Origin of the sequence: Geobacter hydrogenophilus, from assembly GCF_018501225.1 — a bacterium.
In the GTDB taxonomy this organism is placed as follows: Bacteria; Desulfobacterota; Desulfuromonadia; order Geobacterales; family Geobacteraceae; genus Geobacter; species Geobacter hydrogenophilus.
Map to the genome: position 1 here is coordinate 1 of NZ_JAHCZI010000001.1, position 57,671 is coordinate 57,671.

Genomic DNA, 57,671 nt, shown 5'->3' on the forward strand with positions numbered 1-57,671 from the left:
GATTGAGAAGTTCTCTCCCAGGGAGTGGTACACTTTTCAATTCCCGTAACTGGTACACTTTTACGTTCCCATTGACACGCCGTAGAATGCGGCGTGCTCGAAAAACTTGGCCCGCCAGAGTCCGAGTAGCGCCACCTCCTGAATAATCTCCCGTAGTGCTCTGACGGAATCGTCAACGCTCTTCGGTTCATACTTGGCAAGCATGCGGGTTACCGCCTCATGCATTATCGTGCTCCTTTACTCAGGCGGGTAATCAAGTCGGCCAGCAGCTTCACCCTGCGGGATCGATAGTGGCGGGCAATTTCCATAAGTCTGGTCGGGTCGAGTTCACAGAGATTGGCAGGGTCGATGCGGAGATCAGCCAGCAGATATTCATGTAACTCTTTCTGGGTGGTAATACCGGCGCCCCGGTCGGCAACGATCCGGTCGGCCAGCGCCTTTTCCGGCACTGCGATGAGAAATGAACGACCGTCGTCAAGCTCTACCCGGTCCATGCCGGTGCGGAATGCTTCCAGCGGAATCATGCGATAGGAAAAGGTCCCGACAGGCGTGTCGAACGTCCTGGAACGACCGCAGGTAACCGACGTCAGGGTTTCTGCCCGTTCCGGGGTCAAACCGTGATAGTGCAGCGCGTATTCGAGGGAGACATATGATGGGCCATAGATGAGATTGGCGAGCAGTTCCCGGCAGAAGGGCCGACGGCGTAGTGACTCACCGAGGATATAGAGCCCTTTCTTGACGCGAATGATGTCCCCCTTGGCCAACATTCCAGAGATCTTCATCCGGGGCCGGGAATACTCACGCACAGCGTCAAGCAGAGTCTGGTAATCAAACTCTTCATAGGGAATGCTATTAAGCAACTGGGCATTTGCCACGATCTCAATCTCCTACACGGATCAAAATAACATTTACAAGCATAGTATGTCCACAATAAATGGACATACTATGCTTGTTTATTGGCATTATATTCAATTTAAAGAAAGGAAGTCTACGTCTAAGTCGGAAAGAGAATTGCCGGGTTTATTCAATTCACACCAAACCGCTGCTTCAACTGCTCAATGGTATGATTCCACTTGTGAGTTTTGGGACGGGCAACAGTGTTCTGGTTGCCGAAGAAGCCGACTTCTGAGACGGCCTCGTTTATCGGCTTTGTGCATATCCATTCGACCGGCACGAAATATTCGGACTTTTCTTCGTCGTCGTTGAATTGCCTGTGATAATTGGACTGCGCGACATCCAACAGAGACCGTTCGACTCCGTCAACATTGACCTTGAACTCGCTGGCCCGAACTGCGCCACCGGTTACCTTTCCAACACCGACATAACCCTGCTGCGGGATATTGACCCAGACACGGTCTCCCGGTGAAAGCATGAAAAGTGTCTGGCTGTACCACCTGCCGCCACCGCCGCTGATGAAGCCAAACTTCACTGCTTCCTTCCAGTCTCGATCACCACTCTGTCCAAACGAAACATAATATTCGCCATTCCATTCACCACGTTCTCCGGCTGGCCCTGCTGTCGCTTTGCTTTCAGTCTCAACCGGATCAATCAGCCAGGCACGGCTCAAATATTGACTGGAGCCGTCTTGGAAGACCTGGAAGAAGATGACGTTGATCGCAATGTCCATCCTGTTCAGATAATTGACAATGCGTTCAGTGCTCAGGTCCAGTGACGATGCAACAATGACGATTTGATGGGAGCCGTTGAGCTGTTCCTCATCCAGAGGAAGACTGAAGCGTTGCCGGAAAATATCCCCCAATGATCCACCACCGGAAAACCGGCTATAGATGGACGCAATATCATCTGCCTTGAGCTCCTGAACCCAAGAGGCATAGTCCAACGCCTGGGCGACAACTTCACGAGGCGTCATGTCACGCTTCAGCTCAATCACGATAAGTTGGCCGTCCTGATTTAACGCCAGAAGATCGATGAAGCCACCGTGGGTGGTACGCACTTGTCGTCCGATAAGAAGCCAACGATCGGAGAGGATCGTCGGATCTTCGGTAATCATCTGCTCCAGCAAGGCTTCCTTACCGAGTGATACTTCTGCCAAGGGTTCAGGCTTGGTGCCGACTTTCCAAATGGCGTGACGGATAGGCATATAAATGTCTCCAGTACCTCAATCTAGCGCATATTTTCAGCGGGTCGGAAATTCATCCTCATGCACCGACTTCATTTGTGGTGTTACAAAATAGCCAAATTCTTTTTGTGCAAATTCCATTTGCAGTTGGTCTTCATCAGTCCAGGTCGGTTTGTGTTGATACATGATATCAAAGGAAAATCCTTTTCCTTGCTCATATCTCTCGGTGGCAAGACCTATCACGGTATGACGATCCCTGTGAATTCCGCGGGCAACAAAACACCGGCCTCCCAACTCTGCGACGCGATACTTACGGTCTTCTCCGTGAGGCATTACGAGAAAAACGTATGTTACATCGGACCTACTGAGAACCATTCTGGATCGGACCTGCTTCTGCCTGGCAAGTTCATAGAACTCGTCGAAGGATTTACCCAACATCCGGCGATTAAAACGATCTTCACGCGCCATTACTCGCAAGGCAAGTTCCGACTCGTTGAGGTTAGGACCAAATTCAATATGTCCACGCAAAATATCATCTGATAACATACTCACCATTCGATCCCAGATATAACTATCAGCATCTGCCTCTTTTTTTGCTTTATACTCTGGTTTGCTGATAAACCCCGACCAAAGATTGTCATCAATAACATATTGGTCAAATTCACCTGGGAATTTCCTGCCATGATGGAGATAAAGAGCAAGCATGTCCTCCTCTCCTCCATGGAGCACAGTTTCTTTCCCAGATTTATACAATTCTTCTTTAGCTATCAGATAACTTATGAAGTCAGTTATCGTATCAAGCTCGCTCAGAATTGTTTGAAACGATATCTCATCAAATACGTGGACAAATCCTTTTCCGAAATCGCCAAATTGTATAGGAATCTTACCTTGGCTACCCAGAGCCACGGCAACACGATGGATTCTTCTGCTAGAACGATCTGGGAAAGGTAGCCCGTCACTGCCATCACTCCGGATGACATTGTTTGCGTTTGCGACCCAACGCTCAGCTCCATATATCTGTTTCACTGAACCTTCTATGGCCCGCCTACGCCATCGATCCCAATCTGTGGAAATATCACCGCTGTCTGATACGCCAATTTCCTTAACACTGAAAATGATAATATCGGGATCGCAGACGACAAGGATGTCGCACAGCTCTTTGCTTTTGTCTTTACCAATTGGGTTTGCATAACTCCATAAAGACATAAATGAGCGGTGACAAACCTGATATACAAATTCTTCTGAGTTATTTATGGGTTGACTCATGGACACCTGATATCTTCGTGCAGTATGTCTGCTACATTGTCAATGGTCACAAAAGCTACGTCAGGAAAGCGACTCGCCACATACTGCATCGGAACCGGCTTGCTAAAGCATACTACATTCTGCAGGCTAATATTTTGATTGCTCAATCCGATAGTTTTGACGACGTCATTTATCCTGGTTCTCAGAACATCACATCTATCGACATGTTTCAGCAGGTTATCTCGATCACCGTTCTGCAAAACTTGCCCGCTGAAACGATTTAATTGCTCTGCAATTTCATTTGCTGTTTTTGCAAACCTCAGATTTTTACATTCAATCACCAGAAGAGTGTTGCTATTAGGCTTCCATGCTAAAACGTCCACATCTCCGTAGTCTTGATCGAAACTATCATTCACGAGGGCCGTGACCTTAGCCCCGTGTCGCGCTTCATATCCCATACTGCGCATTTTTTCAAAAACCTCTTTTTCGAATGCGAGCCCGCTACGATTCGTCTCTTCGTCAATCCAGCGCTTCATTGAAGTTGATTTACATTGAGTCGTGTCTATTTCAGCTTCGAAATATCGACTGATGGTAAGGGCAATGCTGATACCGAATAGTCCTGGAGAGATGACGTATTGAGGATTGGACGTATTGTCCAGTTGAATAAGTGGTCGTCTGACTAATGACAGCTGACGGCCAAATCGCCACGGATACAAATCAGCTCTTTTAAAGCCTTTTGGGGCATCGTCCCATTTGGTTCGCGGCCAAAGACAAAAGGTATTCAGCACTTTTTCAGTATTTTCAACAGTTGTGAGCTCGGTTTTTCTGCAATGGTCGAGAAGTTCAGACTTTGATGAAACAAAGACGCATGATTCCTTTTCAATCGCAAGATCCTCAAAGGTCTCTCTTACCAACCGAAGGGTATCAACTGAAAATCCAAATTCATCCTCAAATGCTGCCAGGAAATCTGCATCAAAACTCCCGATAACCGTAGGTACCGGCCTAAATTCTTCATAGTTTTTCTCATACTGGTCTGCTTCATGATCGAGGCGAACTGATTCAAAATGTTCCCCCATCGGGTTCGCTACTTCTTCTTGAAAACCAGTATGAGTCAGCACATCACCACATGGTGCGATTTTAACCTCTGGATCCATCACACCCTTGTTTATCGCATCAGAACATCCGCCAAAATGAAAAATCATCAAAATATCTGACATGAGAGGTGTCAGATCAAGTTTGCCCACTTCATTCCCTCCGGTTAGTGGGCATTCTGAAATTGCCATTTCTACCAGTAAACGCAGAGCCAGCTCTGAGGCATTACATCGTGCTATTCGCTGCATCGCCACCATTTTAGCTGATTCTTTATTGCTTCTTAGGGCAAGAACGGCACGGATCGTCCGTTGCCAACGTTTTTTATCAGCCTCAACCCCCTCAAGATACCATAGGGCACGTGTTATAAAGTCCTTCCGATCCAAATTGTGAAGGCATGGTCGCATCCGCTTCCAAATTGCACCTACAACTGAATTCAAAAACGCTACGGTTTCTGGAGCGGAAGTGAATCTGTTCCCGTTATTTCTATCCTGAACCAACCAACCGAGTCCCAATTTCGACCTAGCCACTTCAGCATCATCGATGAACAGCTTCTTTGCTCTATCATAAAAATGGATATGGTCACGAAAGTGGATTGCTTCAAAGAAATGAAGATACCGAGCATTATCATCGGGTACAATTTCGTTGATAATTTCTTCAACGAACTGTTCTTCGGGTGCTTCAGAGATGAGACTGAAATATCCTTCGGCGAGTTTGTAGAGGATTGTGCGTTCAGCGATATTCTTTGGGTTCCTAAACCCGGCAAAAAATGGATCGCGAAAAGAGATCCTAATGCGATTCTCTTCCTTATCGCACAAAACAGAAATTGAGGCCCTCAGTACACTTTCCGCAATAGGCTTTTCTTGTTGCTGATGTGCATCATTAAAATCAAGAGTGATTGAGAGGATGCCACTCCCCGAATGAGGTGTGTATTGTTCAAGCACCGGAACGGTCAGCTCCAACCAATTGCTGACCGCATCCCACGCCTGAAAGATTAAATCTCTTGAAAGGCTTGTCTTATCGTGTTCAGCTGTCAACCACCAGATGTTCTTATCACCTACCCATGCGACCAACAATTGTCCCGAACGAGCTGCATCAATAGCTGCGTACTGCGGTTTGTCTTTATCATCAAGGAAATAGCTTTTTCCTGTAGTGCGTTGCACCCTTACGAATTGCCCATCTGGCAAAGGCAGTGCATGTAAATCCCATCCTCGGCGAACCTTGAGACGAATATCAGCTATGCAATCTGTTGGGATGGCAATGTGAGTATGAGTCTGGTCATCAGGGAAATAGATATCCGGATGAATTATGAAATGCTCAGAGCTAACCCACCATCCGTAAAGATTCAATAAGCCATTTGCATTTGCTATAGAAACGTTGTGGCTATTCAAAAAGTTTTCATGCTCTATCAATTTCCAGAGACTTAATGAAGATGCTCCGGGTATCCACGACAGGGACTGAAAATCTGGAGCAGAGACAAACTCAATCATCCAGTCATCAGATTTGCTAGGAGGATAAAAGACTGTTGGCCTCCCATAACCACAACCGATTATTAAGGTCAGACCTTTCTTGAATCCCGGGATTTTGCGAAAATGATCTTGAGTGGTGTTTATACGAGATTCCAAAATGTTGCTGATTTCAGTTGGGTCATGATCCGGAGTTAAAAAACCGTAGGACTGATAGCTAGAAATGCTGTCAACAACGGCCAGAAAGTGGACGTATCTTCCTTTGTCCACCTCCCTGCTGACATCCAATAAAACCTTGTTCTCAGCCTTCTTTGAAGGGAGTGGAATCTCTTTGGGAACTGCTGATCCGAAAATTGGCGCTTCGCGGAAAAAGTAGCGATACTCCATGACCAGCTGCTTGTCGAAACTGTCCTGGTAGCCTTTAGAGCACATCCACATCAAAACATGCTGTCGAATTGCAACACTGATTGCTGATGGCAGGAGTACAACCCAATTTTCTTCATCACAGACAAGGGGATAACGAATAAGATCATTATCGCCAAATTCTTGATCCTTTAGAGCATCCCGGCGACTAGGCTGAAACATAAAGGGAGTAAGATCCGCAGGTAAAACCCCAAGAAGAGTAAGATCCTCGCAGGAAAAGGTAATCGCTTGTTTCAAAATTCTTATGCGAGCGGCTGAAGGGACTCGAATCTTACCTTTATCCTCACCCGACCCTTGGCAGTATCTTTCGAGACCTAACCGATCAGCAATCTCATCGCCCACTCGTAATAGAGCATGAACCTGCCGTAACAACTGGATCGTATCTTGGTCGTCAGGTAGCGTTTCGATTACATTTAGAATCCTCTGAAGATAAAAATCACTACTTTCCCATGTTCCCTCAAATATCCTTCTATTTCCGTATTGTGTTGTAACATTTGAAATAAATACGTCTTCGATCGGGTCTTCCATCAAAGAAAATGATGATGAACCAAGCTCTCGATTCAGAAGCCAGTCTAAATCACCAGTGCTTGGATGACGGTTTCCCCGTGAATAGGCGACAAATAGCTTGATTAGCAATTCTAGCCTGAGAGTGTTCGCGTGAAATGCGGGGTCTGAGAGGAGTCCAGCGACAACTGAAGCAGATTTTAATGGGTGAAAGGGTTCAAGCTGTCGTTTTAATGATGTCAGCTCTTGAAAAATGCCAGAGATCGGCTGCAGAGATACACCCATATTCATCAATGTCCATGGGTCGAAGGGAGCATTCTCAATGAATTCATCGAAGTCCATAATTTTCTGAATCCATGGTTACAACTCACCCTTCAATGCTTTATCCAAGATTGATGGCAGCATAGCGTCAAGTTCGATGGCTGATTCGCCCTGGATACGCTTAAGGGAGTCAACCTGATGACATAATTGATTAAACCAAAGCTGTTGGTCAAAAGATGGCAAAGGAACTTCAATCTTTTTAAGTGGTTCCAGTCCTAGGGTTCTGTTGCGACCGGCACCACCTGGAGATGCGTCTTTTATTTTCTGAAAACCTTCGGGTGTCTGAAAGTAGAAGAGTAAAAACGAAGCAACAGCTAATCCTTCTTTAGCGACACACGTAATAAATCTGTGAGAACCATATCTACCCTTGTCTTCCGGTTTAGCAACAGCTATTGCCCCTTCCCAAGCAAAGACATTACTGAAAACAAGATCACCAGGTTCTATTCGAAACAGTTTCTTCGTTCCAACATCAGCACCAGTGATTGCTGGCTTATGAAAGGTTCCTTTGCCAAATGACCTAATTCCTAACTCAGGGTACATACCTCTCGTAAAATCAATTTGTACCGGCCTTCGAACAATAGGGGCAATCTCTCCCATTTTCATGTACTTTGAATTTTTCAAAAGTCTCGAAAATGAACTCGAAAGCAGTTGCTGATGATCACTAGTTATACTGCTTTTCAGAGATTTTACTTCACTAATTCGGGAAGTTATCTGATTAATCTTGTTGACAATTTTTTGTTGCTCGAATAGCGGGGGGAGATATATTGAAGCAGCAAGAAACTTTTCTTCCTTGAGGCGAACCCGGTTCGTCGTACCTTCGCTGGCAGCTTTACAAAGATCAACAAAATCCGCACTCCTGCTGAGCCATCCAAGGTATTCTGGAATAATCCGCTGAGTATTAAGGTTGAACGATGGGAAGTCGTTGCTGACGACAGCGCCATCAAGGACTGGTGGGACAATTCCGAATGCGCCATTACGAGCATCTATACGCGAAAGAATGAACTGTCCGGCTCGTACGACTGAGCGCTTAGGAGCAGCAATCTCAGAGCCGGATACTTCTCGACGGAGCACAACTCCCTTACCCCAGAGTTTTATAGTCACTTCTTGATAGGTGGCGTTTGGATCAATAAACGTTGATTCTCCCGATTTCCTCAGCAGCTCCCCTAGCGCTATAAGTGGCCAAGAACTATTCACTGAATGCCTCCCGCCAGCACCTGACGGATCTCTCCCATGATCTCCAGAATCCGCTGTTCTTTCCGGACAATATCCTCCACTAGCTGTTCAGGCGGCAAATGAGCAAAGTCTGCCATGCCATTGGGGTTTTTGATATCTAAGTTGTACCCGTTCTCAACGATCTGTTCTACTGGAACCCGCCAGGCGTGCTCGTTCTCTTCCCGGTTACACCACCATGAAAGGCAAGATTCAAACTCCTCGAACTGGATTGGTTGAGTTTTGGAATAATTCTTCCGACCTTCTGGAAGTGGCTGCTCGTAGTACCATATTTCTTTTGTTGGGCCGCTACGGTCGAAGAATATTAGATTGGTAGTAATTGGCGTATACGGCGCGAATACTCCGTTGGGAAGGCGAACTACTGTGTGTAGGTTGAAATCCGTGAGAAGCCTCTCCTTGATCCTGGCGCAGATTCCGTCGCCAAACAGGGTGCCATTGGGGACAACTACTCCGGCCCGCCCCGGTTTCGGCTGGCGCTTGAGCTTGCGCATGATGAGCTGGAGAAAAAGAAGAGTGGTCTCCGAGGTCTGCATTTCGGCAGGGAAGTTATTGAGAATTCCTTTCTCTTCCTCACCGCCGAAGGGTGGATTGGTGAGGATGACGTCCACCCGGTCACGGTCGCCGATCTCGTTCAAGGGGAAACGCAGACTGTTGTCCGGGTCAATGCGGGGATATTCCAACCCATGCAGGAGCAGGTTCATTTGCACCAGCAGGTACGGCAGGGGCTTGGCTTCGCCGCCATAGATGCTGCTCGCCTGCAGGGTCTTACGGGCTTCAACCGTCTTGCATTGCTTTTCCAGGTGACTATAAGACTCCACCAAGAAGCCGCCAGTGCCGCAGGCCGGATCAAGGATGGTTTCTCCCAGTTGGGGATTGAGCACGTCCACCATAAAGCGAACAACAGGTCGTGGCGTGTAGAACTCGCCAGCGTCGCCGGCAGCGTCCCGCATCTCTTTGAGCATGGACTCATACAGATGACTCAGCGTGTGGATCTCGTCGGAAGAAGTGAAGTGGATGCCATTCACCTTGTTGATCACGTCCCGCAACAGGTAGCCATTGATCATTCGGTTGATGGTTCCCTTGAAGACCGTGGCGACAACATCGCGCCGGTCACCGCCGTTGTCCCCTTGGAGTCCTCGTAGGTAGGCGAAGAGCCCAGATCCCCGTGTTCCGTCGGGACGGACAGCCTCGTCATTGTTGACAAAGGCTATCAATTCATCACCAGTAATCCCATCCTCACGAGCGGCCCAATCCCGCCAGCGGTAGGGTGCCTCGATGGCCGGGCGGAATTTATCTCCGGAAAGAATCGCCTCCTCTTCCCTGATCTGCTCCATGTCATCGAGGAACTTGAGGAACATGATCCAGGTGAGCATGGGAAGCCGATCAATGTCACCGGAAAGCCCCTTGTCCTTACGCATTATGTCGCGGGAGGATTTTACGATAGAACCCAACTGTTGGGCGGTGGTTTGTGGTTGAGCGGTTTTCTTGATGCGTGCCATGGGATTCCTTTATGCTATTGTGGAAAGGCTGCAAGATTAAGAAGAGTGTGCTTAGGTCGATAGGTGTGCTACAACGCTGCCGACTCCGATAGCCCATATTGTTTCAAAAGCAGAGCTGAAGAAAATACGAGTACGAGCAGTTAATGTTTTTACCATAGGCACCTTCCTATTGTTGTCTTGATCCGATGGAATCAATCTAATACTAATATAACGCAACAAAAATAACTGAAGGGCTACAGAGCCAACAAACGTCACAGGGATTGTTAATCCCCCACCTATCACCCATATCGGCCTAAACACACTCCTTTCTCAATTTTGCAATCAAACCACAGTTTAATTAGTATCTTCTTCTGGGACCTTGTACGTTATCTTGGGCGGAAGTTCCGTCATTGCATAATGAACAAACTGTTGACCAAGCTGTGTCAAAACGTAAAGCTCCTCGTTGTCAAAAGCTGATTTCATCCTGTCGGTACTTAAACCCCGAGAACCTGTGTTTTGTTTTTTGATGAAGTTTCCGTGGTAATCTGTCTCGCGGTGTTGTCTGATGACTCCACCAGTACTCAGGTCACGAATAAGGAGCTTATACAAGTCTGCATCCGCGGAGTCTTCACGTACACGACCTTTTCCAATCTTGTTCCAAATTCCGGCTCGTGTAATTCCATTGGTATTGTAAATAGCCCCAATGACTTTGAAATGTAGCTCAGAGTACACGCCAATCCAGTCCAGAAAGAGCCGGATGACATCGTCGCTTGAAATATCTGATGAAGCTGCGTTTGCCAAAATATTTCGGATAAATACTCTTTTGTCCTCGCTTTCTGCGCCAGCCCAATCTCTGAACGTCTTTTTGATAAGAGATTGATACTCTTCGCTCTCAAGTCGCTTTGTTATTTTATCGTCCTGCAAATCCAGGCGCATCATAACTTCAGCAACCGTTTGCTCTTTTTCTTTCAGTTCATCTTTGATCATTTGAATCCAATGTTCAAAAAAACGATTTACTTTCTCTTGGTCTTTTTCTGACCAAGCTCCTGCAATCGCAGACAGTAAGCCACCAACAAATGGAACAACACCTCCAACAACTTGTAGCGCTCCTCGACCTATTTGCGCTCGTTTGCCACTCTCAGGCGCTGAAATGTTTTCTTCTTGCATAGTGCCAGTTCCTTTGTGCCAGAGGCATTCTACACCGCACAATCGCGTTATCCGGTGTACTCTGCATTGGCAGTAGCTGCTTCCCTATTGATCGCTAATTAAAACCCCGCATAAAGTAACGTCTGCAACTCATTCACCGCTTCCCTCAGCTTTTCCGCTCCACCAAAATACCCGGCAATCTCGATCACGTTCCCCCGCTCAGAAATCGGCGGCACCTTCAGGATATCCGGAACAACAAATTGCGCGGTGCCATGCTGGGCATATTTCTCCAGCAGTTCTTCGAGGATAGCCCGAGCCTCGGGGCTGAAATGATCGAAAAAGTCTTTACGGTCGTGTTTCAAGCGTTCCGCCCGCTCGCGGCGGGTCCGTAATGGAGCATTGAAGGCAAGGTGGCAGAGAAGATCAAAGGGGTCGGCTTCCGGCTGACCGACTGAATCGGCCAGCTCATTGAAGTTGATTCCTCGCTCTTCAAGCTGCCGGATAACTTCAGCCCGCTCTTTGGGACTGGCCCACTGCTCACGCATCCGAATGGCACCGGTGAACAGTGTCCGCACCTTGTCAGCGGCATAATCGCTGTATTTGACGACACGCAACTGCTTGCCGTCCGGGTCGAGTTCATAAACCAGATGGGCGGCAATAGCTACCTGTCCGCCATCGACAAAGTATTTACGAGGTTCAGGTGTACCATCATCAATGACGACACCGGTCGGGCCGTAATCATCCTGGATGCCGCCGTCTTCAACGATTGGCGTCTCCTCGGTAATGGTTGATTCATACGTTGCACCAGCAGCATCAATCTTTTCTTCACTGACGAAGGCCGGATCACCGTCGAAATCCTTGTCGGCAAAGAGTCGCGTGGCACTGCCGGTATAGTCGAGGATATTGAACCAGAGCTTGCCGTAATCGTCCCGAACCCTGGTCCCCCTTCCAATGATCTGCTTGAACTCGGACATGGAGCCGACCACCCGAGCTAGCACCACATTCTTACAGGTGGGGGCATCGACTCCGGTGGTCAGCATCTGTGAGGTGGTAAGAATGGCCGGGGTTTCGGTCTCCAACTCCTGGAATCTCCCCAGATGGCCGCGACCGATGTCCCCTTCGTTGGATGTCACCCGGCAGACATAATCGGGATAACGACTGGCAAGATCCTGATTGAGGTTGGTCAATGCCCGTCGCATTTCGTCGGCATGGTCCTGATCGACACAGAAGACGATGGTTTTTGCGAAACGGTCGTTTTTAGCCATGAAGTCGGTCAGGTGACGGGCAATGGCTTCAGTTCGGGCCTTGAGGGCAACAATTCGCTCAAAATCCTTGGTCTGATATTCATCGTCTGGAATCTCCCGGCCGTACCGATCCAGCTCACCTTTGCTGGGCCGCCAGCCGGCAGCGTCATAGTCAGTGATGATGCGGTGGACCCGGTAGGGAGCCAGGAAGCCATCGTCGATCCCCTGGCGCAGACTGTACTGGTAAACCGGATTACCAAAATAGAGGTAAGTATCCCGGTTATCTTCCCTGAGCGGTGTTGCGGTCATTCCCAGCTGGAATGCCGGAGAGAAGTATTCCAGAATCTCCCGCCAGTTACTGCTGTCTCGGGCGCTCCCCCGGTGGCATTCGTCCACAATGATGAAATCAAAGAAGTCGGGCTTGTATTCCTTGTACAGCCCAGGTCGCCGTTCATCCTTGGCCAGCGATTGGTAGATGGCAAAGTACATCTCGCGGCTCTTGTTGGCCTCACCGTTCTCAATCTTCCAGCGGGCATCACCAAAGGGTGCGAAGATCTTGTCCTTGGGATCATCGACCAGGATATTGCGGTCGGCAAGGTAAAGAATCTTGGGGCGTCGATGCTCGCCGGTTGTGTTCCAGCGGGCGCTCCAGAGTTTCCAGCAGATCTGGAAAGCCACAACAGTTTTACCGGTGCCGGTGGCCATCGTGAGAAGAACCCGCTTCTTCCCCTGCACCACTGACTGCACAACCCGGTTGATGGCAATTTCCTGGTAATACCGCGGACTCTTGCCGCTGTGGTGGTAGTAAGGGGTGAGAAGTCGCTGACTGTCGTCAGAGGTGATGTCCTGTTCCTGCTGAAGCCTCTGCCATAGTTCCGAAGGGGTGGGAAATTGCTGAAGTAGCCGTTCCTGTCCGGTCAGGTAATCAAATTCGATGATTTCAATGCCATTGGTGGCATAGGCAAACTTGAGGCCCAGAATCTCGGCATACTCTTTTGCCTGTTGTAAACCGTCACCGGCGGTCAGGTAATCCGGTTTTGCTTCGACAACGGCGATGAGATAATCGCGGGTATAGCGAAGCAGATAGTCGGCTCGCTTCTGGGGACGACGCCTTACCTTATTGCCAGCCAGAACGATCCGGCCATCGGTGAAGGTCACTTGCTCATTTATCCGGTGAGGCTCATTATCCCAACCAGCCTCCACCAGCTTCGGCAACACAAGTTTTCGACAGGTATCAGCTTCGTTACTCATTAGTATAACCCAAAAAGAAAAAACCGCCCGACGGCAAAATGCTCGAACAGGCGGTTATTGTAGTTACATTTGCTTCGGGCGCAGAGCCCATCTCTTTACCCTCCAAATGCATGAAATTACGCCATGTTAATACCTTTTTTTGCCTCAAAAGTCAATTTGAGTCTATCACGCTCCCTGTCCGAACAGGACAGAGTGGTGCAACATGTTGAAATATTTACATTACGATGTGAATTTGGATTGACAATTCATTTCAGGCTGGTCAAACTTAACCTGAAATTCAGAGGAGCATTGACCGTCGAGAAAAGAGGGAGGACATGCTGGCGAGAAAAGTTGAAGCTTTCGTTATTGCGACGTTAGGAACCATCCTCCCGTGCCTGCTCGCTGGAGCATTGGTAGGAGTGTTTTTCATTTCGTCATTCTGGTATTGGGTTAGTGGGATATCGGGACTGGCATTCTTCTACGCATGCCTAGACCGCATTCCGGTTCGCTTATTTACTGGAGTGCTGCAAGACCTTAAAATTCGGGATCTACTCAAATACGGCTATGCAAGCACTGATAAGAGGCCTGTGTATTGCGGATGTTGCCTGAATGACGAATGGAGACTTATCCGTTACCGGCGCTATTACCGGCACCGGTAACGGTTGTTGAAATATAATCCCACGCTCCCTTCACTTTGACCACCTCATCTCTCTCCAATTCAACACACCCCAAATACGTCGACACCAGTACATAAGGCTCTGAAAAATAGAAGAAGATAGTTGTTCCGTCAGCATACACCAAATGCTCAAGCGCCGTTGAAGGCAGAGTCAGCTGAATGCCTGGCAAATTGAGAATTGCGCCGAACTCGGTAACTTCAAGATTCGCACCGTCCGGACGATTATCGTGAAACTCAGGATCAAATCCGACAAGAGCAATTATTCCGTCAGATACAAACAACAACTTTTCAATCACTTTCTATCTCCTTGGACCGTTCGGCTGCGGTCCACCGCCTTTTGGTAAAGTCGATGTTCTGCTCTGATGCTGCAAGATCTTGCTGGTACGTTGGAGTTGCTGCTGAACATTTCGGGATTGCTGCTCCGCTGTTCTTGCAGTATCACGGATTGCGTTTTCTTCCAGTCTCTTGGTTGATTCGGCATTTTCAAATCGTGCTTTTGCCAACGTCCGATTCGGCTGGATGATTGAACTGACGTCATTTATCAAACCAGCGGTTTCACTCAATGCCCCCTGTCCAACCGCAATCGTAGTTGCAGCCGAGCCCGCATTGATGGAACGACCATCGGCAAATTCCTGCGAAGCAGCACTGCCAGCCAGATTCTGTCGGGATTCGACCCTCGTTCCAACAACCTGTGAACTCGAATAATCCGCCTTGACCCCGCCATCGGCATGAATACTCCCGGTAATCCCCCCGCCTGACCTGGTACTAACCACCGCCGCACCTTGCTGCGACATCTGGACGAACTGATCCTCGGTAATCTCGGAACGCTTGCCGGCGACCAGATTGCCGTTCTTGTCCATCTTCCCCTGCACCTGCGAATAGTGCAGATTGCCGTCCTTGTCCTTGGCGTACATCAGCACATTGCCGTCGAGGCCATTGGAGAACGAGCCTCCCACCACCTCCATCTTACCGGTCTTCTCGTTTTTGGCGTAATACCAGTCACCGTTGACCATCATCTGCTTGCCGCCAGCTTGGATCATATAGCTGCCAGATTTTCTGGAAACATTCAGTGACTGGTTCTCGTAGCCGGTCTTGATGAAATCCCCGACTGTCTTGCGCAGTCCTTTGTCGACAGTCGATACGTTCCGGTCCAAACGTTCGATGTCGGTACCGGTCCGGCTCTGACCTAGATCGAACTTCTGCACCCGTCCGCCCTGATCGACGCTGAATGAGGCGAGATTACCGTTGCGGTCGTAATCCGCCTTGTAGTCGAACGCCTGGCCAGACAACCTGGCGACATGTGCGGCAGCGCTCTGGAAACCGGCCGCCTTGAGCTGCTTCTGCAGATCGAGCGACTTTGCCCTGTCCCCCTTGGCGACGGTACCGGCTTCGGTGGAGTTCACAATGCCGCCATCCATACCGACATTGACGACGCTCTTGCCGTCGTTAGTCGTGAAGGTGATGTTCTGCCCCTCCATGGCTTTCTGCATCTCAGCAAAGCCCCGTTCGGTCAGGTGGCCGTTCTGGTACATCTCCGGATCGTTGGTGAGATGCGGAGCAACCTTACCAACCATCTGATCAGCCGCGGAGTGGACCAACTGATTGCGGGCAATTCGCCCCGACACGTCATTACCGATGAGCTGCTGGTAGCTGTCGTAGCCGCCACCCGCATAGATCCCCTGAATCTTGCCGCCTGTCTCCGTCGCCACGACACGGCCAGCCTCCGTTCCGGCCGCCACCGGGCCGCCTAACTGATTCGAGAGCCCGGAAACCTCCGAAGCCTGCTTACCCTGATTGAACAGTGAATTCATCTGCATCAGATGCGCTGAGGAGATCCCGTAGGAGTCGGCAATCGTCCTCACGGCATCGGCATTGGCGTAATCGCCCAGAGCAGATATCTCCGAGCGGAGCGAATTGAACTCGCGCCAGCTGCCGCTGAAGCCGAGCGACCGCGCACCGGCATAGGCACCCATTTCCCCCTGAAGCTGCCCGACACTCTTGTCCATGTTGGCGGTCAGGAACCCTGCATAGTTGTCACCGTTGCCGAAGACATTGGCCAGCGCCCGGTCATTGGCAACACCCATCTGGGCAAAGGCCTGGGTATCGCCACCATAGCTGTTACCGACCACATCCCTGACCGCTGCCGACTTGTCCAGCCCCAGCCTGCCATCGAACGATTTCAGATCATAGGACGAGGACAGGCCGTTCTCCCGCATGGCCCTGCCGGCACCACCGAAACCGATGGTACGGCCCAGCTCCCCATCAGCAGCCATCCGGCTGGAAAAATCCATCCCGAAATCCCGGATCATGTCGCTCGCTGCCGTAGTCTTGGCCGACATGCCGACCAGCGATTGCGCCTGCCTGGCCTGAAAACTGTGCTCATTGCTCCATGCCTGGGTCGGCATGGCCGTCACGTTACGCTGCATGGCAGACGCCCGGCCGGCCGGGTCCTCCACCTCATGGGCCGCCCGGCTCCCTGCCGATTGAACCTGACTGACCATCCCTCCTGCCATCATCGCCATGGCATGACCGCCGAACTTGATCAACATGCCGGTGATAACCGTGGCCAGCATCATGCCGCTCATCCGGAGCGTGCCGAACATGCCGAGGATTTTCACAGTCTGGTCGGGAAAGAAATAGAGCGCATCCATGCCCAGCTTGTTCTGGCGCACCATCTCGTAGGCCTGGTTGGCGTAGTCCACGGCAAACTGATGGACTATGGCATCGGTCACCCCCCAGGCCGTGAGCCAGATAAAGAAACCGGCGATGATCCCCACCGCCTTGCCGATTAGCGGCGTGGGAATGAAGAGCGCCAGGAACGGCAGGAGCCCCACCGCAATGGCCGTGAGTGCCGCCTTCAGGATCGGCAGCCACTCGTTGGCCGACTTCATGGCCCCGGAGGCGTTCAGCAGAAACTGATAATTGGTGGCGCCGCTGGCATTGCCGCTACGGAAGATCTCCTCCAACCGCTGTGAGATGTAGGCCTGTTTCAGGAAGTCATCGATGCTTGCCGCCCCGAGCCCGGTCCCACTGTTCACATTGTTCAGGACCGACTTGCACTGGGTAACGGCGGCGGCATCGGTCACGTCATAACCGAGGTTGGCGCAGACCGAATCGATGTTTTTACCAAGGTTGGCCGGAGTGAGCGCCCCCTTGATGTTGGTCCAGGCGTCGGTGCAGGTGAGAGCCTGCCCCTGGGGATTGGCACCATCGTAGTAGACTGTCCAGATGGCCGGGTTGACCGCCTTGTCCAGGGAACCGACAAAGTTGGTGGTCGTTTTTCGGAGTTCATCCACGGTCAGGTTGGCGTTGGGATTCATCAGGGCATAGGAGACGCAGTCCTTGACGTAGCGACGCATGGAGGCATCCAGGTTGCTGTCCACCGCCGACAGTGGGATGCTGGTGAGCTGGGCCAGCCCAAGGAATCCTTTCCCGCCGGCCTGAGACTGGTAGTTCAGCGGATCACCGGCAGTGGTGACAATATCAACCAGTCCACGCTCGATCTTGTTCAGAATGCCGGCAACGGCCACCACACCATCCGGGATACCTCCCACAGCCTGGTTCTTGTTGAAGACTGGGTCATAAACGTGGATCGTACCCTTGGGAACCACCAGTGCCAGGTAGACCATGACGCCGATCAGGGTCGGCACGATCCAGATCATGACCGAACCGTTGGCGGTCCCCAGCGACTTGGCGAACACTGTCACCCCGCCGAAGAACAGCCCGGCAGTGATGACCACGAAATAGAGCGACTTATAGGCATTGTCGCCGAAGATCAAGGCCAGCTTGCCGAAGGCGTTCACCACGGCGTCATGGCCTCCCCAGACATAGAACTCCATGTCCAAAGCCAGCGCCATGGTCGGGATCTGCACCAGCAAGAGCGCCAGCCCCAGCCTAGATACGGTCCGAATTGACATGCACGACTCCTGCGGCGATGAGTTTGCGGTTGCGCAGCCATGCGACGAACATGGCGGCAATGGGGATGATGATAAACACCGCCGTCGACACCAGGACGAAGTAGGCGGAGATGAGAAAGATCCCCTTGAAACCCTGAACCCAGTAATAGACCTTGGCGACGGTTGCGGGCGTGGTTTTGGCGTAATAGAGTTTCGCCACGGCCCAGAGGATGTTGCTGTCGGAGAAGATCTTGAAGTAGAGAAAATGGAAGGCGATGAAGGCCACCACTGCCTTGACGACTGCCCCGAAGACCATGCCACCTAGGAGATTCAGCACCATGGCCCGGGTGTACTCGCCGATGAAGCAGGTGGAAGCCTTGGCCATGAAGATGGCGTACCCCAGCGAGAAGCCTAGCGCCAGAAGGAAGGCGCTGAACTTGTCGAACAGGGTCGGTGACGGGTCGCCGAACATGGGAATGTACTGCTCGATCACTCCGATGGCGATGGGAGTGAGGAGCGCCGAGACGATACCCGAGGCAAAGGAACTCCGAAACCCCACCTCCATGAACTCCAGCCGCTGCTTGGTGGTCAGGAAGCGTGACTTGATCATGCAGCCCCCCAGCTCGTTGGCAAAGTTCTGGTCTATGTAGGATATCGCCTCCAGGAGCCCTCGCGGGTGGATCTCGTTGCTCGGTGGCACCGGCATTATATCCGGCGTGCTATGACTATCCTTCGACACGTCCTCTCCTATCCCGTAAATGACCTGACCAGGTTCATGACCCCGCCGCCATAGGCGACGATAGCCGCCAGCAGCAGGCAGATGGCCGCCAGGGTCGGATTTCGCTGTCGTACCCCGACCCAGAAAGCGGAAACCACCAGGGCGACGAAGAAGCAGCGCCCCCAGAAACCATAGAGGATCGTAGCAAAAAGCTTCTGCCAGAAGCCGGTGTATTCGGCCTGCCCCATGTAGTGCAGCGGATTGAGTTTCTCGATGGGCACGTAATTCCTCTCAGAAGATCGGGTAGGCTCTCGCCAGGATGCGGCTCTTGTCCACGAAGCCGAAATACCGCGAATCGTAACTGTCCTTGTGCTCACCCATCACGAACATGGCCCCCTTGGGGACCGTGCCGTTGAAGGCAAAGTGCTGCAGCGGCTCCCCCTTGAGTGAAAAGTCCTTGGCCCTGACCAGGTACTCGCCGTTGCAGTAGAACTTCTTCTCCGCATCCACGGTGAGCTGGTCCCCCTCGTCGCACCCCACGAGCTTCATCATATCCTCCGACTTCTTCATCCCGACCCTGGCCGCCAGTTCCTTGTCGCGGAACAGGACATACTCCCCCCGTCCCACACGTTCCGGGTTCCTGGTGAGCCAGTAGACCCGGTGCTTGAGCGATGGCGTCAGGGTGACGCTGACCTTGTACGGAAGCAGCGTCCCTGCGATGAGCAGACAGGTGATCGCCAGCCAGAGCCGCCAGTTACGGAAATCAAGGTCTAACGGTTTCGGCATTGCGCACCACCGCGTCACCCATGATGATCACCCGGTTCCTCGGTATGGCTGTGATGGCCGCCTCTAGACGGTCGAAACTCTTCCGCAACTCGTCATCGCTCAACTTGCCGGCAAGATAGTTGTCCCGCTGCTGGGCGATGTACCCCTTGATATCGACGGCCACGATCTTCTGGGCGTACCAGCGGTCATACCCGGCAACGGTTGCCAAAGATGCTCCCAAAGACACAACCAAACAGGCACCAATCAGGACCAGAGTGCCCGGTTGCCGTTTGGGTTGCTCTTTGGGGTATGTATTGGGATGCTCTTTAGGTACCGAAACGGCATCCTTATTCTCAAGGGGCTCGCTTGTTTCCATGCTGATCTCTTCACTCATTGATAGTGACTCTCTTTCCTCGTTCATTTCCGGTCACCCGGAGTGGCCAGGAGTGCGGCCAGTGAATCCGAATCGCTCTCCTTCCGGATCTGGTCGAGCAGATATTCCAGTCTGGCGTCTCCGTATGCCGCATAGTGATCCGAGATGGCGGTGTTCTTGGGATCGCCCTCGCTCAAACCGGCATCCTCGGCCTTGAGCCCGCGGACATAGACCACGGCGGGAACACGGTCGATCCGGTACCGGCGGAATAACAGGGGATCGACGACCAGCCCTGCCGGAAGCATCTCGCAGTCACCGTCCTGGGGGCGGCACGCCGGGTCGCGCTGCAGCACCGAAGCGATGAAGCCGATGGTCGGTTGGATTTTCGATACCCCACCCACGAAACCGCGCATGACCAGGGAAACATTCGGGTCGCCCAGTCTGGCCACGGAAGCCGCATAGTTCCTGATAGTCGCAAGCGGCATTGCCGACGAGATGAAGACGTAAACCCGCTCCGAAGCGGACAACTTTCCCTTCGACACCTCTTTGCCCTTGTCTGCGTAGTAACCGGTGATCTTGTCCCCGAATACTTCCGACTTGATCCGCTCTGTCTCGTTCAGTACCTGCAGCTGGAATTCATCCGAGTGGTAGTAGGAATCGAGCGTTCCGGCCAGGTCGGTCATCTCTTTCTCATGCCGGTTCCCGGGAACGGTCATCTGTTTTGCAAGCCGATCGGCATTGGACAGGCTATTGGCCAGGTCCGGCACGGTCAGCCCCTCCACATCAGTCTCCTTCCACAAGGCTCCCTCCACGACTACCTTCACTTTCTTCAGCGTTGACTGGATGAAGGCCCGGCCCGGCTTGCCGGTGCAGGCGCCGACTTTCCTGAGATGGACCGTATCCTCCGCCACCCTGTCCACCACGCAGCAGGTGTCGGGAGTGGCGATGTATCCGGGAGTGCCGGCAGCGGCAACCGCGCAGGGCGAGGCAATCGCAAGCAAGGAGATCAATTGAGCGCATAGCCGACGCAACAGACCCTCCTTCGTGTCAGTGACCAGAGAAAATTGTCAGGCGACGTATTGGTAGTCCCGAAGGGTGGATTCTTAGCCGTCCCCCAGATCAGCGACGGCCGGCCGATGGGGATGCAGTCGTTACCACGTACCGGCCTGGCAACCTGGAGCCGGTAGTTGCTTTTGACCAGAATTGGAGTGACGACACCGGCGCTGGCGCACTGGTTGATGCCGGTATCGTAAAGGAGCGTCTCACGCCCTAGTTTGAACAGCATCCGGGCTGCCAGTCCGGCATTGACGTTGAACGGGTTGTTCTCGATCATGCTCCCCGACAGGGGGTAGAATGAGCCCCAGCTCCCCATGCACCAGAACAGGGGATCGATAGGATACGACATGGTCGCCCCCACGCTGTCGGCAACGCACGCCAGCTGCGACACCGGGTTGCCGAACAGGAGCGCCTCCGGATTGATGATGAACGACAGGCTGTCGTCGTTCCACATGGGGTCCACTTCCGTCATGTAGGCCAGGTCGAAGGCCTTGTTTTCTGCACAAGGGAAATCCATGAACAGCTTCAGGATCGACCAGGCCGGAAAATAGAAGTAATGGGCCTGCTGGAAGGCATAGTCGGAGTCACCGTACTCCTTGCTCCGGTTCTCCCCGGACGAGAAGCCCGGCTTCGGGTTGGTCATGCCGGTGCCCATGACCGGGAAACAGAACGGGTCCTTCACGGTCTCGATCAGACGGGCATGCTCCCAGAAGGCGGTGGACACCCCGATGATCAAAACCCCCTTGCTATCCGGACAGGCGCACACCGGCGAGGTAACATTGCCTGGAGCCGGCTCGGCACCGTTGCCGTAGGAGACGCTCCCCATCTTCACCGGGAACATGCACTGCCAGCAGATGTCCGTCACCGGGTTGAGCACCTTCCCCTTGCAGGCACCACCGGCCCCGTAGGCGAGCGGCACTGTCATGATGAACACAATCAGCGTGATGAGCGGGATGTTATGGTTCAGGTTCATCCTCATACCGCACCTTGAATTCGGACCCTTCGTCCGTGATGATGATTGACCGCTTATTCCCGGTCGGATAGCGACCGGCAGTACCTTTGCCATTGGTGGAACTGCTGTTGACCTGGAGCTGCTCCGGGGATATCTCGCCCCAATCGCGGGCACGGAACCGATTCTGCATTGTCAGCACCTCTTCCATGAACTTCCCGTCACTGCTGAAATCATCCAGGACCCTGCGTGTCAGCACGAATTGCTTCCCCCGCTCAGAATCCGTACCCTCGGATGTTGGTCTGGTGGCAGCCCTGCCGGCCATCGCCACCCAACTGACCGGCGCCAGGATCGGCGCTGCCACGGATGGCAGGCGGGATGTCTCCTCCACCTTTGTCCATGTTTCATGGGAACACCCGGCACACAGCGCAAGGATGCAAACTGTTGCCAGGCGGTGAGATATCTGCGACTTCATGGCGACTCCTTTCTGCCTTGTGCTGGTGTACCGATACCCTTTGTCAGCTTGACCTCCGTTACCTCCATGATCCGCCCCTTCTGCCTGACAACTGACGGCACCGCCTGTAACTTGAGCCTTTCAACGATCTTCCGGTCGGCATAGAACAGCGGGCGGCTGATCCTCTTCGATACAGCCCCGAAGCTCCCCCCGGTGAGAAGGAGTGTCACATCGAGCCGTTTGTCATACTCGGATGCGGCAAACCACTTCACCTGCTCCGGATCGGTACCGTCGATGACCACGAGAGTCTTCGGATAGGTCACGTAATCGAGGGGGTTGAAGGTGTACCCCTTCGGATAGAGGACTCCCCCTTTACCGTCGGGAACATCTATTTCGGTGGTATAGGTCATATCAACCGGGAAGCTCCTGTTCCGCTTCGCACGCGGCAGACGCACCCGGTCCGGCGGCCCCTGGAAGTTCTCGACCTTCCGTTTGTCCAGTACCTTGTGCCAGTCCACCTGCTTGGCCCGTTCCTCGATCTCGGCCAGGGCATCCCGCTCCGCAATCCGGTACGTCATGCCGAAGTTGCCAAGCTCTTTGGCCTGCACCGATGAAACGCACAGGAACAGGGCTATCAGTGCCACTCCCGTGTGTTTGATCATTTCGGTGTCGCCTGGTACTTGTTCTGGATGTTCTGCATGATGGTCTGTTGCGAACCATCGATCTTGGTAGCAAGATCCTTCTGCACATCCTCGAAGTACTCCGAAAGATCGATCCGTGAGAAATCCAGTGCCTGGAACTCGTCGGGCGTGAAGCCGCGGCAGTTGGGTGCTTCCGGTACACCCCAGGCGCCGTTCGGCTGAAACGATTGCAGTTGCGGTCTCCCTTGTTCATGGATGATCCTCGCCATTTTCGAGTTGAAGCAGCAGTAGCTCTTGGCTTTCTGTACACACCCAACCAGCGGCCATTTCTTCTGGCAGTAGTCCCCCACGTAGTGACAGTCCTTGGCGGCATTCTGCATCCCGGTCTGGATATCACCCTGATCGCAACCGCTTCCCATCAGCACCTTCATAACCACCATGACAACAATGGCAATGGCAATTGTGGCCGGATTGAACAGCGCGGCAGCGTAAGCCTGAAGACCGGCGCCAAGGGCCGACGCACCCGTCGCCCCGCTGGCCATGGTGGCGTAGGCCCCGGTTGCTGCCGCTCCTGAGAGCGTGGTTGTAGTGCCGGTGGCCGTTACCACGGTCATGGAGGTGACCGCCCCGGTTGCCGTGGTCGAAATCGCCGATATCTGGGCCGCTCCGGTGACCAGTGCATTGCCGTAATAGGCTACCTGGCCGATTTCATAGGCCATCTGGATGCCCTGGGCGGCATACTGGATGTTGCTGCCGGTATCCTCCGAAGCCACTTTGTCGCTTTCGCAGCAGTTGTTGATATACCCGACCGTCATGCCGGGAGGACGGCAACGGGATGCCTTACCGTTGAAGATGTAAATCTGGCCGAGACACTGGCCGTTGGGATCACGCGGTCCATCATCCTGGAGCATCGACTCGTCAAGGGTGGTCGTCACTTCTGATCCGGGTGCTCCGGGATTGAAACAGGGGTTCGGGGAACACTGCATCTTGCCCTGGTATTCCATGCACGCGTACTGGGTCCCGAGCGGACAGGTATTAAACCCCTCGAAGCAGCTGTCCTTCTGCGGATTGTAGATGCCGGCAGCACTGCAGATCGGCACCGCCTCGCACTTGCCTATGGGAAGCGGTGTGTAGGTCGTTCCCGCCGGACAGTCGTGCTGAACATCGGATACGCACTTATCGAGCGTGGCAGAGAACGTGGTGGTAGCAGCCTGGGAGAAGGCCGGGTCCTTGGGGCAAGCTACGGGTTGAAGACACTTGAAGTCAGACTGGCTCCAGCTGTACGTGCCGCAGTTACGGGTCAGCGTGGCTTGACAAACATTGAGGCTCGCGTCGTAGGCTCCATTGGCGCATACCGGTGACGAGAAACAGAGATTGGCGGCCGCATCAAATGAGTAAGTGCCGCAATCCCTGGTGAGGGTTGCTTCACAGAGGTCCGTCGCCGTGTTCAGGGTGCCATTGGGACAGGAGGCCGCCAATACGCACAGCCCGCTGGCGCTGTCATAGGTTCCCTGGCTGCAGGTCGGCGTATAGGCAGCCCAGCAGACGTCGAGGTTCGGGTCGAAGTTGCCGCCGGTACAGGTCGGATTGGTGGCGGACAGGCACTGGTTGCCGTTGATCAGCGCTTGCCCCTGGGGACAAACCATCTGGGTCGATGACATGGTGAACGAACCGGACAGCATCCAGTCGCTGGCCGGCGAGCCGTCGGCACAGTAGCGGTCCATGAAGTAGTAGCTGCAGTTGCCGACACTGTCGCATTGCAACGCCGAAAGCGCATACCCGGTGCTGGTCAGCTCGGTCCTGCTCAGCAGATTGAGCGGCGACTGGATGGTGATCGAGTCTGAGCCAAGGCAGCAGTAGTTGGCAACAACACTCACCTGTCCTTGCGGGCCGCTCGGGCAGGAAATATTGACGTTGCAGCAGGAGTCGGCGTAAGAGGCGCAGAGGAATGACTTCGGACTGCAGGCGAGCACCTGCTGTGAGCTGGCGCTGGTGATGGCGTCACACTTGTTGGTCACTCCGTTGTAGGTGGTTCCGAGCGGGCATTCCGGGGCCTTTTCACAGCGGCCCCGGGAACTGTTATAGCTGTAGCCGCCCGGACATGATGGCACAAAGGGCTGGGCGCATATATTGTAGGTGGCGTTGTAGCTGCCATAGGTACAGATCGGCGACCGTTCGCACTTGCCGGTCGCAGCGTTGTATGCATAGCCATTGGCTGTGTCGCAGACCGGCATCCAGGCCTTTTCACACCGATCCTTTGCCACGACAAACGCTCCTCCGTCAGCGCACGTTGCCGACTTCACGCAGCGATCATAGGTCGGACTGGCCGGATTGGCATCATAGACATAGCCCACGGGGCAATCGTTCTGAACCAGCTTTTCACAGCGGTCAGCAACCGGATTGAAGGTGCCGTTTTCTGGACAGATGACATTCTTCACGCATTTATCGATGCCGGCATCCCAAGTATAGCCGCTGCCACAGATGTTCTGGGCCGTGGCCTGACACATGTCACGGGTCGTCTCCAGAGTAGAGCCAGCCGGACAGACAGGTGCGGTGTAGGTTTCCACGCATTCCGTGGAACCGACCGGACAGAATTGTCCTTGAGTCGTCTGAATGCAGTTGGCCACTTCCCCCGGATCTCCGGCGTAGCCGTTGTTGTTCAGATCCTGACCGCACATGATGTTGTTGATGGCGTTGGGGTCGGGAGGCGGCGGTGGCGGTGGTGGCGGAGGCGGGGTTATCGTGCCGGGATCGATGTACGACAGGGCACAGTCGAGCTTACCGGGAAACTCGACAATCTGGGAACTCCTCGTCCCATCGATACCACTGGCCCAAATGCCGTCACTCCCCATGACGACCGCTTGCGGGTCCTGGCCGGCATAGGCGCCGGCAGCCGGCCATTTCGTAAAGGCAAGTCCGGAACCGTCAATGGCAGTGAAGCCAACGGAGCCGAACTCCTTCCAGGCATCGATATAGGTGCTCTTCTCCGATGAGGATGCCCCCAGATAGGCCCCATAGCGCTTGATCAGGAAATCCAATGTCTGCTGGCTGTCCACGCTGACCGGCTTGGCCGCCCCGAACTGTCCCAGTGACAGCATTCTCTTGAGCGATGCGGTGTCGGTGCCGGTCATCAGATACTCCCGGCTGATGTTTGCCGAGAAATCGTAATAGATGTCGGGAAGCGACTGGCTGCCGCTGACGGCTGATTTGGCGATGGCGTAGGTCTTGCCGTTGAATTCGGTGAAAAACGTCAGGGCGTCGATATAGCGATAGGTGGTTGCAGTCGAGATCATATCCTGACAACTGACAACAGCCTGTGCGGTGCCGGTTATCCCGGAGAGGGAAAGCAGAAGCACGGCATAAAGAATTGAATAGGCAAAGCGGAATAGCATCTGGTCTTACCTCGACTGCATCGGCTGTTTCTGGCCGCTGGAACAGATGTTGTCCTTACCGGCCAGCCTGAGCGTCTGGATCACCGTGGCAGCCTCGGCAAACTCGTTGATGCACTGGCAATCAATGACGATTTCTTCGCCCGGGTCGGCAGGACAGCTGTTGTTGATGCAGGTTTTGTAGAAGATGTCGTAGGACTGGGCGGGAACCCGCATATCGTTGACCGTGCCGGTCGTGGTCACCTGGGTATCGGTCTTGGCGATGCGGGTCTTGCAGGCCACTTCGCATTCAGAAGCCGGGTCACGTTGCGGCAGATTGATGCTGCCATTGGCTATGGTCCACCCGGTCGGACCAAGACGCGGGTCCTGGAACGTCAGGTTCGAGGTATTGTCGCTGGCGGAGGAAACCACCTGCCCGAAGCGGGTCGCCACGTCGGAGAAGTCGTATTGCGTGCTGCCGCAGACATAGGTACGCTTCTTGTGCCACCAGTCCCGGCAGATCTTATTAGTACCCACCTGACCAGTGAAGTTCTTGCAGGACGGGAGCGGATTAAAACCGGTCGGATTGAAGTTCTGGTAAGTCACGACACCGTCAATATCCTCTTCCTTGAGTCGGCAGTCCGGGTCGTTGGCCAGGGCTGCACATTTGTCTTCAACCCCTTCCGTGTAGGTATCTTCCTTGAAGTCGAAGAAATAGCTCCAGTCGAACGACACCCCCTGGGCGCCCTTGGCCGGGCAGACGATGCCGGTCTGAACAGAGGTATCGAAGCCGTTGATGATCCCGTCCACCGAGGCCGAAGCGGAGTTACAGCCGCCACCGCTCATGTTGTTCATGTTAAATGTGGCGGACATAAGCTGACCGAGCTTGGCGGGGTCCGGGGTCGAAACGGTCACGGTCTTGACCACATGCCAGCCATCCCCTCCGGGACTGCCGCCGCAGTTGTTGTGGGCCGCCCCCGGCCCGCCCGGGCCGGTGTCCAGATATTCCAGCTTGTAGGTCAGGTCATCGACCTTGTGAACCCGCATGTAGACCAGGTGATCGGTACAGAGTGAGCTGTTTCCGGAATCATTGAAGGATTTGACGGTAGTGTCGATCCGACCGACCCGGTCGATGGTGCAGCTGCTTGCCTTCCCCTGGGCGTTGCGGGCCGCGCCTGAATTGGAGATCAGGTAGTAAAGGCTGCTGGGATCGGAGGACTGGGAGATGGCGGTGGAATCCCTGGCAGCAGTCAGTTGCGGCCAGTTGTTGTAGTACCCCGACAGGGTGGAGACGGTCGGCGAGGACGCGAAAGCCGAGACACTTGCTGCGGCGTTGTTCGTCTGGGTTGTCACCTGCCCGTAGTAGGTGATGGTGGTGATGTCGGTGGCGACATTGGTGATGGTGAACTGAGTGTTGCTGGTATGGACGGCATTGACGATCCCGCCGCCAATGTCCTTTAGTACGATGGCGCTGTTCACCCAGACGAGGTTGCTGCCGCAACTACTGTTGATGCAGTAGCAGCCACCCAGGTCGGTGATGGAGGCTGGCGCTTCGGTGACCCGCCCGTCGGCATCGGCGGCCCAGGTGTAGTACTTGCAGTTCGACCAGCTGCCGGCAGTGCAGGAGATGAAGCCGTTGGCGCAGACTCCGGAAACGAGCGCCGGCACGGTGTGGACGTTGTCGATAGCGCCGTCTGTGTTGAGATCCTGGCTGACGATCACCTGCTGCAGGTCGCCGGTGCCTGACGGTTGGATCATTACCTCCAGGAACTTTGCCGATGAGGGGGCGTTCAGGGTCGCCGGGAAGCTGGTGGCGCCGTTCACCGTCTGCATGAGATTCGAGGAGTTGGTCATCGGCATCGAGATGTTGCTGTTGACGCCGCTTTTGGTGCCGAACCGGGAGAGAGCCGTCTGACCGGCACTTTGGCCGGCGGTCTTCCCGTCAACGGCCAGGGCATTCGAACTCACGAGCGCCATAGCCATGGTCAGGCTAGCTGCGGTATTTCTTGACCATCTCACGGATCGCATCCTCATAACTAACTCCGCCATCCACCATTGCCTCTATTTCCGCGATCTCGCTCGCATCGGACGTGAACACGTAATAGGAGAACGGATCGACTGCCAGCCTGCCGACGCCGGTGCCGAATGGTGTGTCCATGAAGATCTCCGAATACTTGGGCTTGTTGCTCTTGGTTGACTTCAGAATCCGCATGGTGAAGTCGTCGTAATCTAGGAGCTTCTCATCCAGGGCCTTCTCGAAGTCAGATGACTCCAGGAAGAACTTGAAGGCGGAGTTGTTCCTGATAACGTCGCCGACCCCGCCGAACAGCTTCATGTCGAGCACCGACTGAGTGATTATGGTGAAGCTCCCGCCGTATTTTCGGGCCCGGCGGTACCCCTCCTCGATGACCTCCTTCAGGGTCGAACTCTCGCCGAGAAATTGCCAGGCCTCATCAAAGACAATTAGCCGCTGATCCGACTTGTCGGAAAGGTAGAGGTCCTGGGTGACGGCATTGATTACTTGGAGGGTGACGACCCGGAACAGCTCCTTGCGGGACTTGAGATGCTCCAGTTCCAGCACCACGAACTCGTCGTTGGAGATATCGAGGCTGCTCTTGCCGTTGAAGAAGCGGCCAAAGGCCCCGTCGCTGCGGAAATCGGCTAGGTTGAAGGCCAGTCGGGAAGCGGCCTCTTTGATCTCGCCCCCTTCGGAGGAATAGCGGTCGAAGTTAGCCAGGTACTCGTAGACCGTGTCGATGCCGGCGTCATTCCCCTCCTGCTGCCAGGCCCAGCGCACGGCCCCTTTGATGAGGGTCATCTCGGTCTCGCTGGGGATGGTCTTGCCGGTTGAGAACACCATCTGGGCGACGATGGGAGCGATGACCGGGATGTCGTACTCGGGATCGATGATGTTGGTGAATGGGTTCAGACAGACCTGGGAATCCTCGCTGAAGTCCAGGTAGCGGGCGCCGAACAGCTTGGTCATCTTCTTGTAGGAGCCGCCGATGTCGATGATCCTGATCTTGGAGTTCATGGCGAAGTAGTTGTAAACCAGGTAGTTGATGAAGAAACTCTTGCCAGCGCCACTGGAGGCGCAGACCATGGCGTTGTGGTTGTTGACCCCCTTATTGAAAATGTCGAGGCCGAACAGATTCCCTTTCCGTCCGGCAAAAAGCATGACCGGCTTGCCGAGTCCGGAGAAATCCCCCTGGATCGGCAGGGTCACGGCGATGCTGTCCACCGGCATGATGTGGTCACGGTCGAGTGTGTCGATGTTGCTGCCGGTGTCATAGAGGCCGAAAGGCAGTGACGAGATGAACAGGATGGGCAGAATCCCCTTATCCTCCTGCATCACATACCCTTGCCCCTCCCAGACCCGTTTGGCCCGGGTGACGGACTCGTTCACCAGCCATTCATCGCTGCCGTAGACCCACATGATCGGGATGATCCGGTAGAACTTGGTGCCTCGTTCCAGTTCATCCACTGCCCAAAGATATTCGTCTTTCTTCCGGGCCAATGACGGGGCAAAGCTGCCTACCCCCTGCTGCTGCAGGACCATGTTGCACTTGGTGTGGAGCTTGTTCTTCTGGTTGCGTATGACGATGTTGAGGGTGAAGAAGAACGGCGTGCGGATCTGGTCGGAGTCAGTCGCCATCCCCATGATCCCGCCGAAGAGTTGGTTGGTTTGAATCGGATCGCCATTCAGAGGGAAAGATTTGGGGGTGACGCAGCGGAAATGCCTTTTATCGAATTTGAGTGACGTAAAGCGTTTCTCGATCTTAGTTCCAAGCAGTACCTGTTTGCGGATGATGTTCCTGTCATCATAGTGAGTCGAATTGCTGGACGGATCTTCGTTCAGCATTCGCCGCAGCCAGTCCAGCAGACGTCCCGGTTCCACCACGACCGGGGCGAGTCCGGCACCGCGCAGAACTTCCTGAATGGTGCCGAACACTTCATCTAGGTTCACATGATCTATCTCCCTGACCGGGAACTTCACGGTAAAGAACATCCGGAAGGTTCGCACCGGAATGCCGCTCAGACAGCCGAGCCCCTCCACCCCCTCCTGGAAGAACCGCATGACATTGTCGGAGACATCGTGGACCAACTTGCTGCTGCGCGTCTTCTGAGCCCCATAAGCATTGACAATCGGCTCGACAAACGGGTCGGCAAACAGGATGAACTGCATGACCGAACCTTCCGGCAGGTTGACGCGAAAGATTCCCTCCAGGGTCTTGATGCTTGTTTCGGAAGCGAATGCCAGCGGAGCGCACTCCCACATCATCCCGAAGGTGTTATCGGTGTTGAGGTAGATATTTTTCCTGTCGTCGTAGGCGATCCAGGGGAGGTAATCGGAGAACTTCTCCCGGCGGGATATCTGTTCCAGCTCGCCCTTGGTAATGCCGCCGTCCTTGCCGAATAGAGAGGACATGATCCCCATTGCGCTACTCCTCCTCACCGGACGACACTGTGTCGCCCAGGAGCCAGCGCGGCTCGTCTACGAAGAAGTAGACATAGCGCAGCATGTAGAACTCATTGTCTTGTCCGGTATAGGGGAGCAGCAGTACCCGCATGGTTTTTGGAGGAGCAACGACCGGGGTGACCGGCTCCTTGAGGAGACCGGTGAATTTGTCGAAGAGAGCGGTTCGGTACTTCGTAAGGGCTCCGTTCTCTTTCGACTGGAGATCGGTTCCTGCCGACTCTTTGTTGCTTTCGGTGCAGGCGCCGGAATTATCGGACTCTGGTCCGCAGTTCTCACGGGATTGATCGGCAGCCATATCCTTAGTTTTGGCAACGCCGCCTGATGACTCACTATAGGCATTCTGGACGGAGACGCATTTGCCGTTGTAACTCTCGGGGCAACTGAAATTGCTTTCGTAGGGGTTGAGCAAGGCACAGCCGCTCATGAGCAGCATTCCCGCCAAAGTCAGTACTTTCTTCACTTTCCGCCTCCCTTGGCGATCTTTTTGATTTCCAGGTTGATCCCTTCGCTGATGACCAGCGTCACCGGCTTGGTGGCGCCAACCTCAATGACCGGCATGGTCTGCTTGGCCAGTTCCATGTAGAACTTCTGGATCTCCTTGAAGCCGCTCGACAGGCCCGAGCCGGCGCCTGACATGGCGATATCCTTGGGATCTACGGTCTGGGTGGTGCCGAGAGGACTGACGGCGAGAGTTGTCGCTGATGCCTTGATGGCATCACCGGCACCGCCGAAGAAACCGGCCAGCATGCTCCTGGCGATCATGGAACCCATCTTGGCTACGACCCGGCCCCGCAGACCGATCTTGCCGTCCTCATCGACGACGAATCCCTTGACCTTCTGGTCCACCACAGCTTGTCCCTTGCGGTCGAGGCATGACAGGGAGACCAGCAGCAGTTCAGCCCGCTCGGTGGCCAGGTTCCCCTTGCCGTCCGCGATGACAAAGCACCCCTTGAGGTTGGCCTTGACGCTATTGGGGAGAACCGCCGGAGTCTTGACTCTGAGCAACACCGGCACTGGGTTACCTTTGGCTTCCGAAGTGGTCGGGGCGTCGAGACCACTCAACAGGGTCGCCTCCATAAAGGAAGGCGGCAGATAGACTGAACCTGATGTGGCGTCTTTTTTTTTATCCTCCGGTTCGGCTTTGGCCTGTTTTCCCGCCCCGGGTGATGACACAACGGCAATGTCGCCGATTTCGGTCTCGGGGGGTGATACTGGTTGCCCGGCTGCAATCGCCTGCGATGACATGGGAGGTGGCGGCAGCGGAATGGAGCTGGTTTGCGGGATCGGCGGTGGCGGCAAAAGCTGCTTTGCCAGGACAGATCGTCCCGCACCGGCTTTTTGAACCTGCCCCTGGGCAGATGCAGCATTGCGGGCATCACCTGATATGGGAAGTGACGTTCCCGGCTGCAGCACTGGAGCTGCCGGTGCATCTCCCTTTTTCTCCCGGGTTATTTCATCGAGCTTTTGCTGGAGTTCGGCAACCTTGTCATCCCGCTTGGCTATTTCCTTCTGGCTTTCAAGGTACTGCGACTTCTCCAGCAGCTTCGGTTCGATGCTCAAGGGAGCCTGTTTTGCGCTTCTCACCGGTTGCGACGCTCTGCCGCGGTTCATGGCCATGCTCCCGAGCACGAAAGTCAGACCGAAAATGGCTACACCGCCCCCCCAGACCAGCAGTCGCCTCTGGTTGCCGGTCAGGCCGTTCCAGTAGGAAAGCAGCTTATTTTTCATCATCCGCCTCCTGGTCAGCCGGTGCCGGTTGCGGTTTCTGGGCCGACTCCTGCTTGGCCTTCAGGCTGGAGCCGGAACGATCCATTACCGGCAGTTCGCCGGCCAGTTTCCTGGCTTCCTGCTTTTCCGCCCGCTGCTCCACCACGAACACCCGTGAGGTATCACCACTGCGCAGGATGTGCCGTTCGAGTGCAACAGCCACCGGGTTTTCCGCCAGTTCCGTTCTCAGGAACATCTTCTCGTTCATCCTGAATTCAGCCGGCTCCCCGCGAAGGTTCGCCTCGTACTCCTTGATCCGGAGCCCTTCACCCTCGATATCCACGGTGCGCTTCAGTGTCAGGGTAATTTCCCTGAACATGAAGAACCGCTTGTCCTTGCGCACCACGGAGTAGGAATCGGGGATGTTCTCGGTGTAGACCTCCCGAATGGCGCGAAGCAGCTTTTTCTCAAAGGGGAGCCCGGCATAGAGCGAGAGGTTATCCTTGATCTTTCGCTCCCTGCCTGACGACAGTCGGATGGTCTGGGAAGGAACCCTCTGGGGAAACACAATCATGCTGAAGGTTTCTTCGCCGCAGACGACATACAACTCGGTTGGTGTGGTCGAATAGGAAAGCTTGTCACCTTTCTTCGTGACCTTGAACTTCACGAAGGCATCCTTGCCGGTGATCTTGATGGTGACCCCTTTTTCCGTGGAGGTGAGCGCCTCGCGGATCTCGGCCGGGCAGGAAATACGGTTCATATCCGAACTGGACAGGCGAATGGTAGTCGTCGCCTCCGGCAGCACCACTGTAGGAAATTCACTTTCGACCGGTTTCTCCATAACCTGGTCATCGGTAGTTCTCTTTTTCTGGATTGCGGATTGATCAGCCGCGTGGAGTATTGCCGGAACCAGCAATGCGGCCAGTAACACAACCGTGCTGCGCATCATGCCCCCTTGCTTTCGCCTTGGGCCGGCTTCTCGTAGAGGCGGACCAGGATGAATTTTCCGTTTTCTATGCGGTAGTCGATGAGATAGACCTTCAGGGTGTCCTCCGCCTTCTGGTCCACCATGTAAGTCTTCTTGGTGCCGGTGACTTCGAGCCGGCGCTTTTCGGTGTCGTTGATGATCGACTGGATGTAAAAGGCGCTGGAGGCCTTGGTGTTTTCAATTTTGTCGGCCAGCTCGTACAGCTCTTTCCGCGATGCCTGGAACTGGGCGGGATCATAGACGGCCAGCAGTTCGCTGAACTGCGACCGGGCATTGACCGGGTTGTAGGTCAGGGCCAGATTCAGAATGTAACGGGCAAATTCCTTGAGGTACTCGTCAGAGGCCTTGTCTCCGGAAACCGAGATTTTTGAGTTGACGACCGGAGGCACGAGGATGACCCGCTGGCTGTTCAACGCCATGAACAGTCCGGCGGTGTTGATGACGACGGCGATGCCCAGCGCCACAACAACGAACTTGAGCAACCGGTTCTCGGCGAAGATGTTTGAACTCTTCTGCAGGAAAATATCGAGGTTCACTTCTTTGCTCCCTCTGTGGTGGTCATTCCAGAAAATCCTTGTCGAAAAACTGCGGGTACCCCTTCATCGGCGCCAGACCGAGAAAATAGAGCGCATGCCGCAGGAAGCCTCGCGGGTACTGTCGCTTGAAGCGGCTGTATGCCCACGGAACGATGATCATTGTCAGCCAGAGCCACCCGCCGAACTGCTGAGCCAGGATGAAGCTGGCCGTCATAATCGCCAGGTCATCAGGCTCAAACCAGAGAACCTGGAACGGCTGGGTCAGGTATTGGGGAAACTTGCGGGTCACATCCGGCTCCGTTCACAAAGGTGGTGAGGGGGGGCTTTCGCCCCCCGTTCTGTTCAGATGATCATTCCGAGCGAGGTGACGATCTTGTCAGAGTTGATGACAAGCACCCCTCCCAGAATGCAGAGAACTGCCGGGACCATCTTTTGCTGGATCATGACGACGACGCCGGCAATGATCGACAGGACACCGGCAATGGCGCCGAAGGGTCCTTTGAGGATGTTGTTGATGAAGAAGTCGTAGGCCTCGAAACCGAATGAACCGGCTACCGGGGCAACGAGAGCCATGGCCTGCGATGCCACCAGGGTCACGATCATGGCGACGGCGGTCATCAGAAGTAATTTCCGTTTGTGCATTCATTTCTCCTTTGTGCTGGTTACGTGATGGTGCTGCGGTGACAGTGGTACAGAATCAGTGCAATTGCGGCTTGCTCACCTCCTTTCCCTTGTCCAGCAGCCCGGATATCCGTTGGATGTCCGCACCATTCACGTGAGCACCTTCGATCCAGAGTGCCGGTGTTCCCCGTACCCCAATCCCGGCCGCGATCTTCTCCATCTCCTCCAGTTGCTGTTGCTGCACGCCGTCGGCGATGGCAATCGGTTTGCCGTCCAGTTGACCGGTAAAAACCTCGTGAAAAGCCTTGCCCCTGTCGGGCTGTGACAGGATGTAACGGGCCTTCTTTTCAGCGTCGGGATGGATTCTGCGGAGTGGGACGAAATAGACGTAGCGCGTTACATCCGTGCGTTTCGCGAGGAAATCGTCGACCTTTCGACAATAAGGACAGTCGGGGTCGGTAAACTCGATGACCTTTTTCGGGCCGTTGCCGATTTTCAGGGCTTTATCGAGGGGGAGACCATTGATTCGGTCTGCGACAACCTTTTCCCGTATTTCGGCGGTCAGGTTCTTGCCGTCCTTGGACCAGATCTCCCCGAAAAAGAGATATCCTTCAGGGCTGAAGTAGAATACCTGCTCGCCTGCGGTGATCTCGTAGAGTCCTTTGAGCGGTGATTCTCTGAAACTGTCGATTTTCAGGTTCGGGAAACTCTTCATCAAATTCTCTTTCTCCGTCTTCACGTCATCATTCGCCATGGAGAACCCCGCGACCGCGACAAGAAGCAGCATCAATCCGCCAACCATCATGGTCCTGCCGTTAATGATCTTCACTTCTCCTCCTTTCGATGTTCCACTATTTCCACACGCCGGTTCAGGCGTTTGTCGGTCGAAACAGGGCAGCACTTGCCTTTTCCCTCTACAGTCACCACATTAAAACCATTAGATTTCATTATCCCTGCTAGGTGATTCGCTCTCCTGATCGACAACCTCTCGTTGTAGTCATCCCTTCCAATCGTGCAGGTGTAGCCCTTCAGTCCGAACGTGCTCTGCTTCGACAATCCCGCCAACAGACCATCGAATCTCAATCGCTCATGACGTGACAGCCGTTCGCTGTCGAAATCGAACTGCACGTTTGTGAGCTGTATTTCTGACTCAATGGCGTCGTGGATAGATGACTGGACAGGCTTTGTCTCATGGGCAAGTTGCGGCTCCAGCTTGACCGGGTCGGAGAGTCGCATGGCAAGCATGGGTTTCACCGGCAGGAGGGAAAGCCTGTGATCTGGGCAGTCGGAACAGACGACGAACTGGTCATCCTGTTTAGCCGTAACTGCATCGAGCGAATAATTGAATGGCCGCTGACGTATCTCTGCGGCATGGGATGCCAGAGGAAGAATCAACGCCATTGCGGTGATGCTGAGCGATTTCATCAAGGGGTACAGGCCTCCTGAAGGAGTGTGCTTCATTCACATAATCTATAGGGGGGGCAGGTGCAGTTGCCGCCAATGATCTGACCAACGCGCCAACTCTGAGTTATCTGCTCTGATACGACTCTGTTCAGGACTGATTCGATGGGACGTGGTGAGGGCATGCGAGGGGGCATAGGGATACGGTAAGAACGTCTATTTCTTCGGCGATGGTTAGGCTGAAGGAAGGGCTGAGATGGATAACCTGCTGGGCGGCAAGGGGGCCGACCTGGCGGAAATGACGAGCACCGGGCTGCTGGTCTCTACCGGCATTGACATACTTCATGCTCATTCACATTTCCAGCACACAAAAAATTTTTCTGCGAACTATTAGCCAGTTACACGACTTTTTCAGGTCAGATCACGAATTGCACCTGCCCCCCTTATAGATATTAGAGACAGGGAGAAACACCAAGAACGGAGGAAAAGCAATGGAAGCACTTTTGAGGCAGCGTGACCTGATGGAAATCATGAACGTATCGCGTGCAACGCTCTGGAGGATGCTGAGGTACCAGGATTTTCCCAAGCCGGTCATCTTGATGGGATGCAAACGTTGGAGATCTGAGGATGTCGCTTTGTGGATCGAGGCAAGGAAAAGTGTATGAGGGCAACACCATACTATCAATGAGGATGAATCGGGAGGTTCCGGTTGCCTGACCACCTTCAACCGACGCTGTTCCCGGACGCTGGGAAAACACAAGCGTCCGACACGTTTCAAGAACTGCTGGCAAGTATTGCTGCCAGGCCCAAGTACCTGCCCGATTGGCCGGAGAGTCACCGGGCTTTGCCCAACGAGATTCTACGGTCAGCGCTGTTCAACTGCCGCAACCGGAACCTTCCGCGCATGTTCCTGAAGGAGGTTGAGATCGCAGTGATTGGCGATGGCCAGGTAATTTATCGAGGGGAAGAACTTCGGCAGGATGACGAGCTGGTCTGGATGCACCTGATGCATTTGATCAAGAAGAGTCCGCTGGGAGAGTGCGTTGAGTTTACCCCTTATTCGTTCATCAAGGCACTCGGGTGGCCCATCAAGGGCCAAAACTATGATCGGCTCCGGAATTGTCTGAGTCGCATGCAGGCCACGGCGCTGCGCATACAGTCCAAGCGCTTGCACAGCTTTGTCAGCATTTCATTGATTCAGAAGTTCCTTTCCAGAAACGAGCGGAACGAGAGCCTGACCCGATGGCAGGTCTGGGTCGGGAAAGAGATGCAGTTGCTGTTCGACGAGGAGTTTCTGACCAAGGTGATGTGGGAGACCAGGCGGTCATTACCCGACGGCATTGCTTCAAAACTGTTCGGCTACTGGGCCAGCCACCGGAAACCGTACCCGGTGAAAGTCGAGACTCTGCTGAAGCTGTGCGGTTCCGGCATGCAAGCAAAGCATTTCAAGGCTGAATTGAAAAAGGCCCTCGAACTCCTTAGGGAAACCGGTTTTTTGGAAGCTTGGGACCTGAAGGATGAACTTGTTGTGGTTACCAGGAGGCATTGACCTATGCCCGACCGGACATTGACTTTTGACCGACTGACTATTGACCTATGGCCGACCGGTACTGACTTTTGGCCGACCAAACTATTGACTATTGACCGACCGAACCCATGACTTTTGGCCGACCGCCACTGTCCTGATTTCAATGAACAATTGATTGGTTAGAAGGTTATCAACACCCCACTAACCTTCTTCTAACCATTTTTAACCATAAGAGGCGTCGGATTGACAGGAAGGAATACGATGAACTGCCCATTTCCGGATGAAGCAAAGAGAACAGTGGTTTCGTATTTGCGCCGTTCAGGCCAGACAGTTGTCTTTTCGGAAGGTTCATTTGTCCTTGCGGAGGGGATTCCGAATCTCATCGTCATTGAGCAGGCATGCGCTGATGGTGCGATATCCCTTGCCGAGGACGGGGCGATTCAGGTGTGCGGGACAAGGATAATGGCCGAGTTGGACACAGTGAAACTGCGCAGAAGAGTTGAAGACCATTTACGAAAATCGGCTACCAAGCAGGACATCATCCGCATTGCAGCATGTTTGGGGATCAGATTGAAGTAACTGCTGATCCCGTTTCCCCTGAATAAGTTTTCCCTTAGGGCAGTATCGCGTCTGTTTTCGGCCTGAAGCCGTTTCAGCCGCTGAATCGAATATTCATTCTGGCACGGCCTGGCTCACACAAATGAGTACAGGCAAAGCCGGTCATCGGAGCACGACTTCGAGGCCGGCTTTTTTTTATTCGGAGCGAGACCATGGATTTTGACAAGGCAGTTGCGTGGGTCAAAGAAAATGAGGCGGTGATCAAGGGGTATATCGCAAAGTACCGGAATTTTTCACCGTATGAAGAACGTGATTACATGCAGGAAGCCTACGAATCTGCTTTCGTAGCTGCATGTCGCTGCGGTGAGAAAAAAATCAAATTCGAGGCTGCCTTCTGGAAGGTCTTTCGGAATCAGATCAGTGTAATAACACCAGCGCCGGATATTCTGACCCATGGATCGAATTCAATTCCCTCACATTTCTGCTCTGACGACCTTTCGGCTGTTGCTGAGAAAAGCTCCAAAGGGAGGCAGAAAGATCCCGACATCGAGGCGATATTCCAGTCGGTGCGCCATCATCTCACGGAAAAGGAGCAACAGGTCCTTTATTGGGCTCTCGGAATCGGTATGGAAGGACAGATGTCGAATTACGAGATAGCTGATCGGTTGGGATGCGTTGTTTCGAATGTCAGGGACATCCTCAACAGAGCACTCGACCGGATAAAATCCCTTGTCGAGAAAGGGAGCATCGATCCCAAGAATTTGATCTGATGTTGCAGCAGATACGCCATCACGAAAGGAGATTCACCATGAACCTTGAACAGGCAGCACAGCAGTATAAACCGGTACCACTGAAAGCTCTGAAAAGAATGGCTGTGGATGGGCTGTTGACTGAGCCGCTGGACGAGAAAGATCAACACGCATTGCAACTGCTTTCAAGTATTTGGGCGGATGAATGGTATGTCGCCCGGATGAACATGTCATTCAAATCGGACAAGAGAGCGCTGATGCTCGCATTCCCGGACTTCGGCAAGATTGAGCGTTATATTCTGTGTTCCTATCTCCCGAAAGAGCACGGGCCCAGGTACAGGGTCTCGGTACGTGATGTTGCCAATAACCTCCGCGCCTTTTTCCACATCGAGTACCCGGAGGTCAAGATCAAACGTATCCGTCAGATAGCCTACAACATGTTGCGCAGCTGCAGGGGAGAGAGTCGGAGACTGTACCTTTCCTTGACTGCTTTGGAACGTCAGTCGATGGAAAAACAGCGCGGGAAATCTGTCAAATAATCCAACTAACAAACTTTTCTAAGGAAAAGTCTTAATAGAAAAGTTTGTATTACGACAAGGAGTCAACAATGAAAGTTGAAGATATCGAAGAACTGCTCAACAGCCGGATCATGGAAGCGTTTTCGAGAGGATTCAGTGTCGTTGAGATCACCAGGGCGCTGAGGAAAACTACCGTGACTTCGGTCTATAATCTGCTGCGCGATACTGGCCGTATCAAAGTTATGCGTAGAAGCGAGTACCGCCGCCAATACGATATCGACCCAAAGTTGACGACCGCATGCCGGCAAAAGGGTCTCTCCTTTGGACGATGGTGTCTCAGTTGGCGTCTTGATCCGCATATGGCCGTAGCTGAACTGAAATCTGCCCCTGACAGTGAGGAAGAGAGTGCTGCGCATGTGGCGCTGAAGAGAGATTTCCCGGATATCTATCTCAGGCTGTACAATGGAGCAAAGATCAAGCCGGAGAAAAAGGGGAAATACCGGTCCAAGCCTGCTTCTCTGATGATCGAATGGAGTTCGGAGCGGAAAGCGTTTTTAGCGACTGTCCCGCAATGTCCAGGCATCGAAGCCAGTGGTAAAAACTGGGATGATGTTTTCTACGCCATAAAGTCGGTGCATCTGATGCACGAATATGTGAAACGGATTGACTGGCTTCTCAGCAGATCTGGCAACGAGGTTTGTCCGGCCAGTAAAGTCGAATAGTCACTTCTCCGTATTTGCGTCAAATTTGGTACCAAGTTTGTTACCAAATTTGCGCCAAATTCCGGAGGTGGCAAATTTGTCACCAAATATATCCCCATATTTGCCACCGCTACCTGCCCCCCCTATAGATATTTTGTATGGAGGCGTACCCGCCTTACAAAAATTCTGGGGGTTGATATGAATGTGCTGGTGTGTGATCTCGGGTTTTCTTCGGCCAAGTGGATTTACGGGGAGCGCAAGGGAAGGATAATTTCTGCGTTCAGCTACAACGGCGATAACTTACTTATCGGAGAAGATTCCCTGATGGCGTCGGGCTCTTCCTATCTGAAAACGATGGAAGAGCTTGTGCGCTACTATCCGGTATTTGTGGAACAGTGCCTGAAACAGGCTGGCTGTGAGGGGGACATTCTTCTTGCAGTTGGACTGCCGTACTCCTATTGGCAGGAGCAGCATAAGCCGGGCGGCGCCGTGCCTGCCTTGGCCAAATCTCTGACTGACGGAGCAATCAAGGAAGTGGCCGTATTCCCGCAAGGATTGGGAGGTTTGAGGGATTATCTCGATGGACTTCCGGAGCGACCGACCGGTAATGTTCTCGGCATTGATATCGGCTTCAACACCATCATCTTCACCCTGTTCTCACCACAGAAAAAGCAGATCATCCATGGCAAGACCCTCAACAAACGGGGCGTTCACCAGATGGCAACCAGCTTTCTGCTGCCACGAATCAAGAACCTCGCCCCATCAGGCACCTTCACTCCAGTGGAGATTGCCTTCCTGATCGAGAAGGGCTATTTGCAGTACGGCTTTGAGCGGCACGATGTCACCCGTGAAATCCAGGAAGCCGGCGTTGCGTATATCGAGCACATCATCCGTGACATTCAGGGTGAGTTGCAGGCCCATGTCGGCATGCATGCCGATTTTGATCGTGTCCTGCTGTTCGGCGGTGGTGCCGCCTTCCTGAAGAACGGCCTGCCTGCCAGAAACATCGAGGTTATCGTCCTGCCTGAACCGGAATATGCCAATGCCAGGGGATTCCAAACGCTCGCCTTTGCCAAGGGGGTGTGATGTGCCCTTGTACTCGCTCAAGATTTCCACCTATGACCCAGAAATCATCGATGCCTTTGAGCGTTTGCGCAAAAGCAGAAAGCAGGCGACGTTCACCCACGAAGCGATCAAACAATTCCTTGCGACGGAACGTGGAAAGCAGGTGCTGGCCAACATGGATGGGGGCACGTCAGATCAGCAATTGCCAGTTCATACTTCCATGGCAGTAATAAAGCCTGCCGATAAGCCGCCGAATGAGACGATGCCTGGGAAAAGTGAATCCGGATTTGTTCGGGACGTCGATTGCACCGATGTTTTGAACAGCATCTTGGAGTAGCGCGATTGCATATATGTAACGATAATTATATTTGACATTTTGTACTTATAATGTAAATAATAGTTCTCGCTATGAACAAGAGAACCGTTACCATATATCCGTCTTCGGCAAAAGAACTTGAAGCCTTGGGGCAACGTCTCAAGGATGCCCGGCTACGCCGTCGCTTTTCCATGGAGACGGTCTGTGCCCGGGCGGATATTTCCCGGCCAACGCTCTATAAGGTGGAGAATGGCGACCCGTCTGTTGCTATGGGGATTTACGTACAGGTGCTGCGTGTCCTGGGACTGGTGGAAGATCTCGGTTTGATCGCCAAGGAAGATGTTTTGGGCCGGCGTCTTCAGGATGAAGCATTGCCCCACAGAAAACGGGCTCCAAAAAAGACTCAACAAACTGGCGGATCAAATGGCTAAGGTACAAGGCGAGAATATCTGGGTCTGGCTTGACGATCCGTCCTTCGGCCCCTTACAGCGGATCGGCACACTGTCCCGTGGCGACCGGGGCAGCGTACGTTTTGCCTATGACACAACCTGGCTGAAGAAGGCCCATGCCTTCCCCCTTGACCCTGAACTGGACTTGACTGCTGGCGAATTCTACCCGGGCAATGCCAACTTCGGAGTTTTCATGGACTCCTGCCCCGACCGGTGGGGCCAGGTTCTGATGAAACGCAGGGAGGCAGTCGAAGCCCGGGAACAAGGACGCACCCCAAGAACACTCGGAGCGTGGGAGTTTCTGCATGGAGTCCAAGATTGCACCCGTATGGGGGCCCTCCGGTTCAGCCGCCCGGACTCTGATGTCTTTCTGGCCGACGAAGCACGCTCGGCACCACCGGTTACCCGAATTGCCGAACTGCAGGCTGTAGCCTTTGAGTTGACCAGGAAGAAGCCGGATGATCTGGACAAGATAAAGGAATGGCTGAGGGTTCTGGTTGCACCCGGTTCATCGCTTGGTGGTGCCCGCCCGAAAGCAAATTTGGTGGATGAGGACGGTAGTCTCTGGATCGCCAAGTTTCCGTCAGCTGACGATGATTACGATGTCGCACTCTGGGAAATGCTGCTGCAGGAACTTGCACGGGATTGCGGGATCACTGTACCCGCTTCCCGTCTCATGCAGATCGGTGGCGGCTATCACACCTTCATGGTGAAACGATTCGACCGAGATGGTGCTGCAAGACGTTTCTTTGCGTCAGCCATGACCATGACCGGGCATCAGGACACCGAAGATGCCAGTTATCTGGAGCTGGCCGAGTTTATTGCTACCTGGGGCGAGCCGGATTATATCACCCATGACCTCACGGAGCTTTTCACCAGAGTTGTCTTCAATGTTGCGACCGCCAACCGTGACGACCATCTCCGCAATCATGGCTTCATGAGGACTCCCGCTGGTTGGCGCCTTGCCCCTGCCTTTGATATGAACCCGTCATTCAAAAAGGATGAACACGCCCTGGCTCTGGATGTCTATAACCGGCAACCGGATATGGCTGTCGTGCTGGAAACGGTTGAGTACTATCGTCTCGGAATGGATCAGGCAAAGAATATTGTCAGCCGGGTAGGTAAGGTTGTCGGGGGGTGGAAAGCACGTGCTAGGAGGCTTGGATTGTCAGCTCACGAAATTTCTGAAGCGGAGCACCTTTTCTCGGTAAACTTAATATGAGATATTAATACATTAGACGAGAAACGGATGCAAAAACGGATTCACTGAATGTCAATTGTTCGTAATTGAGTGTTTGACCCAGCAAGAGTAAAATCTACCATCCAGCCATAAGCTGATTTCTTTTAATTTGTTGCCTATTGTTTCACCCGGTTGTATGGTGCCTCACAATTATTCATTTACAAACGGATGCAAAAACGGATGCAAAGCGGTCATTGACAAAAAAGAAGGGGCTAGACACACTGTCTAACCCCTTGTTTTTATTGGAGCGGGAAACGGGATTCGAACCCGCGACCTTCAGCTTGGGAAGCTGACACTCTACCACTGAGTTATTCCCGCTTGATTGAGATTGACTTTTTAGCCCATGGGCTCGTTGGTTGTCAACAGTTTTTTCCTGAGGAAGGCGCATGCTTCGGCGCCAGTCCTCACTTGGCCGGTGCTCTGGGCCTCCCGGAGAAGCTCATGGGCTTCCCCAACTATCTTGCAGGGAGGAACGGAAAGCAACTCCATGATTTCAGTTCCGGAGAGGAGAAGGTTCTCTCCCCGGGGGATATGGCAGTGCAGGTAGTAATGGGCAAGTTCGCGACAGCGCGATTCGGTGATGTGCCCTCGAGCAAGAAGCAGCAACGGCAGTTCGAGTCCTGCGGGCTCACATGCGTTGAAAAGCGTGAAAGCGGAGACGGTATCCAACCGCTCTGCAAGGGCAAGAGTATCGGCACGGCACAACTTCTCCATGAGTTGCCCTGCCGCCTTTCCAAGCCTAAGCCGATCTGCCGCCCCAAGGATATCCGCTTCTGTTACCGCGAGAAAAGCAGCCAGCTTCATGAGGGACAGAACAGTCATATCTCCCTGGATTTGCTCCTGAAGCCGTAAGCATCCCTTTTCCGCAGCTTCGTCGCCCAGTTGTGAAATGGATTGCACAACAGCTTCGACCCTGTCCATGGCCTCCGCTGCCGGAGAAACCTGCGAGGGAGAGAGGCCAAAGATCTCACGGAGAAGTCCCGTATCACCCATGGCTCGAAAAACAGACCCGGTTCCGGGCACGCGCAGAACCCGGAAAAGCTCGTCTCGAATCCGCTCCCCAGCGCTGTTTGCAACAAGAGGTGCATGGACCGCAATTGCCGCGAGTGTTTCAGTCTCGATGCGAAAGCCAAGGGTGGCGACAAAACGGAATGCGCGTACAAGGCGTAGGGGGTCATCACGAAAGACCGATTCGGCACAACGCCTTACCAGTCTAGCGCGGATATCGGTTTCGCCTTTTAAGGGATCGATAAGCTCCACCACACCCTGTAGCTGCACGGCAAGAGCGTTGATGGTGAAGTCGCGAAGGGCGAGATCAGCGCAAATATCCTCACCTCTCAGGGGAGCAAAGTCGAAGGTGACGATCCCGCCCCCCCCCTTGATGGCGACGCGGGATTGCCCCCGCTCCTGGTCGAGCCAGAAGAAGGTGCCGCCCCCCTCACTGGCAAAACGGCGGGAGAGAGCCTCGGCCCCGCCGGCGACGGCAATATCCACGTCATTCACCTCGCGCCCCATCAGCAGGTCGCGCAGGCATCCTCCGACAACATAGCATTGCAGATCGAGGCTGGCTGATGCCTGCCGTAGCGTTCTCAGAAACGGAGTTTCCAGGAATGATGCGATGGATGTTTTCATGGCATGAGCTTACCACCCCGTGGAGACGGGGCAAGAAAAAAGCCCGCACAGGGCGGGCTTTTCAAGACATATCTCCAAGAGGCGGTTAAACCGCGACCCCTTTCTTCATGGTCATAAGCATCTTTTCGGCCACGTCGCGGGCGCTCACGGCGTATTCACCGGCAGCCACCTGTTTTTTGAGATCCTGGACCCGCTCCACCCGGATGTCGGGAATCTTCTGAAGCGCCTCGCTCATACGGGCCACCCGTTCGGCATTGCCGGAAAGTTGCACCGTATCCTCTCCCTGCCCCTGGGCGGCGCTCATATGGATATCGCCGTCGGCAAGAGCCGTGGCGACTTCGTTTCTCGTTGCTACCGTTGCCGGGAGTATGGGCTTATCGTCGATTTTCATGGCGCTCACAGCCTCCGTCCCCTCCGTTTTTTCTCTTGTTGATTACTATATCGTCAGGGGGTGGAAAAATCTTTAGAAAAAAATGACACGGCGTCAAAAAAATTTTGGCAAAAACGAGGAAAAACGTCAATTAGCCGACACCAACTTCCCGTCGAAGCCGGCCGTCTCTATACAATCATAACTGCCCAGCCCGCCAGGGACGCGACTTTTCACCGTAACAGCCCCTTCGCGGCGACCCGTCCAGTGAGGCTCCGGAAAAACTCCTCCGGGATGCCCACCGGCCCACAGGCATAAAGATCAATATCCGCTCGGTCTGAAGGTAACTGCATTGACTGCAGCAATGAATATCGCTAAATTGTGGGCTACCTAACAGAACCGGAGATCGGGCCGATGACCAAGGCAGCACCGAAAGACATTGCCGCGACTTTCTTCGCCCCTGCCGAACGGGCATCCCGCACGGAAGTTGAGGAAGTACGCAATCAGGTTCTCCTCGACACCACCCTCACGTCGCTGATCGACGCCATACCCGACTATGCCCTCGTCCTCAACCAGGAGCGACAGGTTGTTGCGGCCAACCGTCATCTGCTGGACGCCTTCGGGTTGGGCATCGCCTCCATCATCGGCAAGCGTCCCGGCGAAACTTTCGGATGCATCTTCTCCTCGGAGGGGCCGGCGGGTTGCGGCACCGGCAATCACTGCTCCGTCTGCGGCGCGGTCATGTCGATCCTCGAAAGCCAGGAAACCCTCATCCAGAACTGCCACGAATGCCACATTACCCTCAACCGGAACGGCGTAACATCCCTGGACCTTGAGGTGTGCTCAACCCCCGCCACGGTCAATGGCATCCCGGTCACCGTTTGCGTCATGCGCGACATCAGCGACCAGAAGCGTCGAAGCGTCCTCGAGCGGGTCTTTTTCCATGATGTGATCAACACCGTCGGCGGCATTCACGGCATTGCCGCAATGCTCATGGAACACCCGGATCTCCCCCCTGAAAAGGAACTCGAATATAAGGAGTGGATGGTCCTCCTGTCGAACCGGCTTATCGACGAGATCAACCATCAGCGCAAACTCCTTGCAGCCGAAAAGGGGGAATTCAGACCAGACCTTGGGATGGTGAGCGTGCCGAACCTGGTGCGGGAGGTCCATGCCCTCTATGTGACCCACGATATCGCAGCGGGGCGCCACCTGGTCATGGGGGAGATCGCTGACTGCTCCATAGAAAGCGATGGGCAGATCCTTCACCGCATCCTCGGAAACCTTGTCAAAAATGCCCTGGAGGCTACACCACAGGAGGGAACCGTTACCCTTTCCTGCTCCGAAGACGCCGACCGGGTCACCTTTGCCGTTACCAACCCGGGGGTCATGCCGGCGGAGGTCCAGCTCCAGATATTTCAGCGTTCTTTCAGCACCAAGGCAGGCAGCGGCAGGGGGATAGGCACTTACAGCGTGAAGCTCTTCGGCGAGCGGTACCTGAAGGGTAAGGTTGCATTCACCAGTCGGGAGCCGGAAGGGACCTCCTTCACCCTGTCGGTCCCCAGGCATTTCAACTAAGGACCTATCTTCAGCCTCTCCGCCACCCTCCGGAAGTATTCTTCCCGGCACCAGTTTTCCACCTCGACCATGGCCCTGAATGCCTCGGCGAAATCCTTCTCTCCCACCGTAAAGACCCCGTGTCCGTAGACCACGGCCCGGCGAGGGCCGGCAATGACCGGCGGAACCCTCTTCGCCAGCCCCCCTGCCCCGATCTCCCCTGCCACAACCGGCGCGTCACCCAGCATCCGGACCCGGTCACACTCTTTCCAGCAGTCAGTCACGGTGCAGCCGACTTCTTCGCACTCCATGCTCATGACCACCGCGAACTTTGGATGACCATGGAGAATAGTGGCGGCGCCCGAGACTTCGTAGATGCGGCGGTGGGCCAGCAGCTCGCTGGACGCGGTGATGCCGAAGGTGGAGGAATTGTCCATGGGGACCGGGTCAATGCAGCCGGCCAGAGCGTCGAGGCTCGCGGCGGTCTGGGAAATGTAGATGACATCGCCGGCGCGGCAGGAGATGTTGCCGAAGAAGGAGTCCACAAGCCCCCGCTCCACCGTGTAGCGCCCCACCGTCGTTATCTCGTGGAGGATGACGGCGGGATCGGCCAATGGGCCGCAGCGAAAGGCAAGGCCGTCGGCCGAGAGGGGGCGGAGCCAGTCACGGCGGAACGCGGCAAAGGACTCCGCTTCTCCGGGGAGGACGAAGCCGTCATGGAGCACGTCCTGGAGATACTTCACGAACGTCGAATGGAAGACCGACGAGTAGTTGATGTAGGCCTGCTCGATGGTGAGGGCGCCGCTCGCCACGATCCCCACCCCCTCCACGACTACCCCCTTGCGGCTCCCGAGAAGACGGGCAATGACCGATGCCGGGTCGCTTCCCATCTCTTCCCGCCGCAGGAACGGGATGTCGTGGAGAAAGGTGCGGGTCTCTGTGTCCCGGGGGATGATGAACGACTCTTTACGCGGCGCCCGGGCCACCAGGAAATCGGCGAAGGGGAGCGACGACCGGGCCGCCACCAGCCCGAGGCAACTGAGCCGGGCAAGGACGTCGCCGGCCAGTTGGGCCAGCGCGGGGTTGCCGTCAACAATGAGCACATCGTCCTGAGCGGCAATGGCGATCTCCCCCGGCAGGGCCGAGCGGTCGGCGACAAGCTTGTTCGTGTAGGCGGTGATCTGATCAAACATATACTTACCCGATTACCCTCACACAAACCAAGGGTAGCAATTTAAACAAAAGAATATCGACAGAACAGCCGGATAGGCAGGCATACCTCATCCGAAACCGCATGGTCTTTATGGTTGCTTCACCAGAAAGTCCCGATCCGCAAACATCCCTTCCGGGGTGAGGCCGCGAATCCGGTAGTACTTCTGCAACTCCTCGTCAAAGCGCGCCCGATCGATGGGAGGAATCTCGACCCCCTCCCCGCTGGAGCCAGGCTCCAGGAAGAACCGCTCCGGGAGAGTGTCGTCCGCCACGCCGAAGCCATTGTCGCAGTTGTAAAACCGCTCGGCGAGACAAATCCGCCGGCCGATCTCCTTGAGGTCCTGGGGTGAGTAGCCAATACCGGTGGTTGCCGACAACAACTCGGCATACTCTTCCAGCGTGGCGCCGAAGAACGAGAATTTGCAGGCAACCAGGGAATCGATGGCGGCGTTGGTGTCCTCGGCGATGGCAATGATCCGCGCCTTGCCCGAAAACGAAAAACGGTCGGTGGCAATGGGCTTACGCAGAATCTCGTGGGAAATGGGATAGGCGCGCAGGTGGCACCCGCCGCGGTTGCTGGTGCAGTAGGCCAGGGCCATGCCGTAGGCGCCGCGGGGATCGTAGGCGGGAAGTTCCAGCCCCTTGACGCTCATGGAAAGCTCAGGCCGCCCCAGGGCCTCGGCAACCCGCCGGGAACCGAGCGAGAGCAACTCGCCGTCACCCTGGCGGAAGGCGATGTCGGCCAGCAGTCGCAGCACCTCCTCGCCATCGGGAAAGCTCCCCCGCGCCTCACCCCAGGCCGATAGAGTGGCAGCGGCGGAGATGGTATCCATCCCCAGCTCGTTGCAGAGGGTGTTGGATTTCACGATTGATGCAAGGCTGGCAATGCCGTTCAATCCCCCAAAATGGGAGACTGTCTCGTACTCCGGAAGGTGCTCGCCGGCGGGAGTACTCTTCTTGCACTGGATGGGGCAGCCGTAGCAGCCATCCTTTTTGGCGTGGAAATCGCGCCGGATGGCGGGACCGGAGTAGTTCCCCGACCCCTCGAAGACGGTTCTGCGGAAGTTGTCGGTAGGGGCCATGCGGCGCTGGCGCATGAGATCCACCAGGGCCGGCGTGCCATATTCGCCAATCCCCAGCTCGCCGAAGATGACAGGTGAAGCGCGGAAGAGCCGCATCACGTCCTGCCGGGCCTTTCCGAACCGCTCCGGGTCGGCGATGACCACGGGCTGATCGCCGTTCGCCACAACCGCCTTGAGCCCCTTCGCCCCCATGACCGCACCGAGGCCGCCACGCCCCACCGAATTCCCTTCTCCCATCATGATGTTGGCAAAGAGTACCCCTCGTTCTCCAGCCGGCCCGATGGCTGCCACGCTTCCGCGGCCAGCAAGGGCTGTGACGGCATCATGGACCGTTTTCCCCCAAAGCTGGCCCGCATCGACGATCTCGGTGCCTGACGGCGTAATTGCAATGGCAACAGGGGTTGCGCTTTTGCCGGTAACCACTAAAGCATCGAACCCGGCCGCTTTCAGGCGCCACGCAAAGCGCCCTCCGGCGGAGCAGTCATAGATGGTGCCGGTAAGAGGAGAGCGGGACACGACCGAAAGGCGGGCCGCCGTGGGGGCTGGCGTGCCACAGAGGGGGCCGACGGCGAAGATGAGTGGCATGGCCGGATCAAAGGGGTCGAGACGGTACCAATCCCGCATGAGCCTCACTCCAAGCCCCCGGCCACCCAGATAGGCCTGGAGAAATTCCGCCGGAATCTTCTCATGCCGGCTCTCCCTTGTCGTCAGGTCGACGCAGAGTATACGACCGGTCCATCCATGCACCGCAACAGCCCCCATTATATACTTACCCTTTCACACGAAAAAAGCGGTATTTCAAGAAGTTCATCGAAGCCACCCACACGATAATCGGCATCGGCAAGCTCCGCCGGTTCGCCATACCCCCAGGTGCATCCCACCGTTGACACCCTTGCCCCCTTGGCGGCGGCCATGTCGTTGATGCTGTCTCCGACCAGGGCTGCCCGTTCCGGAGGCACCCCGAAATCGGCCAGAAGCTTCAGGACTGGCTCGGGCGACGGCTTACGGAACGGCAGGGAATCGGCACCCAGAACCTCGTCAAAGTAGCGGTCTATGCCAAGGACGGTAACGACCTCGCGACAGAGGGCCACGTTCTTGTTGGAGATGATCGCCATCCGCATCCCCCGCCCCTTCAGGGCATCGAGGGTCTCCGGAACGCCGGGATAGAGGGCGGTCCGGTTGGCAATATGCCGGAGATTGTAGTCGAGGAAGAGATCAAGCCCCCGATTGATTTCATCCTCGGAAGCACCGGTAAGGGCCCGCTCGACAAGACGGCGCGCACCCTGCCCCACGAGCCTGCGCACGGCATCCTGGCTGATGGAAGGCCTGCCGAGGGTGGCCAGCATGTGATTTGTGGCGTCGGCGAGGTCGGGAAGGGAATCAATGAGGGTTCCGTCCAGATCGAAAATAATGAGGTTGACGGGGTACAGCACGGTAGGCTCCTGAAACTAAAGTAACGCAATAACTATAAAGCGTTTCACGGCTTGGCCGCAATAAAAAAGCCCGTCTCTGGACGGGCTTTTACGCGCATGCCGGGAAATTGCTCGTTCAGTATTCCTTCAGGTTGCTGAACTCTCCCCACGCAAGATAGGTCTTCGGATTTTCCACGAACGAGTAAATATTTTCCACGATACTCAGATGCCGCCGCTCCTCAGCGGCCAGCTTCTTTAGCAGAACGCGAGCCTCCTCGTTGTCGGCCTTGGCAGCAAGATCCTCGTAGAATTTGATGCTTTCCTCCTCTTCCTTCACCACGTGCTGGTATCCGTCAGGGTCCTTTAGCAGTTCAGACACCAGGTCACGCTTGCCGAGGAGCGGCTTGAAGGCGCATGCAGCCTCATCGAGGGCCTTGAATTCCGCCTTTGCCGGATCAATATTACCCAGCATGGACAAGAGGGTAGCATGGTGCTCCTTTTCCGCCGCCGCCAGCATGCTGAAGATGCGCTGCAACTCCTCAACAGAAGAAGCCGCTGCCAGTTGTATGTAATGTGCAGCAGCCTCCTCCTCCATCTTGAGCGCACAATCGATAACGTTCATACACAAGCCCCCTTTCCCTGGTTCGATTTGTTTCCTCTACTGAAATGATATCAAATCACTCCGTATTTTCAGGTGAATCCGAAAAAGAAAAATGGGGGAAAAGAAAAAGGCGCCGATCGGCGCCCTTTCTGAAATGCATCTATTCCCACTCGATGGTGGCAGGAGGCTTGCTGGAGATGTCGTACACCACCCGGTTGACCCCCTTCACCTCGTTGATGATCCTGCTCGATATGCGGGACATGTCCTCATAGGGGAGCGGATACCACCCTGCGGTCATAAAGTCCTTGGTCTCCACGGCCCGCAGCGCCACCACGTACTCGTAGGTGCGGCCATCCCCCATGACCCCGACGCTCTTCACCGGCAGGAAAACGGCGAACGCCTGGCTGATCTTGTCGTAATGGCCGGCGGCGTAAAGCTCCTCGATGTAGATGGCGTCGGCCCGGCGGAGGATATCGGCGTACTCCTTCTTCACCTCGCCGAGGATCCTGACCCCAAGCCCCGGCCCCGGGAAGGGATGGCGCCATACCATCTGGTGCGGCAACCCCAGCTCCTCGCCGATGGCGCGCACTTCGTCCTTGAAGAGTTCCCGCAGGGGCTCCAGGAGCTTCAGCTTCATGTAGTCGGGGAGCCCCCCCACGTTGTGGTGGCTCTTGATGTTGTGGGCCTTGCCGGTTTTGGCTCCGGCGCTCTCGATAACGTCGGGGTAGATGGTCCCCTGGGCAAGCCAGCGGGCGTCGGTAATCTTGTTCGACTCTTCCTCGAAGATATCCACGAAGAGCTTGCCGATGACCTTGCGTTTTTTCTCCGGGTCGCTCTCGCCGGCCAGGGCCGTGAGAAAGCGATCCTCGGCGTCCACCCGGATCACCTTGACACCGAGGTTCTCGGCAAAGGTGGCCATCACCTGGTCTCCCTCGCCGAGGCGCAGCAGGCCGTTGTCCACGAAAACACAGGTGAGCTGATCGCCGATGGCGCGATGGATCAGGGCTGCGGCCACCGACGAGTCGACCCCGCCCGAAAGGCCGAGGATCACCCGGTCATTCCCAACCTGGGCGCGGATGCGGCTGACGGCATCATCGATAATGTGTCCCGGCGTCCACTGGCCGCCGCAACCGCAGATCTTCCGGACAAAGGTGTCAATAAGGAGTTCCCCCCGGGGGGTATGGTTAACTTCCGGGTGAAACTGGACGCCATAGAGATCGCGGGCAACATCCTGGATGGCGCAGACCGGCGCGTTGGCCGTCTCCGCCACCACCTGAAACCCTGCGGGAACCAAGGACACATGGTCGCCGTGGCTCATCCAGACCGGGCTCTTCCCCTCGACGAAAAAGCCGTCAAAGAGGGGCCCGGGAGTCCCCACTGCCAGGAGGTCGGCGTGGCCGAACTCCCGCTTCCCGGCCGGTACCACCTGACCGCCGAAGTGGCGGCTCATGAGCTGCATGCCGTAGCAGATGCCAAGGACCGGCACTCCCAGCTCGAAAAGAGCCTCCTCCACCGCCGGAGCCCCCTCTTCGTACACCGATTTGGGGCCGCCGGAAAGGATGATCCCCCGGGGGGCAAAGGCACGGATGGCCGCCAGATCCATGTCGAAGGGATGGAGTTCGCAGTAGACGTGGGCCTCCCGCACCCGCCGGGCAATGAGTTGGGTGTACTGGGACCCGAAGTCCAGGATCAGGATTTTCTCGCTGTGGATATCACTGCTCATCGTACGTTCTCAACCCGGTAGTTGGGGGCTTCCTTGGTAATCATGACGTCGTGGACGTGGGACTCCTTGAGCCCGGCGCCGGTAATCCGGATGAACCGCCCATTTTGCTGCAGTTCGCCGACGGTGCGGCTGCCGGTGTATCCCATGCCGGCCCTGAGTCCCCCCATGAGCTGGTGGACGTTGGCCCCGAGCGGTCCGCGCAGGGGAACCATCCCCTCGATCCCTTCGGGAACGAGCTTCACTTCGCTCTCCACGTCGCTCTGGAAGTAGCGGTCCTTGCTTCCCTCCTTCATGGCGCCGATGGAGCCCATGCCGCGGTAACTCTTGTAGGCCCGGCCCTGGTAGAGAATGGTGTCGCCGGGAGACTCCTCGGTACCAGCGAAGAGGGAGCCGATCATGATGACGTCGGCACCGGCGGCCACTGCCTTGGTCACATCCCCCGAGTACTTGACCCCGCCATCGGCGATGAGGGGGATGTCGTATTTACGGGCGACTTTTGCGCATTGGGCGATGGCGCTGATCTGGGGCACGCCGACCCCTGCCACCACGCGGGTGGTGCAGATGGAGCCGGGTCCGATACCCACCTTGATGGCGTCGACCCCTGCCTTGATGAGCGCCTCGGCGGCCTCGGCTGTGGCGATGTTGCCGGCGATGAGTTCAATCCCCGGAAACGCTGACTTCAAAGAACGTATTGCGTCAAGCACCCCCTGGGAATGGCCGTGGGCCGTGTCGATGGCGATAACGTCAACACCGGCCTTCACGAGGGCATCGGCACGGACCAGCATGTCAGCGGTCGGGCCGACGGCAGCGCCGACCCGTAGGCGCCCAAGGCCGTCCTTGCAGGCATTGGGGTATTTCCTGACCTTCTCGATATCCTTGATGGTGATGAGCCCCTTGAGGTTCTTATCGTCGTCCACAACCAGGAGTTTCTCCACCCGGGTCTGCTTCAGATGCTCCTTGGCCTCTTCGAGGGTGGTGCCAACCGGCACGGTCACGAGGCGCCGTTTGGTCATGCGGGCGGATATGGGAAGGTTCAGGTCCGTCTCGAAACGGAGGTCGCGGTTGGTGAGGATGCCGACCAGCTTCCCCTTGGAGTTGGTGACCGGAACACCGGAGATCCGGTACTTCTCCATGATGGTCAACGCCTCGTGGATCTTCTGGTTGGGTCGCATGGTGATGGGGTCCACGATCATGCCCGACTCGCTCTTCTTGACCTTGTCCACCTCCATGGCCTGCTCCTCAATGGAGAGGTTCTTGTGGATGATGCCGATCCCCCCTTCGCGGGCCATGCAGATGGCGGTCCGTGCCTCGGTGACCGTATCCATGGCGGCGGAAACAAGCGGAATATTGAGGTGGATGTTTCGGGTCAGGCGAGTATTGAGGGAGACATCGCGGGGGAGAACTTGGGAATGGGCGGGGACGAGGAGGACGTCATCAAAAGTCAGGCCTTCCTGAATTGCTTCATCTAACATCGTGGACTCCTTTGTGGTGGGTCTCAAAGTATTAACCGAAAAAGATAGTCGAGGCAAAAAGGCGAGTCAAGACAAAAGGTCTTAATAACAAAGGAAAAATTGAACGGGGGTTCGGAAGAAACGGCTTTTCACCTGCCCCCCTGGCGCTCAGCGTGGAATAAACACCTCTTTTTCCCCCATACCCGGCAACGCAGCAACAATAAGTCGAACGGCGTTCTCCAGATCAGAGAGGGAGATAACCTCCACCGGCGTGTGCATGTAGCGGAGCGGCAGCTTCACCAGGGCCGTGGCAACGCCGCCACGGGATATCTGCATCACGTTGGCGTCGGTACCCGTGGCCCGGGGAATGCCGGTGTACTGGACCGCTATTCCCTCCCGTCCAGCCGTGGCGGAGAGGAGATCGAAGAGGGGATGGTTTATGTTGGCTCCCCGGGGGAGAATCGGGCCATTGCCGAGTTTTACCTCGCCATTGTGCTTCTTCTCAACGTCAGGCTGGTCCGTGGCAAAATCCACCTCGACACAGATCCCCACATGGGGGTTAACGCTGTAAGAACTGGTGGTGCCGCCGCGGAGCCCGATCTCCTCCTGTACGGACGAGACACCATAGAGGTCCACGGGGAGCTTCACCCCCGATTCTGCCACGGTCCGGAGCACCTCGGCCACCACGAAGCTTCCGGCCTTGTCGTCGAAGGCGCGGGACGCCACCCGGTCCCCCAGGAGCGGCTCGAAGCCGGCGGCGAAGGTGACCGGATCGCCAACCCGCACGTACTCCTGGGCCTCCTTCTTGTCGGCTGCGCCGATGTCGATGTACTGGGCGTCGAGGCGGACCACCTTTTTCCGGTCCTCCTCATCCATGAGGTGGATCGGCTTTTTGCCGATGACACCCGTCACCTCGCCCCTGGCCGTGTGGATACGGACCCGCTTCCCCGGCGTCAGATGGGCATCCACCCCGCCGATGGGAGCGAAGAAGATGAAACCGTTGTCGTCGATATACTTCACCTGGAAACCGATCTCGTCCGAGTGCCCGACGATCATCACGCGCGGAAGGTCTTCGCCCTCACCGCGGATGAGGCCGAACACGTTCCCCATGACATCGGTGGTCACCTCGGCAAAGGGGGCGATGTAGTCGCGGAAGACCCGCTGGGCCGGCTGCTCGTAGCCGGAGGGGCTTGGGGCTTCAACCAACTGCTTGAAAAAATCGAGGGATTCCTGGCGCATGGGGACTCCTTGGCTCTCGGTTATGGGATTGGCTACGGGAGAAACCGGTTTACCCCGTGCCGGCTGCAGTGTGGACCGTCCCGGGTTTACATCGGGTATTTGCCCAGATCGGCGGGGTCAAGATTGTCGAGAAAATCCACGAAGCGGCGGGCATCGGCATCGGTGAAACGCTCGGTCTCGCCATCGCACAGGGAAATCTTGTGAAGCAGATGGCCTGCCACCATGACCGGCAGGGAGTGCTTGAGGGCAAGCACGAGGGCCTCGGAGATCCTCACCGGGAGCATCACCGTCTCGCCGTCCAGCAAAACCCCCACCGAAGCGTCGAAGAGCCCGTCCTTAACATCCTCAATGACAATCTCGGCCACCTCTGCGTCCAGGTGGCCGAGGAGCGCGGAGAGGAGATCCTTGCGGTCGCTCTTGGCCGTGGCGTCGTGGCGGACGAGTTCGGCCACGATGTACAGGGTGTCGGAGCTGTTGATCCAGATGGGTATGGTGTTCGCCTCGTCAGCGTCCTTGAGGAGGACGACCGGCCTCTGGGCGATGGAGTCGAGGGCAAAGCCGTGGATATTCATCTTCAGGTACATGGATGCTCCGTTTTCTTACTGCACGGTGGTGAGTTCGCCCAGGAGCGAATTCGGGTAGCCGCGAGTGATGCGGACGTCGACGAGGGAGCCAATGAGGGCGGGATCGCCGGCGAAGTTCACGATCAAATTGCCGTCGGTGCGGCCATAGAGCTGGTCGCCCCGCTTGCTCATCCCTTCCACAAGCACCGCCTGACAGGTGCCGACGAAACCGGCATGCCGCTCGATGGTCATGTCCCGCTGCAGCTCCTGCACCCGGTCAAGCCGCTCCTGGGTCTCCTTCCGGGCGACCCTGCCGGCAAAGGCCGCCGCTGCGGTTTCGGGCCGGGGGGAATAGGCGAATGAAAAGATATCGGTGTAACGGACCTCCTCCATGAGGGAGAGGGTCTGGAGAAAATCGTCCTCCGTTTCGCCGGGGAAGCCCACAATGATGTCGCCGGTAATCTGGATACCGGGGCGGGCCGCCTTGAGCGCAGCCACCTTTGCCAGATACTCCTGCCGCGAGTAGCCCCGGTTCATGCGTTCGAGGATTATATCGCTCCCCGCCTGGGCCGGCAGATGGATATGGGCGCAGAGTTTGGGGAGTTCGGCGAAGCAGGCAATGAGGTCCGGCGAGATATCCTTCGGATGTGATGTGGTGAAACGGATGCGCTCAAGGCCGTCGATGGCCGAAATTTCCCGCAAAAGCCCCGCAAAGGTCAGCTCGCCCGGCGTTTTCAGCCCGTAGGAGTTGACGTTCTGGCCAAGAAGCGTCACCTCCCGCACGCCGGCTGCCACGGCATTGCGAATCTCCTCGACGATCTCGGCGGAGCGGCGACTGATCTCTCTTCCCCTCACATAGGGGACGATGCAGTAGGAACAGAAGTTGTCGCACCCCTGCATGACGGTCACGAAGCGGGTTGCGCCCCCTGCCTCGTCGGCCCGGGGAAAGAGATCGAGCCGCGTCTCGTTGTCGATGAAATCCACCGCGGCCCTGCGCTCTCCCTGCTCCGCGGCCCGGACCATTTCCGGCAGGAGATGGAGGTTATGGGTACCGAAGACGAGATCGAGCCACGGCACCCGCTTCAGGAGCCGCTCACCCTCCTGCTGGGCCACGCAACCACCTACCCCCAGGAGAAACCGCCTCTCCCGCTTGAGCCCCCGGAAGCGGCCCAGGTAGCTGTAAACCTTATGTTCAGCCTTTTCCCGCACACTGCAGGTGTTAACAATAATCAGGTCCGCTGCCGATGAATCCGCGGTTGGTGCGTACCCCTCACTCTTCAGGAGCGCCGCCACCTTCTCGGAATCGCTCACGTTCATCTGGCAACCAAAGGTTTCGATATACAGAAGTTTTTCGCCGGTCACGGGTCCTCTTTCCTGCGGATAATTCGATAGATATTACGAAATTACGCCGCGTCCCGTCAACTGCGTATTTGCCGTATACCGCACAAGCGGGATAATGTCCGCAATGGCTTCCAGCATCGCCATAGCGGAACGGAGATTGCTCCATCCCCCCTTCACTCTTGCCAACACAGGCCGAGAGATTTTTAGCTTGACTTGTCACTCCATTCAATGCTAACTAATTGACTTTCAAAATTATCTGAATCCACGCGCAATACATACTGG

The 57,671-nt window shown here is 55.2% G+C and carries 53 protein-coding genes and 1 tRNA gene; 12 read left to right on the forward strand and 42 right to left on the reverse strand.

The genetic code is table 11. The features are described 5' to 3' along the window. Positions 1-60: 60 nt before the first annotated feature. The 30 genes from KI811_RS00005 to KI811_RS00150 form a co-directional block, all read right to left on the reverse strand. Complete coding sequence (locus KI811_RS00005; protein ID WP_246551202.1) at positions 61-225, reverse strand: hypothetical protein; 165 nt, start codon at positions 223-225, stop codon at positions 61-63. Then, positions 225-875 carry a type IV toxin-antitoxin system AbiEi family antitoxin domain-containing protein gene (locus tag KI811_RS00010; RefSeq protein WP_214184439.1) on the reverse strand — a complete coding sequence of 217 codons (651 nt, stop codon included), beginning with the start codon at positions 873-875 and terminating at the stop codon, positions 225-227. Before KI811_RS00010 ends, KI811_RS00005 begins: the two co-directional genes overlap by 1 nt. A 149-nt stretch (positions 876-1,024) precedes the next feature. Further along, positions 1,025-2,101 (reverse strand): endonuclease NucS domain-containing protein, encoded by a 1,077-nt coding sequence (locus tag KI811_RS00015; RefSeq protein ID WP_214184440.1) that lies wholly within the window; start codon positions 2,099-2,101, stop codon positions 1,025-1,027. 36 nt (positions 2,102-2,137) lie between these two features. Then, the gene (locus KI811_RS00020; protein WP_214184441.1) at positions 2,138-3,346 is read right to left on the reverse strand and encodes a hypothetical protein; all 1,209 of its coding nucleotides are present in this window, start codon (positions 3,344-3,346) and stop codon (positions 2,138-2,140) included. Further along, a complete protein-coding gene (locus KI811_RS00025; protein ID WP_214184442.1) occupies positions 3,343-7,149 on the reverse strand; it encodes a hypothetical protein in 3,807 nt (1,268 codons plus the stop codon). Before KI811_RS00025 ends, KI811_RS00020 begins: the two co-directional genes overlap by 4 nt. Before the next feature lie 18 nt (positions 7,150-7,167). Continuing rightward, positions 7,168-8,322: a restriction endonuclease subunit S domain-containing protein gene (locus KI811_RS00030; protein ID WP_214184443.1), complete on the reverse strand. Its 1,155-nt coding sequence runs from the start codon at positions 8,320-8,322 to the stop codon at positions 7,168-7,170. After that, the gene (locus KI811_RS00035; protein WP_214184444.1) at positions 8,319-9,857 is read right to left on the reverse strand and encodes a class I SAM-dependent DNA methyltransferase; all 1,539 of its coding nucleotides are present in this window, start codon (positions 9,855-9,857) and stop codon (positions 8,319-8,321) included. Before KI811_RS00035 ends, KI811_RS00030 begins: the two co-directional genes overlap by 4 nt. A 333-nt stretch (positions 9,858-10,190) precedes the next feature. After that, on the reverse strand, positions 10,191-11,003 hold the full coding sequence (locus tag KI811_RS00040; RefSeq protein WP_214184445.1) for a hypothetical protein: 813 nt from the start codon (positions 11,001-11,003) through the stop codon (positions 10,191-10,193). A 98-nt stretch (positions 11,004-11,101) separates the two neighbouring features. After that, the gene (hsdR, locus tag KI811_RS00045) at positions 11,102-13,477 is read right to left on the reverse strand and encodes an EcoAI/FtnUII family type I restriction enzme subunit R (RefSeq protein ID WP_214184446.1); all 2,376 of its coding nucleotides are present in this window, start codon (positions 13,475-13,477) and stop codon (positions 11,102-11,104) included. A gap of 603 nt (positions 13,478-14,080) precedes the next feature. Beyond that, the gene (locus KI811_RS00050) at positions 14,081-14,428 is read right to left on the reverse strand and encodes a hypothetical protein (RefSeq protein ID WP_214184447.1); all 348 of its coding nucleotides are present in this window, start codon (positions 14,426-14,428) and stop codon (positions 14,081-14,083) included. Between the two features lie 3 nt (positions 14,429-14,431). Continuing rightward, positions 14,432-18,049, reverse strand: coding sequence for a conjugal transfer protein TraG N-terminal domain-containing protein (locus KI811_RS00055; protein ID WP_214184448.1), 3,618 nt, complete (start codon positions 18,047-18,049; stop codon positions 14,432-14,434). After that, positions 18,027-18,767 carry a hypothetical protein gene (locus KI811_RS00060; RefSeq protein WP_214184449.1) on the reverse strand — a complete coding sequence of 247 codons (741 nt, stop codon included), beginning with the start codon at positions 18,765-18,767 and terminating at the stop codon, positions 18,027-18,029. Before KI811_RS00060 ends, KI811_RS00055 begins: the two co-directional genes overlap by 23 nt. An 8-nt stretch (positions 18,768-18,775) precedes the next feature. Further along, complete coding sequence (locus KI811_RS00065; RefSeq protein WP_214184450.1) at positions 18,776-19,027, reverse strand: hypothetical protein; 252 nt, start codon at positions 19,025-19,027, stop codon at positions 18,776-18,778. Between the two features lie 10 nt (positions 19,028-19,037). Next, positions 19,038-19,532, reverse strand: a complete 495-nt coding sequence (locus tag KI811_RS00070; RefSeq protein WP_214184451.1) for a S26 family signal peptidase — start codon at positions 19,530-19,532, stop codon at positions 19,038-19,040. Beyond that, positions 19,510-19,740 (reverse strand): hypothetical protein, encoded by a 231-nt coding sequence (locus tag KI811_RS18490; protein WP_246551203.1) that lies wholly within the window; start codon positions 19,738-19,740, stop codon positions 19,510-19,512. The genes KI811_RS00070 and KI811_RS18490 overlap by 23 nt, the downstream gene beginning before the upstream one ends. A 188-nt stretch (positions 19,741-19,928) precedes the next feature. Then, positions 19,929-20,915 (reverse strand): type-F conjugative transfer system pilin assembly protein TrbC, encoded by a 987-nt coding sequence (locus KI811_RS00080; RefSeq protein WP_214184453.1) that lies wholly within the window; start codon positions 20,913-20,915, stop codon positions 19,929-19,931. Then, positions 20,891-21,913 carry a TraU family protein gene (locus tag KI811_RS00085; protein ID WP_214184454.1) on the reverse strand — a complete coding sequence of 341 codons (1,023 nt, stop codon included), beginning with the start codon at positions 21,911-21,913 and terminating at the stop codon, positions 20,891-20,893. The genes KI811_RS00080 and KI811_RS00085 overlap by 25 nt, the downstream gene beginning before the upstream one ends. Beyond that, positions 21,897-22,364 carry a hypothetical protein gene (locus KI811_RS00090; RefSeq protein WP_214184455.1) on the reverse strand — a complete coding sequence of 156 codons (468 nt, stop codon included), beginning with the start codon at positions 22,362-22,364 and terminating at the stop codon, positions 21,897-21,899. The genes KI811_RS00085 and KI811_RS00090 overlap by 17 nt, the downstream gene beginning before the upstream one ends. After that, entirely contained in the window at positions 22,361-23,005 is a 645-nt protein-coding gene (locus tag KI811_RS00095; RefSeq protein ID WP_214184456.1) for a hypothetical protein, read from the reverse strand. Before KI811_RS00095 ends, KI811_RS00090 begins: the two co-directional genes overlap by 4 nt. After that, positions 23,002-26,376, reverse strand: coding sequence for a conjugal transfer protein TraN (gene traN / locus KI811_RS00100; RefSeq protein WP_214184457.1), 3,375 nt, complete (start codon positions 26,374-26,376; stop codon positions 23,002-23,004). The genes KI811_RS00095 and traN overlap by 4 nt, the downstream gene beginning before the upstream one ends. Positions 26,377-26,382: 6 nt before the next feature. Continuing rightward, on the reverse strand, positions 26,383-28,380 hold the full coding sequence (locus KI811_RS00105) for a hypothetical protein (RefSeq protein WP_246551247.1): 1,998 nt from the start codon (positions 28,378-28,380) through the stop codon (positions 26,383-26,385). Next, a complete protein-coding gene (locus KI811_RS00110) occupies positions 28,343-30,790 on the reverse strand; it encodes a TraC family protein (RefSeq protein ID WP_214184459.1) in 2,448 nt (815 codons plus the stop codon). Before KI811_RS00110 ends, KI811_RS00105 begins: the two co-directional genes overlap by 38 nt. A 4-nt stretch (positions 30,791-30,794) precedes the next feature. After that, on the reverse strand, positions 30,795-31,292 hold the full coding sequence (traV, locus tag KI811_RS00115; protein WP_214184460.1) for a type IV conjugative transfer system lipoprotein TraV: 498 nt from the start codon (positions 31,290-31,292) through the stop codon (positions 30,795-30,797). Further along, positions 31,289-32,560, reverse strand: a complete 1,272-nt coding sequence (locus tag KI811_RS00120) for a TraB/VirB10 family protein (protein WP_214184461.1) — start codon at positions 32,558-32,560, stop codon at positions 31,289-31,291. The genes traV and KI811_RS00120 overlap by 4 nt, the downstream gene beginning before the upstream one ends. Further along, complete coding sequence (locus KI811_RS00125; protein ID WP_214184462.1) at positions 32,550-33,485, reverse strand: type-F conjugative transfer system secretin TraK; 936 nt, start codon at positions 33,483-33,485, stop codon at positions 32,550-32,552. The genes KI811_RS00120 and KI811_RS00125 overlap by 11 nt, the downstream gene beginning before the upstream one ends. Next, positions 33,485-34,063, reverse strand: a complete 579-nt coding sequence (locus tag KI811_RS00130) for a type IV conjugative transfer system protein TraE (protein WP_192905693.1) — start codon at positions 34,061-34,063, stop codon at positions 33,485-33,487. Before KI811_RS00130 ends, KI811_RS00125 begins: the two co-directional genes overlap by 1 nt. A 22-nt stretch (positions 34,064-34,085) precedes the next feature. Beyond that, positions 34,086-34,352: a type IV conjugative transfer system protein TraL gene (locus KI811_RS00135; protein ID WP_108103972.1), complete on the reverse strand. Its 267-nt coding sequence runs from the start codon at positions 34,350-34,352 to the stop codon at positions 34,086-34,088. Positions 34,353-34,405: 53 nt separating this feature from the next. Further along, on the reverse strand, positions 34,406-34,705 hold the full coding sequence (locus KI811_RS00140) for a hypothetical protein (protein ID WP_214184463.1): 300 nt from the start codon (positions 34,703-34,705) through the stop codon (positions 34,406-34,408). Positions 34,706-34,760: 55 nt separating this feature from the next. Then, complete coding sequence (locus KI811_RS00145) at positions 34,761-35,513, reverse strand: DsbC family protein (RefSeq protein WP_214184464.1); 753 nt, start codon at positions 35,511-35,513, stop codon at positions 34,761-34,763. Then, complete coding sequence (locus tag KI811_RS00150; protein ID WP_214184465.1) at positions 35,510-36,109, reverse strand: OmpA family protein; 600 nt, start codon at positions 36,107-36,109, stop codon at positions 35,510-35,512. Before KI811_RS00150 ends, KI811_RS00145 begins: the two co-directional genes overlap by 4 nt. Before the next feature lie 232 nt (positions 36,110-36,341). Between KI811_RS00150 and KI811_RS00155 the strand changes: the two genes are divergently transcribed. The 11 genes from KI811_RS00155 (at position 36,342) to KI811_RS00205 (ending at position 43,191) form a co-directional block, all read left to right on the forward strand. Then, positions 36,342-36,479: a hypothetical protein gene (locus KI811_RS00155; protein ID WP_214184466.1), complete on the forward strand. Its 138-nt coding sequence runs from the start codon at positions 36,342-36,344 to the stop codon at positions 36,477-36,479. Between the two features lie 97 nt (positions 36,480-36,576). Then, positions 36,577-36,750, forward strand: coding sequence for a helix-turn-helix transcriptional regulator (locus tag KI811_RS00160; RefSeq protein ID WP_214184467.1), 174 nt, complete (start codon positions 36,577-36,579; stop codon positions 36,748-36,750). A 44-nt stretch (positions 36,751-36,794) separates the two neighbouring features. Continuing rightward, positions 36,795-37,634, forward strand: a complete 840-nt coding sequence (trfA, locus tag KI811_RS00165) for a plasmid replication initiator TrfA (protein WP_214184468.1) — start codon at positions 36,795-36,797, stop codon at positions 37,632-37,634. A 240-nt stretch (positions 37,635-37,874) separates the two neighbouring features. After that, entirely contained in the window at positions 37,875-38,192 is a 318-nt protein-coding gene (locus KI811_RS00170) for a hypothetical protein (protein ID WP_246551204.1), read from the forward strand. A gap of 191 nt (positions 38,193-38,383) precedes the next feature. Beyond that, complete coding sequence (locus tag KI811_RS00175; protein WP_214184470.1) at positions 38,384-38,941, forward strand: sigma-70 family RNA polymerase sigma factor; 558 nt, start codon at positions 38,384-38,386, stop codon at positions 38,939-38,941. A gap of 38 nt (positions 38,942-38,979) precedes the next feature. Next, a complete protein-coding gene (locus KI811_RS00180) occupies positions 38,980-39,459 on the forward strand; it encodes a hypothetical protein (protein WP_214184471.1) in 480 nt (159 codons plus the stop codon). 68 nt (positions 39,460-39,527) lie between these two features. Beyond that, a complete protein-coding gene (locus KI811_RS00185; RefSeq protein WP_214184472.1) occupies positions 39,528-40,160 on the forward strand; it encodes a hypothetical protein in 633 nt (210 codons plus the stop codon). 177 nt (positions 40,161-40,337) lie between these two features. Continuing rightward, positions 40,338-41,225, forward strand: a complete 888-nt coding sequence (locus tag KI811_RS00190; RefSeq protein WP_214184473.1) for a ParM/StbA family protein — start codon at positions 40,338-40,340, stop codon at positions 41,223-41,225. A gap of 7 nt (positions 41,226-41,232) precedes the next feature. Further along, positions 41,233-41,541: a hypothetical protein gene (locus KI811_RS00195; protein WP_246551205.1), complete on the forward strand. Its 309-nt coding sequence runs from the start codon at positions 41,233-41,235 to the stop codon at positions 41,539-41,541. 71 nt (positions 41,542-41,612) lie between these two features. After that, on the forward strand, positions 41,613-41,951 hold the full coding sequence (locus KI811_RS00200; RefSeq protein ID WP_214184475.1) for a helix-turn-helix domain-containing protein: 339 nt from the start codon (positions 41,613-41,615) through the stop codon (positions 41,949-41,951). Further along, positions 41,944-43,191, forward strand: coding sequence for a type II toxin-antitoxin system HipA family toxin (locus tag KI811_RS00205; RefSeq protein WP_214184476.1), 1,248 nt, complete (start codon positions 41,944-41,946; stop codon positions 43,189-43,191). Before KI811_RS00200 ends, KI811_RS00205 begins: the two co-directional genes overlap by 8 nt. A gap of 261 nt (positions 43,192-43,452) precedes the next feature. On the opposite strand, the gene KI811_RS00210 is transcribed toward KI811_RS00205, so the two are convergent. The 3 genes from KI811_RS00210 to flgM form a co-directional block, all read right to left on the reverse strand. After that, positions 43,453-43,527 (reverse strand) — tRNA-Gly (locus KI811_RS00210). Positions 43,528-43,545: 18 nt separating this feature from the next. After that, positions 43,546-44,841 (reverse strand): tRNA nucleotidyltransferase/poly(A) polymerase-related protein, encoded by a 1,296-nt coding sequence (locus KI811_RS00215; RefSeq protein WP_214184477.1) that lies wholly within the window; start codon positions 44,839-44,841, stop codon positions 43,546-43,548. A gap of 85 nt (positions 44,842-44,926) precedes the next feature. Next, positions 44,927-45,232, reverse strand: a complete 306-nt coding sequence (gene flgM, locus KI811_RS00220) for a flagellar biosynthesis anti-sigma factor FlgM (RefSeq protein WP_214184478.1) — start codon at positions 45,230-45,232, stop codon at positions 44,927-44,929. 390 nt (positions 45,233-45,622) lie between these two features. Between flgM and KI811_RS00225 the strand changes: the two genes are divergently transcribed. Then, positions 45,623-46,786, forward strand: a complete 1,164-nt coding sequence (locus tag KI811_RS00225) for a sensor histidine kinase (RefSeq protein ID WP_214184479.1) — start codon at positions 45,623-45,625, stop codon at positions 46,784-46,786. Here KI811_RS00225 and KI811_RS00230 read toward each other — a convergent pair. The 9 genes from KI811_RS00230 to miaB form a co-directional block, all read right to left on the reverse strand. Then, on the reverse strand, positions 46,783-47,958 hold the full coding sequence (locus KI811_RS00230; RefSeq protein ID WP_214184480.1) for a class II aldolase/adducin family protein: 1,176 nt from the start codon (positions 47,956-47,958) through the stop codon (positions 46,783-46,785). The two genes, KI811_RS00225 and KI811_RS00230, sit on opposite strands and share 4 nt — an antisense overlap. 108 nt (positions 47,959-48,066) lie before the next feature. Then, positions 48,067-49,821 carry an aldehyde ferredoxin oxidoreductase family protein gene (locus tag KI811_RS00235; RefSeq protein WP_246551206.1) on the reverse strand — a complete coding sequence of 585 codons (1,755 nt, stop codon included), beginning with the start codon at positions 49,819-49,821 and terminating at the stop codon, positions 48,067-48,069. Further along, positions 49,821-50,492, reverse strand: a complete 672-nt coding sequence (locus KI811_RS00240) for an HAD family hydrolase (protein WP_214184481.1) — start codon at positions 50,490-50,492, stop codon at positions 49,821-49,823. Before KI811_RS00240 ends, KI811_RS00235 begins: the two co-directional genes overlap by 1 nt. Positions 50,493-50,607: 115 nt before the next feature. Further along, the gene (locus KI811_RS00245; protein ID WP_214184482.1) at positions 50,608-51,093 is read right to left on the reverse strand and encodes a ferritin-like domain-containing protein; all 486 of its coding nucleotides are present in this window, start codon (positions 51,091-51,093) and stop codon (positions 50,608-50,610) included. Positions 51,094-51,232: 139 nt separating this feature from the next. After that, positions 51,233-52,795: a glutamine-hydrolyzing GMP synthase gene (guaA, locus tag KI811_RS00250; RefSeq protein WP_214184483.1), complete on the reverse strand. Its 1,563-nt coding sequence runs from the start codon at positions 52,793-52,795 to the stop codon at positions 51,233-51,235. Then, positions 52,792-54,267 (reverse strand): IMP dehydrogenase, encoded by a 1,476-nt coding sequence (guaB, locus tag KI811_RS00255; protein WP_214184484.1) that lies wholly within the window; start codon positions 54,265-54,267, stop codon positions 52,792-52,794. The genes guaA and guaB overlap by 4 nt, the downstream gene beginning before the upstream one ends. 147 nt (positions 54,268-54,414) lie before the next feature. Next, positions 54,415-55,485 carry a M42 family metallopeptidase gene (locus KI811_RS00260; protein WP_214184485.1) on the reverse strand — a complete coding sequence of 357 codons (1,071 nt, stop codon included), beginning with the start codon at positions 55,483-55,485 and terminating at the stop codon, positions 54,415-54,417. An 86-nt stretch (positions 55,486-55,571) separates the two neighbouring features. Continuing rightward, the gene (locus KI811_RS00265) at positions 55,572-56,069 is read right to left on the reverse strand and encodes a bifunctional nuclease family protein (protein WP_214184486.1); all 498 of its coding nucleotides are present in this window, start codon (positions 56,067-56,069) and stop codon (positions 55,572-55,574) included. 15 nt (positions 56,070-56,084) lie between these two features. Next, positions 56,085-57,410 carry a tRNA (N6-isopentenyl adenosine(37)-C2)-methylthiotransferase MiaB gene (gene miaB / locus KI811_RS00270; RefSeq protein WP_214184487.1) on the reverse strand — a complete coding sequence of 442 codons (1,326 nt, stop codon included), beginning with the start codon at positions 57,408-57,410 and terminating at the stop codon, positions 56,085-56,087. Positions 57,411-57,671 lie beyond the last annotated feature (261 nt).

What these genes read in the sequence shown, in the direction of transcription:
- KI811_RS00005 (WP_246551202.1), bottom strand. Translation starts at nt 225, where the DNA reads ATGCATGAGGCGGTAACCCGCATGCTTGCCAAGTATGAACCGAAGAGC.
- KI811_RS00095 (WP_214184456.1), bottom strand. Translation starts at nt 23,005, where the DNA reads ATGATCAAACACACGGGAGTGGCACTGATAGCCCTGTTCCTGTGCGTT.
- KI811_RS00160 (WP_214184467.1), top strand. Translation starts at nt 36,577, where the DNA reads ATGGAAGCACTTTTGAGGCAGCGTGACCTGATGGAAATCATGAACGTA.
- KI811_RS00190 (WP_214184473.1), top strand. Translation starts at nt 40,338, where the DNA reads ATGAATGTGCTGGTGTGTGATCTCGGGTTTTCTTCGGCCAAGTGGATT.
- KI811_RS00035 (WP_214184444.1), bottom strand. Translation starts at nt 9,857, where the DNA reads ATGGCACGCATCAAGAAAACCGCTCAACCACAAACCACCGCCCAACAG.
- KI811_RS00265 (WP_214184486.1), bottom strand. Translation starts at nt 56,069, where the DNA reads ATGTACCTGAAGATGAATATCCACGGCTTTGCCCTCGACTCCATCGCC.
- traN (WP_214184457.1), bottom strand. Translation starts at nt 26,376, where the DNA reads ATGCTATTCCGCTTTGCCTATTCAATTCTTTATGCCGTGCTTCTGCTT.
- KI811_RS00025 (WP_214184442.1), bottom strand. Translation starts at nt 7,149, where the DNA reads ATGGACTTCGATGAATTCATTGAGAATGCTCCCTTCGACCCATGGACA.
- guaA (WP_214184483.1), bottom strand. Translation starts at nt 52,795, where the DNA reads ATGAGCAGTGATATCCACAGCGAGAAAATCCTGATCCTGGACTTCGGG.
- KI811_RS00110 (WP_214184459.1), bottom strand. Translation starts at nt 30,790, where the DNA reads ATGGGGATCATGTCCTCTCTATTCGGCAAGGACGGCGGCATTACCAAG.
- KI811_RS00090 (WP_214184455.1), bottom strand. Translation starts at nt 22,364, where the DNA reads ATGAAGTCGCAGATATCTCACCGCCTGGCAACAGTTTGCATCCTTGCG.
- KI811_RS00055 (WP_214184448.1), bottom strand. Translation starts at nt 18,049, where the DNA reads ATGTCAATTCGGACCGTATCTAGGCTGGGGCTGGCGCTCTTGCTGGTG.
- KI811_RS00215 (WP_214184477.1), bottom strand. Translation starts at nt 44,841, where the DNA reads ATGAAAACATCCATCGCATCATTCCTGGAAACTCCGTTTCTGAGAACG.
- KI811_RS00205 (WP_214184476.1), top strand. Translation starts at nt 41,944, where the DNA reads ATGGCTAAGGTACAAGGCGAGAATATCTGGGTCTGGCTTGACGATCCG.
- KI811_RS00105 (WP_246551247.1), bottom strand. Translation starts at nt 28,380, where the DNA reads ATGCGATCCGTGAGATGGTCAAGAAATACCGCAGCTAGCCTGACCATG.
- guaB (WP_214184484.1), bottom strand. Translation starts at nt 54,267, where the DNA reads ATGTTAGATGAAGCAATTCAGGAAGGCCTGACTTTTGATGACGTCCTC.
- KI811_RS00015 (WP_214184440.1), bottom strand. Translation starts at nt 2,101, where the DNA reads ATGCCTATCCGTCACGCCATTTGGAAAGTCGGCACCAAGCCTGAACCC.
- KI811_RS00120 (WP_214184461.1), bottom strand. Translation starts at nt 32,560, where the DNA reads ATGAAAAATAAGCTGCTTTCCTACTGGAACGGCCTGACCGGCAACCAG.
- KI811_RS00225 (WP_214184479.1), top strand. Translation starts at nt 45,623, where the DNA reads ATGACCAAGGCAGCACCGAAAGACATTGCCGCGACTTTCTTCGCCCCT.
- KI811_RS00140 (WP_214184463.1), bottom strand. Translation starts at nt 34,705, where the DNA reads ATGCACAAACGGAAATTACTTCTGATGACCGCCGTCGCCATGATCGTG.
- KI811_RS00260 (WP_214184485.1), bottom strand. Translation starts at nt 55,485, where the DNA reads ATGCGCCAGGAATCCCTCGATTTTTTCAAGCAGTTGGTTGAAGCCCCA.
- KI811_RS00150 (WP_214184465.1), bottom strand. Translation starts at nt 36,109, where the DNA reads ATGAAATCGCTCAGCATCACCGCAATGGCGTTGATTCTTCCTCTGGCA.
- KI811_RS00085 (WP_214184454.1), bottom strand. Translation starts at nt 21,913, where the DNA reads ATGAACCTGAACCATAACATCCCGCTCATCACGCTGATTGTGTTCATC.
- hsdR (WP_214184446.1), bottom strand. Translation starts at nt 13,477, where the DNA reads ATGAGTAACGAAGCTGATACCTGTCGAAAACTTGTGTTGCCGAAGCTG.
- KI811_RS00175 (WP_214184470.1), top strand. Translation starts at nt 38,384, where the DNA reads ATGGATTTTGACAAGGCAGTTGCGTGGGTCAAAGAAAATGAGGCGGTG.
- KI811_RS00230 (WP_214184480.1), bottom strand. Translation starts at nt 47,958, where the DNA reads ATGTTTGATCAGATCACCGCCTACACGAACAAGCTTGTCGCCGACCGC.
- KI811_RS00235 (WP_246551206.1), bottom strand. Translation starts at nt 49,821, where the DNA reads ATGGGGGCTGTTGCGGTGCATGGATGGACCGGTCGTATACTCTGCGTC.
- KI811_RS00020 (WP_214184441.1), bottom strand. Translation starts at nt 3,346, where the DNA reads ATGAGTCAACCCATAAATAACTCAGAAGAATTTGTATATCAGGTTTGT.
- KI811_RS00245 (WP_214184482.1), bottom strand. Translation starts at nt 51,093, where the DNA reads ATGAACGTTATCGATTGTGCGCTCAAGATGGAGGAGGAGGCTGCTGCA.
- KI811_RS00155 (WP_214184466.1), top strand. Translation starts at nt 36,342, where the DNA reads ATGGATAACCTGCTGGGCGGCAAGGGGGCCGACCTGGCGGAAATGACG.
- KI811_RS00125 (WP_214184462.1), bottom strand. Translation starts at nt 33,485, where the DNA reads ATGCGCAGCACGGTTGTGTTACTGGCCGCATTGCTGGTTCCGGCAATA.
- KI811_RS00200 (WP_214184475.1), top strand. Translation starts at nt 41,613, where the DNA reads ATGAACAAGAGAACCGTTACCATATATCCGTCTTCGGCAAAAGAACTT.
- KI811_RS00185 (WP_214184472.1), top strand. Translation starts at nt 39,528, where the DNA reads ATGAAAGTTGAAGATATCGAAGAACTGCTCAACAGCCGGATCATGGAA.
- KI811_RS00040 (WP_214184445.1), bottom strand. Translation starts at nt 11,003, where the DNA reads ATGCAAGAAGAAAACATTTCAGCGCCTGAGAGTGGCAAACGAGCGCAA.
- flgM (WP_214184478.1), bottom strand. Translation starts at nt 45,232, where the DNA reads ATGAAAATCGACGATAAGCCCATACTCCCGGCAACGGTAGCAACGAGA.
- KI811_RS00070 (WP_214184451.1), bottom strand. Translation starts at nt 19,532, where the DNA reads ATGCCGAAACCGTTAGACCTTGATTTCCGTAACTGGCGGCTCTGGCTG.
- KI811_RS00170 (WP_246551204.1), top strand. Translation starts at nt 37,875, where the DNA reads ATGAACTGCCCATTTCCGGATGAAGCAAAGAGAACAGTGGTTTCGTAT.
- KI811_RS00180 (WP_214184471.1), top strand. Translation starts at nt 38,980, where the DNA reads ATGAACCTTGAACAGGCAGCACAGCAGTATAAACCGGTACCACTGAAA.